This is a genomic window from Variovorax cryoconiti, from assembly GCF_051216395.1.
Classification (GTDB): domain Bacteria; phylum Pseudomonadota; class Gammaproteobacteria; order Burkholderiales; family Burkholderiaceae_C; genus Variovorax.
This window is the reverse complement of the sequence record NZ_JBPJZI010000017.1, coordinates 1-46231: the sequence shown is the minus strand read 5'-3', so window position 1 is coordinate 46231 and position 46231 is coordinate 1. Positions and strand designations below refer to the sequence as shown.

Sequence of the window (46231 nt, the reverse complement as noted above, 5' to 3'; positions counted from 1 at the left end):
TCCAACTCAACGCGATAGCGCGACAATTGAACGAGAGGCCGCGCAAGACGCTCGGCTTCCACACACCCGCTGAGATGTTCAGCGAATGTGTTGCGCTGACCAGTTGAATCCGCCGCCGGGACCGGACATTGAGGACCGTCGCCTGAATCGGATACAACATCCGCATGAACCTCGTCGCAGTGCCAGACCAACGGTCTTCCAAGCACCATGGGCTCGTCATCATCGAGGGCATCATGGGCTCCGGAAAGTCGACGACCATGAAGTTCGTCGCGAAGGCGCTGGAAGATGCAGGCCGGTCGGCACTTGCCGTTCACGAGCGCGCCGACCCGCACCCTGTCCGAGCGACCGATGAGCTCCAGAACTGGTTCGAACCCTGGCCCGAATCCACGGCTGAACAGCTGGCGACTCGAGCAATTTCAAGGTGGCGCTCGTTTGCCGAAGAGTTTCGGCTTGGGCCTGCAGTGCCCGTGCTGGACGGCCAGCTCTTTCACGGCGACCTGACCAATCTCTTCTTGATGGAGGCAAGCTTCGACGAAATCGCGGTGTACTGCGAGCACTTGGCCGGGCTCGTCGAGCCATTGCACCCGCTCGTCGTCTATGGCACCTTCGTTGCAAACGCACGCTGCTTTGCTGCCGAACTGAGGAACGAAAGCGTGTTCAACAGTGACTCTCGGATGTTCGCTTCAGACTCGGTCATATTGGTGTCGATGCGGTGCCGGGACTGATTTCTGGTCGTGGTGACCTCTCACCGCGGCAGCGATTTCTTCATGAAGGCGAGGTAGAAGCCGGGGGCATAGCCGCCGATGCGTCCGTGCTCCTGATAGCCGTGCTTCCAGTAGAACGCGGGCGCTTGCTATTCGAAGGTTTCAAGCTTCGCCTTCTCGGCACCCCACTCGATTGCCTGCCGCTCCGCTTCGGCGAGCGGGCGGCTGCCAAGGCCCGTGCCCGCGCACGTCGGCCTCAACAAAAGCAACTTAATGTTGAGCCAGTTGAGAAACACAAAGCTTCGTAACCCGCCCAGCGATCGGTCGTCTCTGGCGTTGAGCCGAATGCAATGCTGCTCGGGATACTCGCCAACGAAGCGGTATTTGTAATGGCGCAGTTAGCGGCCAAACTCGTCAGAGCGTAGCTCTTCGGACGTGGCTGCGGTGATGACCATGTTCTTGATGCGGGAGGAAGCGTAACGGGGCGGCGGCGCCGACGTCGGCTTCTGGCCGGCTAGCGAAGTCTAGGCGGCACGGCCGATGATGAATTGGGCGGTGGAGAACATCAAGTCAATCCGGGGGCTATGTAGCCGGGCGTTTAGTCGCAGGACCGCCGAGCTCCTAGTACGCCCGAACCGAGGTCGCGTCATCGATTGTGATTAGGCCGCTTGGCCTAAGTATTTGACCCGAACGCATGGTCGACCGCACATACGAGACTCTCCACACCTGGAGGGGTTCGGAATGAAACATCGCTTGACGCCATGGGCCATGGCGCCCGTTTTCCTGTGCGCGCTTGCAGGCTGCGCCAACCTCGATCCGGTCGGCAAGTTCGGCGCATCGGGGGTTGAAGTCGCCAAGGCGTACCGACCTCTGATCAACGAGTACAGCGTCGCCTGTCGTCAGCGCGAGGTTACCAACGCGCTGGGAAGAGACGGTTCATACGACCTACGTGCGGTGAGAGATCGCGCGAAGCAGACCTGCGCACCGGGCGAGGGCCAAAAGAGCACTTTGCTCGAGATCGCGACTGTGGTCGAGGGCTATAGCAATGCTTTAATTTCACTATCTGCGGTGCCGGCCGACGTTTTCGCGGCTGACCTTGATGCAATGAACGGTGCTGCGAAGGCCCTGAAGGTCGGGGGCGCGGACGGGACTGCGCTGGTCAGTGCGGCGCAAGCCGAAGAACTCGAGCTCGTACGGCGCGCCGCTGACAGGCTACTCGAGGACGACCTCATTCCACGATCTGAGGCCCCGCGTGTGCCGGGGAACAGCGTAGGCACTCGTGCGGCCGTTGCCCAAGCGATTCCATTTCGCGCTGCCCAAGAGAGTTACCTGGCGCTCCGCGAGGACGCCATGGCGAGGATCAAGGTAGCCGAAAGCTTCGATGCGGCGGCAGACGAGCTCCTCGCAACGAGTGACAACCTCGCAAAGAACTACGACAAGCTCACCGCGCTCGGCCGCAAAGACGCAGTGAAACTCTTGATAGCAAAGGTCAAGGTCCTTCGTGAGGCACTCAAGGCGCTGTAACCGGAAAGGAAAATCCTTATGACGAGCAATACGCCTCATCGCGCGGCGACGGCAGCGCTGGCAGACCCGCAAACCCCGAATGCTACGAAGGCTGTCGATCCGCGCTTCCAAATCCTATTCCCTCGCGCCAGTGCTGCCGCGAGGCTGGAAACCTCACAGCACCTGGTGGCCGAAGAACTCGACGACCGGATAAAGGCTGACCCCGAGAACGCCGACCGGTCTGCATGGGAGTTGGCGCGTGAGCTCCTCACCAACGCCGCGGAAAATCTTAAGGCGCAGGCGATGGGGCTCCTCGGCGCCGAGTCCGCGGAGGCGATGAAGCAGCTTCGCGAAGTCACAGCCGAGGTGGATAGATCCGTCAGCCAGATCAAGCAAGCCCAACGTGTTCTCGAGATCGGAACGGCGCTGTTGGCCGTTGTTGGTTCGTTCACGGCCGGTGCTCCGCTTCAGGCAATCGCGTCGTTGACTGCGCTCGGGAAGTTGCTTGCAGAGGCGAACGGCGCTCCACCAACGGCAGGGGCGCCAGCGGCTGCGACAACGTAGTGCTACTGGAAGGAGTTCGCATGAGAAGACTCATCATGACGGTCCTCTTGCTTTCGCCGCAGCTCGCGCAACTTGCGTGGGCGCAGTCGTCCACCACCGCGCCCGCTGGCGCCGCACAGAGCGCAACGGCCATGGATCTGAGCGTGCTCTTCGATGCGGTCAAGGCCTACCTGATCCCGCTAGCTGCATCGAGTGCACTGACCGTCGCTCTGCTGGAAGCGTTCAAGAAGCTGTTTTCGATTCGAGGCCGTTTCCACAGGGCCGCTGTAATTCAATGGCTGTCCCAGAAGGAGACGGCTGTACCCAAGGCTCTGCAGGGCGCTTTGTCGCCAGCTTTGCGTGCCCTGCACGGCAATGGCAACTACGGCGTCCGGGCGGAACTCGAAGTCTCTAGTCCGAAGAGCTCCATGGAGCCATACTCGCCGGATCGGGCATATGCGGAGTTCTTCCATCTCACCTCCGGCCAATCGGAGCCCACCGAGCTCAAGCCGCGCGCCGACTGGTTCCACTGGCGAGGAATCGACCGCGCAGTGTTCGAACTCGAAATCGCGCGAATGATGTCGCAGATCCAGGATGCCGCCGATGCGACGCTCAACAACCCGGCCATGTACCAGCATCTTTATCTGTTCTTCACCCGGGGCAGCAGTCCCAAGGACGTCGAGGCGTGGAGTGACTACATGTCGAGCGGAATGGCTGCTGAGCCCGACAAAAAGCAGGCGGAAAGATACGGGCGGATACGGTTGCTTGTCCGGCGCCAACTGGATGCCTTCCAGGGCGTGACATCAAGCCGCTGGGACGAATTGAACCAGTTCTGGGCGATCGTGGTGGGCGCCGTCATTCTGCTGGTCGCCCAACTCATGACCGCAGATCCAGCGGCACCCGGTCTGTCGGGACCGCTTGTCTCCATCGCGATGGGATGGCACGCTGCATGGCAAGGGGAGCATCCGTCCATCACTGCGATTCTGCTGCGCTCCCTGCTTGGAGGCGTGCTCGCTCCGGTGGCGAAGGACATCCTGAATGCGATCGCCAACATCAGGCTGAAGTAGCCTGCCCGTATGTCGCGCTTCGTTGAAGAGAACAAAAACTATGCACCGGCGGTGGCGGTGTCGACGCGACTGGCGCCAGAGGGCGGCAGCGTGGCGAACCCGTGCACGTTCCAATGGAAAGGCCGGCATCCGTTTCCCCAGCGGGAGGTGCTGGTACTGGTGCACGGCTTCGGAAATCACCTCCGGGAGGCCCAGGACAGGTACATGGCGTTCAGATCCGGGCAGGAAACATGGCTGCCCAAAGCTGATGCAGATCGTCTGGAGTCCATGCTCGACGACGCGTTCTGGCCGGGCGACGCCGACTGGGCAGGGCTGCTGGACAGGCTCGACTTCATGGTGTACCCCGCGGCCATCGGGAACGCCGTGGACAGCTCAACAGCGCTCGGCGACTACCTGCTTTCACGCAGCGATGTGCAATCGCTCAACTTCATCGGTCATTCCATGGGCTGCCGGGTGATCCTCGAGACCATCAAGTACATGCAGGGCAAGGAAGGCGAAAAACCCGTGGACAAGGTCTGCCTAATGGCTGCTGCGGTCCCCGTGGAAATGGTGTCGCCACCCAATGGCCTGCTGCTGGACGCCATCCGGACTCCGAAGCACGTTCGCGTCTTTTATTCCCCCGACGACGCCGTGCTGTCGCTCGCCTTTCGCGCCGGGCAAACTCTGCGGGGAGGACAGGAAGGCCGATTCCCCGTCGCGCTGGGTTATGCGGGCGATGCACCCCTGAGCCCGGGCCACGTCGACCGGGAGCTGATCAGCGGTGCAACCCATGGCGACTACTGGGGCACGGAGTCGAATGCATCCAGCACACTGGCCGCGGAGCGAATCACCGAGTTCTTCGGGATCGGCAGGCAATTTCGAACCCTGGGCAGCCAGCCAGCCGCGCCCGTGAGACCGGACCCGCCGCCAAGACAGATCGGCACCCAACGACGGTATGGTCATCCATGAAGGCCTGCTCAAGAGCGAAGCATTAGAGTGCGCCCTAGCGCACCAACGCGTGCGACGCCGCAAGAAGAGGACAAGCTAAAGCAGTATTTCAAGAGGAGCAAGAACACCATGACGAACGCTGCCGACGACGTCTCGAAAGGCCATGCGGGACGCGGATGGAGTCGCGCCGCAACCGTCTTCAAGATTGGAATGAGCTATGTCATTGGAGCGTGTGCACTGGCGTTTGTGCTGCACGCCGCATGGACTCAGGGGGAGGCAGACTACCGAACACTTCAGGTGTTGCTCTGCATACTCGCTGGTGTTCTCGGCTGGATACTCGGACTGTATTTCACGCCCGCAAGTGATTCCGAGAAGAAAGACTTCTCGGAGTACGGCAAAGGCCTCGCCACACTCCTGTCGGGATTCAGCTTAGGAAAGATCGATTCGCTGAGTGAAATGGTTCGCAATGGGCATGCGGGCATCTCCACGTCGCAGATCGTTCTGTGGTTGCTTCTCTTCTTGTCCTCCTTCCTGATCGCAGCACTATTCACCTACATCTCGAGACTCTATGTGCGAGATGCGGCGGATGAGGTGGTCAAACAGAGGGATGCGGCCTACGCCCAGATCAACACCGCACTGGAGAAGCTAAGGTATCTTCGCTGACGCTTGCCGTTCTAGGCATCCTGTCCGGATGTCGGGTGCAATATCAAATTTCACGTCCGCGAACCGACGCGAAGCCGCCTCCATGACAAGCATCGATGCCGTTGTACAAGAAGCCACATTCCGGGTCCGGGTCGCGCTTCAAGCCCCCTTCGCTGCAGCGGAGGTAGCCCGCTACCTCCTCGTGCCCGAGGTCCTGCGGTATTGGCTGGACGGCGATTCTTGGTTGCAGGCCGAGGTCGGCTCGACGGTGAGTCTTCCCGTTGCCGAGGCCGATTCATCACGCCGGATCCGGTACCGGGGCTCGGTGGGCGGCAGAGTACAAAGCCTCGCATGGCCCGCCGCCGCCAGTCACGCGGATGCAGAGGCCGGCACGGTCTATGAACTGGCGGTCGCCCTGGATGCCTCCGATGCTGTGGTGACCTTCAGGTTCAGCACGTGTGCGGAAGGAACCTGCCGCATCCGGATCGATCACAGCGGCCTGAAGAGCGAACTCGAGCAACATGCCAGCGTTCGGGTCTGGCAGGCCGCCCTGAACCGTGTGAACCGCCTCATGTCGAAGGCGCAATGGGCTAGGCGCCACGAACGCCAGGCCGTCATCGTCGTCCACGGGATCGGCGAGCAGCGTCCAGGCCAGATGCTTCGACAGTTCGTAGGAAATATCTTCGAGGACTCAGGCAAGGAACCACACTTCGTCAAGCCGGATCTGGTGTCGTCCTTGTTCGAGATGCACATGGCCACGGTGCCTCGTATCGACGGACGCCGACCGACAACCGATGTCTACGAGTTGTACTGGGCGCACCTGATCCGGGACACCACCGCAGCCCAGGTCTATGGCTGGTTGCTCCGGCTGCTTTTCTCACGCGATGCCACGATCCCGCGGACACTCATCCGTCTGGTCTGGGTGTTCAGGGTCGCGCTTGGCATCGCAGTGGTTTTTGCGGTGTGGTTGATGAACCAGGATATTGATGCATGGCTCAAGGGCTTTGGCATCGGCCTGCTGGCAGCTTTGCCCGCCATCGCCAAGTTTGCGTTCGCGAAACTGCGCGACGAATTCATCCTCGGCTATGCCGGAGATGCCGCCCGCTACCTCGAGCCGCGCGCTGACAACATTGCCCGTCGCCAGGCAATCCGCGAAGCAGGAGCCAAGCTGATCGAGGCGCTGCACGACAAAGGGCGGTACTCGCGCATCATGGTCTACGGGCACAGCCTGGGAAGCGTGATCGCGTACGACATCCTCAGTCACGCCTGGGCCAGACGCTCGCGCAGCCGCAATCCAGTGGAGCATACAAACAGTAGCGCACTCGAGCACCTGGAGAACCTGCTCAATCCACGCGGCGTGCCGGATGAAATGACGTCCGTCGATGCAGTGCAGCCGCTTCAGCATGCCGCGTGGCAGGAATACCAGCGCAACGGATTCCAGTGGAAAGTCAGTGATTTCGTGACCGCCGGATCACCCCTGGCGCACGGCAGCTGGCTTTTGAAGCTGGATGCGGACACGACATTCAGTGACCTGGTGCGCGAGCGTTCGTTTCCAACCTGTCCGCCGCAGACCGAGCCGGTCGCGAGCCCCGTTCCGGGTCAGATCCGCAAGGCGTTTACATTCACCCACGCCTACGACAACGCAGACAACCCGAAGTCAAAGCGCTCGGTCCAGGTGCCGCACCATGGGGGTCTGTTCGCGCTCACGCGCTGGACCAATTTGTATTTCCCGTACCGCGGCCTCTACGACGGCGATCCCGTGGGTGGTCCGGTCGCAGAATGGTTCGGAAGCTGGGTCAAGGATGTCAGGTTACGCGACACCAAGGGATTCGCCCATACCCGGTACACAAGTCGGAATCTGGAACATGACGCGGTCATTCAAGTGCGCTCGGCCCTGAATCTTCCGCTCGAGAGACCCCTCGCCGACTATGCACCTCACGGCCTTCATCCAACGGTGCTGAATTAGGTGCTGCCGGTGCGCCGATGCATCGCGCCAGCGAAGGCGCGAAACAGAAGAGTCTCGACTCGTGGCTACGGCCGGCAGCGACCCAGTGTACGACGATCAAACGCTGGTGGGAACGTGTATGAGCTCGCAGTTGCAGCGCGTTCCGTCTTTGATCGAAGGCGCAGGCGTGGCGGTCCACCGATCAGCCATGTCCAGATCGAGCGCGTCGACGATGGCATCGGCCACGTTGAAACCGCGCCGCGTGGCTTCACGCCATAACCAAAAAGCGCATTGACAACTATGCTGGACGCGCCCTACCTTGCAAGCAGTTGTCGTGCAAACACACATGAACAAATTTGCCGTACCGTTCGTCGAGAGGAAGGAGATCTACCAGTTCTCTTACGACCTTGCGCACAAGGAATATGCCGATATCTGGGAAGCATGGAAGTTGCTCGAGGCCAAAGCGCAGGCCACGCTCGCAACGGCTGGCATCTTCGAAGCCGGAGCCTTCGCTTACATCACGCAGGCCAAGCCCACGGACACGGCCAGCAAAATCATGTTGACGCTGTTGGTGATTGTTCTCGCCGCAGCTGTCGCGTACGGCGTGCAGGCTATCAGGATTCGGGATTTCAACACCCCTTTCCTGAGCAAGCTGCACAAAGACATCCGTGGAACCATCGAAAGATCCCAACCAACTGATTCACTCAGTGACCTGCACGCCCAGTGGCTTATCGAAGCCACGGTCCTCTGCACGGCCGCCAACGACAAACTGCGTCCGAAGCTTGACGAGAAGGGAAAGCGGCTCAAGCGCGCGCTCGGTGCACTACTGATGGCCAGCTTCCTCGTCGTCCCGCTCGTCGCCTGCACGCTCTTCTTTCAGACTGATCCCAAAACGACTGAGCCATCGGTGCCCGAGCAGCAACCGCAAAAGTGATCATCACGGGCCCATCCCAAGCTCCAAGGCGATCTTGGCATCAAGGAACGACCATGAAAGTATGTGCGGCGAAAGGATGCGTACTTGAGGCGGAAAAAGACCGCAGGTACTGCCACCTGCATCTGGAGTCCTCCGGCACAAGCAGGCCTGGCCTGAAGCCCGGGGGGGCCCTCAAGGGGCTGCGGTACTCGAAGTCGGTTGGAGGCAGCGCGCTCGCTGCAAAGAAGCCTGCGGCCAAAAAGATCGCGAAGGCGGCGGCGAAGAAAGCCGCACGAAAAATGGCAGGGAAGCCCTAACACCGGCGCAGCAGCGCCGGCACAACACCGGAGGTGTCATGAAATGCGCACGTGAGGAATGCCACGGCGAAGTGGTACGAGGTCGAAGTTACTGCTTGTGGCATCTCGATACGGAGGGAGCAAGTCGGCCAGCGCTTGAGCGAGATGACCTGTCCATCGTACATTCCCCTGAAGATGGCGAACGACATAGCACAAGGGATGGCGAGGCCCCAACGATCGGTCCTGAAAAATCCGAACAGTGAGCCGTCTGGTCGCCGGCAGGCGTGGATTAACGACGGCCGCGGCGACAGCGAAGGGGGCGGCAACCCGTCGTACGGTCCGAACGTCTGCTTCCGGGCTAAGGCTACTTCCGCTTCGGGCCGAGGCCGTGTGAAAACGCTTCCCCCACTCGCTCTTCAAAAATAAAATGAGATCACCCGTTTCCAGCGAGGTGACCCATGAAGCGATTCATCGAAGGCGCAGACCGACACCAGGTCACGTTGCTGCCGGAATGCCTTGACGACTACGTCGGCGAAAACAACCCGGTGCGCATCGTCGATGCGTTCATCAACGAACTGAATCTAGTCGCCCTCGGCTTCGACGGCGCGGACCCTGCAACCACGGGTCGCCCTGGGTACCACCCCGCGGTCTTGCTCAAGCTGTACATCTACGGCTATCTCAACCGGATCCAGTCCAGTCGCCGGCTGGAACGCGAGACGCAGCGCAATGTCGAACTCATGTGGCTCACCGGCCGCCTGACACCCGACTTCAAGACCATCGCCGACTTCCGCCGCGACAACGGCAAAGGCATCCGCAACGTGTGCCGCAGCTTCATCGTGCTATGCCGGCAAATGAAGCTCTTCTCGCAAGCCGTGGTAGCCATCGACGGCAGCAAGTTCAAAGCCGTCAACAGCCGCGACCGCAACTTCTCGCCGGGCAAGATTGATGCTCGCAAGGAGCAGATCGAGAAAAGCATTCAGCGCTACCTCGACGCACTGGAAACCGCGGACCGCGTCCAGCCCGCTGACCTCGAAGCCAAGACCGATCGCTTGCAGGAGAAGCTTGGCAAGCTGCGCGAACGGATGCGGCAACTTGACGAGACCAAGGAGCAGCTCAAAAGCGAGCCGGGCCAACAGCGCTCGCTGACGGATCCTGATTCGCGCTCGATGCTTCAGTCCGGCAAGAGCACAGGGCTGGTCGGCTACAACGTGCAGACGGCAGTCGAGGGCAAGCACCACCTCATCGTCGCCCACGAGGTCACGAACATCGGCAATGATCGAACTCAGCTCACCAGGATGGCAGTGGCCGCACGCGAGGCCATGGGCAAGACCAAGCTGCAGGCCTTCGCCGACCGCGGCTACTTCAACAGCCTAGAGATCAAGGCCTGCGAGGACACTGGAATCACGGCCTTCGTTCCCAAGCCAATGACCTCCAACGCGAAGGCGCACGGCCGCTTCGGCAAGGCCGACTTCATCTACATCGCAAAGGATGATGAGTACCGGTGCCCTGCCGGTGAGCGAGCCATCTACCGGTTCAGCAGATGGGAGGACAACCTGGACCTTCGCCTCTACTGGCCCAGTGCCTGCCCCGGTTGCGCGCTGAAGGATCGGTGCACGACCTCATCCGCCCGGCGCATTCGCCGCTGGGAGCATGAAGCAGTGATCGATCGTATGCAGCAGCGCTTGGACCGCAAGCCCGATGCGATGACGTTGCGACGCGCGACCATCGAGCATGTATTCGGAACGCTGAAGCACTGGATGGGCTCCACGCACTTCCTGATGAAAAAGATGGAACACGTTGGGGCGGAGATGAGTCTTCACGTGCTTGCCTACAACCTCAAACGGGTGATGAGGATCTTGGGCGTTGCAGGAACAATGCGGGCGATGCGACTGGTGGGGGCTTGAGCCTCTTCTGTGGGGCGTGGCCAGCGTGCAGCGTTCCAAGGGGGCATCAGGCGCGATCAACCGCTTACTGAATGCCCTGCGAGGACCATCGCGCAACACATAACGTGCGTGCCCCGCGTACGTGTGCGCCGAAGGCGTTTACACACAACCTCGGCCCCTAGCCGGCCGTAGCCATCGCCCTAAAGCGGATGGCCCATACATCGGGAGGCTCGCCATGCTTCCGGCTTGATCGGCTAGCACCAGTACCGTGACCGCGCCCACGCCGTCATCGATCAGCGTTGTTGCCAAGCTGTTGATGTGTCGCACGACGCCAGATCAGCACCTGTGCCATCCCACACGAGCGCCGAGGTCCGCCGCCAGGCTGCGACCGCACGAACGGAACATCGCCCGCACTTTCATTCAAGACCAGCGGACATCCGATCGCTAACGTCGGCGACACCAATCCCTGTCATTGAACCCGAGGAGAAACCGCCATGGCTGCATCCACCCACCTGCTCACACCGGAAAACTGCGCACTGGTCCTGATCGATCACCAGGCTGGACTGGCTTTCGGCGTGCAATCGATGGACCGGCAGGTCCTGCTGAACAACACGGTGGCGCTGGCGCGCACGGCCCGGGCGTTCGACCTTCCGATCGTCATCAGCACGTCTGCGACGAAGGTCTACAGCGGGCCGCTGCTGCCCGACATCCAGGCGGAGTTGCCGGCGCACCCCGTCATCGATCGCCGAAGCATGAACGTGTTCGAGGACGAGGCCGTTCTGGCGGCCATCCAGGCCACCGGCCGAAAGAAGCTGCTGTTCTCGGGCATGCTGACCGAGGCGTGCATCAGCTTCGCGGTGCTGAGCGCCCAGGAGGCCGGCTTCGACAGCTACGTCGTCGCCGACACCTGCGGCGGGCTGACCGAGACGGGGCACGAACTGGCGCTGCGCCGCATGCAGGACGGCGGCGCGACGATGACCAGCTGGCTGCAGGTGGTGCTGGAACTGCAGCGCGACTGGACACGCAAGGCCACCTACGATGCCGCGCGCGCCGTGATCGCCCGCAACGGCGGTGGCTACGGGATCGGCTTGAACTATGCGCGGGACATGCTGCCCCGTTAGCCTTCTCGATCCCGGTGGCCCGCCAAGGCAGCCGGCGGGCCGTCAGTCGGCCTCGATCTTCGCGGCCTTCACCACCACGGCCCAGTCTTCCGACTCCTTCTTCACCTTGGCGTCGAGCTGTGCCGGCGTCTGGTAGTCGGCCGTCGCGCCCTGCTCTTCGGCCTTCTTCTGGAAGGCCGGCGTCGACACGACCTTGGCGATGTCCGCGGACAGCTTGTCGACGATCGGCTTCGGGGTCTTGGCCGGCGCATAGACGGCGAACCAGGACGTGGCGTCGAGCTTCGGCAGGCCCGCCTCCGCGGTGGTCGGCACATCGGGCAGGCTGGGCAGCCGGGCCTTGCCCGTGGTCGCGAGCACCCGCAGCTTGCCGCTGTGGATGTGCGGAATGAAGGGCGGCGCGGTGCCGAAGGTGATGTCGACCTGGCCGGCCAGCAGGTCCTGCAGGGCCGGCCCGGTGCCCTTGTACGGGATGTGCGTCATGCGGATGCCGGCCTGCTGCTCGAGCATGGCGCCGGTCGCGTGCTGCAGCGAGCCGTTGCCGGACGACGCGTAGTTCACCTTGCCCGGATTGGCCTTGGCGTAGGCGATGAACTCGGCCATGGTCTTGTACGGCAGGTCGGCCCGTACCACCACGATCTGCGGCGCGGAGATGACGTTGGCCACGGCCGTCAGGTCCTGCGGCCCCCACTGCGGCGTCTGTTTGCTGACCAGCGGCGTGATGACGTGATAGCCCGAGTACTGCATGAGCAGCGTGTAGCCGTCGGCCTCGGCGCGCTTGACCGCAATGGCCGCGATGGCGCCGTTGCCGCCGCCGCGGTTGTCGACCACCACGGTCTGGCCGAGCGTGGTGCCGAGCGGCACGCCGAGCATGCGCGCCGAGATGTCGGTGGTGCCGCCGGCAGCGGTGGGCACCAGCAGCGTAACCGGACGGCTCGGGTAGTTGCCCGGCTGGGCCGATGCGCTGGCGGCGACCACCGCGAGCAGCGCGGCAGCGGCTGCCAACGTGCGACGGCGAGAGAAAGGATGGGAATGCATGAGGAAGTCTCCGTGGCTATAGGTATGGGGTCAGGGATCCGGTCGGTCAACCGCGCGCCACTGCACGCGCGCGCCAGGTCTCGAAATCGGGCGGCGGCGCATGCAGGTCGAGCCGGCGGCCGGCCTTGGCGATCTGGCTCGGCGTGTCGTGGCCGATGAGCGCGGGCAGTCGCCGTGCGGCTTCCAGCAGCACGGCGAGGTCGCAGCCGGTTTCGAAGTCCATCAGTTCGAGCGCATGCACGATCTCTTCGGTGCACACGTTGCCGCTGGCGCCGGGCGCATAGGGGCAGCCGCCGAGGCCACCGAGCGAGGCGTCGAAGCGGTCCGCGCCGGCGTCGATGGACGCCAGCACGTTGGCCAGGCCCATGCCGCGTGTGTTGTGGAAATGCAGGGTCAGCTCGGTGCCCACGAAGCGCTCGCGAAAGCCGTGCGTCAATGCCGCGACCTGGGTCGGGAAGGCCATGCCGGTGGTGTCGCACAGCGTGATGCCGCGGGCGCCGAGCGCGACGAAACGCGCCGCCCAGCCGAGCACCACCTCGGGCGGCACATCGCCTTCCATCGGGCAGCCGAAGGCGCACGACAGCGACACGTTGATGGGCACCTGCGCCTGCTGCGCCAGCGCGACCACCGCGGTCAGCGCAGCGAAGGACTGCTCGCGCGTCATGCGCAGGTTGGCCAGGTTGTGCGTCTCGCTGCACGACATCACGAGGTTCAGCTCGTCGGCCCGCGCCTCGATGGCGCGTTCGGCGCCGCGCAGGTTGGGCACGAGGCAGGTGTAGACAACGCCCGGCGCACGGCGGATCTCGCGCAGCACGATCTCGGCGTCGCGCAGCGCGGGGATGGCCTGCGGCGAGACGAAGGACGTCACCTCGATCTTCGCCAGGCCGGCCGTGGACAGCAGGTCGACCAGCGCGATCTTGTCGGCCGTGGGCACGAAGGCCTGCTCCATCTGCAGGCCGTCGCGCGGGCCGACGTCCTGCAGGTGGATGCGGCGGCGCGCACCCTGCCAGACCGGTGTGTTGGGTGTGTTCATGCCACGATGCCTTTCTCGCGCAAGACCGCGATCTGTGTGTCGGTGAGGCCGGCTTCGCGCAGCACGGCATCGGTGTCGTCGCCGAGCCGCGGCGCCGAAGACCGGATGCTGCCGGGCGTGCCCGACAGCTTGGGCACGATGCCCGGTACGTCCACCGTGTGGCCGTCGCGGGTCTGCTGCGCAAGGATCATGTCGCGCGCCCGGTAGTGCGGGTCCTCGTGGATGTCCTTGGCGGTGTAGACCTTGCCGGCCGGCACCTTGGCCGCGCCCAGCACGTCCAGCACCTCGGCCATGGGCCGCGTGCGCGTCCACTCGCCGATGGCGGCATCGAGTTCCTGCACACGCGCCACGCGGCCGGCATTGCTCTGCAGGTCGGGCGCGCTCGCCAGGTCGGGCCGGCCGATGGTGTCCATCAAGCGGCGGAAGATGCTGTCGCCATTGCCCGCGACGAGCACGTAGCCGTCGGTGCAGGCGTAGGCATTGCTGGGCGCGATGCCCGGCAGCGCACTGCCGGCGGCGTCGCGCACCGCACCGAAGGCGCTGTATTCGGGGATCAGGCTTTCCATCACGTTGAACACCGCCTCGTGCAGCGCCACGTCGATCACCTGGCCCTGCCCGCCATTCACCTTGCGGTGGTAGAGCGCGGTGAGCACGCCGATGGCGCCATGCAGCGCCGCCAGCGTGTCGCCGATGGACACGCCCACGCGCACCGGCACGCGTCCCGGCTCGCCGGTGAGGTGCCGCAGCCCGCCCATCGCCTCACCGATCACGCCGAAGCCAGGCAGGTCGCGGTAGGGGCCGGTCTGGCCGTAGCCGGAGATGCGCAGCATCACCAGGCCCGGGTTGCGCCCGCGCAGTTCGTCCCAGCCCAGGCCCCAGCCTTCGAGCGTGCCGGGGCGGAAGTTCTCGATCAGCACGTCGGCTTCGCCGATGAGCTTGCGCGCGATCTCCTGGCCTTCGGCGCTGCGCAGGTCGAGCGCGATGCTGCGCTTGTTGCGTGACTGCACCTGCCACCAGACGGAGGTGCCGTCCTGCAGCAGCCGCCAATTGCGCAGCGGGTCACCGCTACCCGGTGCCTCGATCTTGATCACCTCGGCGCCGAAATCGCCGAGCGTCTTGCCGCAGAAGGGGCCGGCGATCAGCTGGCCCATCTCGATGATGCGGACGCCGGCGAGTGCGCCGGCATGCGCGGCGGTGGCGGTGGTGTTCATGGTGTTGTCTCTCTCTCTGCGTTCGGCGCCGTCCGGAACGGCAGGCGGCGAACTCGGCACCGATGATCGCCAGGCCGGCCCGGCCTGCAAAGCGCTCATCGACGAGTGCACCATCGCAATCCGCGATGATGGGCGGCTCATGAAGCTCGATCCGATATCCCTGCGCCTCTTCGTCGCGGTCATGGAGACCGGCACCATTGCTGCCGCCGCCGCACGGGAACACATCGCCACGGCCGCGGCCAGCCGGCGCATCAGCGAGCTGGAAGGCGCGCTGTCCGCTGTGCTGTTCGCGCGCAGCAACAAGGGCACCGAGCCGACCGCCGCGGCCTATGCGCTGCTCGGCCTGGCGCGCGGCGTGCTCAACGGGCTGGACGACATCGCCGCGCAGATGCAAGGCTACGCCGACGGCGTGCGTGGTCAGGTGCGCGTGTCGGCCAACATCTCGGCCATCACGCAGTTCCTGCCCCGCGAGCTGCGTGACTTCATGGACCGCTACCCGCGCGTGCAGGTGCATCTGCAGGAGCGCATCAGCACGGCGGTGGCCCGCGAAGTCGCCGAGAACATCGCCGACATCGGCATCCTGAATGCCGGCCACTTCGGCGACGAACGCATCGCGTTGCTGCCCTACCGCGAAGACGAACTGGTGGTCGTGGTACCCAAGGGGCACCCGCTGGCACGCCGCCGCATCGCGCTGCGCGACGCCCTGCCCTGCGACTTCGTGGGCATGCACCCGGGCAGCGCCATCAACAACCGCGTCACGCAAGCGGCGGCCGAAATGGGCCTGCCGCTGAAGACGCGCATGCAGGTGACCGGTTACGACGCGCTGTGCCTGATGGTCGCCAACGGCATGGGCTTCGGCGTGATGCCGCGCGGCAGCGCGGGCCTGTACCTGCGCGCACTGTCCCTGGTGGCCGTGAAGCTCGACGAGCCCTGGGCGCGGCGCGAGCTGGTGCTGTGCGTGCGCCAGGGCAGCGAGTTGCTGCCGGCGACGCGCCTGCTGGTCGAGCACCTGCAGCAACGCCAGGCCGACGAACGGGCGAGGGCCTGTTAACGCTGTTTCCGGCGATCGCGTTGCCCGGTCCTAGTCCATAAGACCAGTCGCGCGCGCGGAGGCGGCTGCCTACACTCGGCGGGCAGCCCGAACACACCCTCGCATGAACGACCGGATCGACGCCATCTACGCGCTCTGGGAAGAGCTGGCGGACTTTCCCATGGGTGAAAGCGATGCGGCGCTGACCCACCTGCTCACGGCACTGTGCGACATGCTCGGCGCCCAGAACGCGCTGTGGTCCGCGCTGGTGCGCCTTCCCACGCCCGTGGCCGGCGACCGGCTCGAAGGCTGGCGACCGCGACTGGTGCGACTGCTGCACCCGGTGCCCGCAGTGGCCGAGTCGATGCAGCAGCAGTTCGACAAGCTCTGGTCGCCCGAAGTCGACCTGTCGCAGATCCTGGCGGTCTCGGGGGACGAGCCCTTCCGCACGCGGCTGCTCTTCGAATCGCTGCCGCCCGAATGGTTCGAAGGCGAGCACTACCGCCGCCACTACCTGGGCATCGGCTTTGCAGACAGCCTCTCCGTGCGCTGGGCCCTGAACGACGACGTGCGGGTGCACCTGTTCCTCTTCCGCAGCGCGGCGGCGCCTCGCTTCACTGCCGCCGACAAGGCGCCGCTGGCCCTGGCGATGCGGGGATTGAAGTGGTTCCTTCGGCGGCAGTTGCTCGGCCACGGCCTGCTGATCGCCAGCACGCCGCTGACCCCGACGGAACGCAAGGTCCTGCTGGCCCTGCTCGACGGCCGGGTGGAAAAACAGATCGCACAGGACCTGGCGCAGAGCCCCAACACCACGCATGTCCATGTGAAATCCATCTACAGCAAGTTCGGCGTGACCAAGCGCTCGGCGCTGACGGCGTTGTGGCTGGGGAGCCTGCGCTAGGGCCTCAAAAGTCTTCCGACGGATCGGGCATCACCACGCCCCAGTCGATGGGCTGGGTATCCGTGGCGATCACGCCGAGCTCGGCGCTATTCGGCGCTGCCGGTGCAGGGCCCTGATGCGCCTTCGACCGCGCCGCTGCGGAAGCGTCGAACGCGTGCCCGACCATCGCCATGTCCCTGCCGATCAGGAGCGCGGCAAGCAGGCAGACAACCACGGTCAGCACAAAGATACGCATCGGACTCTCCAGATTGCAGGACCCCGCCCGCAGGCCTGGGGCGACGAACCGCCGCATGGGATCCTAGGAAAGGCGGGCGCGGTCGGGTATCACCTGGAAAGGTGACGGTGGCCCTGTCGCGCGAAGCCTTCCACCTACAGCACGCGCCGCCCGCCGCCGACAGGTCGAAAACGCCCTGTCGACGACGCTATGGCTGTCATCAACAATGAGGAGCCCTTACGTGAATTCCATCATCTACATCGTCGGTCTGGTCGTGGTCGTGGTCGCCGTCCTGTCTTTCTTCGGACTGCGCTGAACGCACTCCATCGGCGTTCAGTCGATCCGAACGGGGCCGCTTGCGGCCCCGTTTGCCGTTGAAGTGCTCCATCCGGGCGCAGGGAGCGACCGGCAGCGCACGGCATAATTTCCCGCCCGCCGGTGCGCCGCACCGGTGCCGCAGACACAAGGGAAGCCGTTGAACATCGCACCGCGCCCGTCCGCCCTCTCTGGCGCGGTGGTCACCGAAGCCGTCCGGCTCGTCGAAGAAGCCGGCCCCCTGGACGACGCGGCCGCCCTGCGCGAAGCCGCTGTCACCCGCACCACGCTCCCCTCACGCATCGCGCATCGCGCCGACCTGCTCGGCCGGCGCATCGGGCTCGACCATGAACTGGCACGCATGCGCCAATGGGCGCCGTGGGTCGGTGTCGGGCTCGTGCTGCTGATCGTGCTGACCGGGCTGGCCCTGGCCGGCAGCGTGGTGGGCGGCAACGATCGGCGCATCAACATCATGGCGGCGCTGCTGAGCCTGCTGGGTGCGCACCTGCTTACGCTCGCGGCCTGGGTGCTGGGCCTCCTGCTGCCGCTGCGCGCACCGCGGGCCTCCTTCGGATGGCTGTGGATGACGCTGACGGCGCGCGTCGCCGGGGGCCGCCGCGGCCAGGCGCCCGTGCTGATGCGTGCCTTCACGCGGTTGCTGCAGCAGGCCCGCCTGCTGCCCTGGGCGCTGGGGCTGGCGAGCCATGGCATCTGGGCCCTGTCCTTCGTCGTGGTGCTGGGCGCGATGCTGTTCGCGCTGGCTTTCCACCGCTACACGCTGAGTTGGGAAACCACCATCCTCGATCCGCAGTTCTTCCTGCAGGCGGTGCAGGCGCTGGGACGCATTCCCGCCTGGTTCGGCTTCGCCACGCCGGATGCGAGTGCGGTGCTCACGCCACAGCCGAACGACATCGCAGGGCAACGCGCCTGGGCGTGGTGGCTCACCGGCTGCATCGCCGTCTATGGCCTGCTGCCGCGCGTGCTGCTGTTGATGCTGAGCGCGGCGATGTGGCGGCTGCGCAAGCGCGATCTGCAGCCGCTGCTCGACGCACCCTCCTACCGCCAGCTCGCATTGCGCTTCGAGGCGCTGACGCCGGCCGCCATCGTCGACGCCGACCCCGGCGCCACGCGTCTTCCCGCGCCGCCGCGCGCCACCGACACCACGGACGCGTTCGTCGTCGCAGCCTACGAGCTGCCGCCCGAGCACCCCTGGCCGCCGACCGGCTTTCCCGACACCGCCGTCGTGCTGCGCGTCGATGGCAGCGCCGCCGACCGACGCACCCTGCTCGACACCGCCGCCCGCCTGCGCCCGCGCGCCCTGCTGCTGGCCTGCCGCGCCGCCGCCAGCCCCGACCGCGGCACCGAGCGCCTGCTGCGCGAGCTGCTGGCGCACTGCGGTGACTGCCGGCTCTGGCTGGTGCCCGAGATCGACTCGCCCGCACCGTCGAACGACCTCGCCGCGGCCCGCTGGCGGCGCTGGCTGGTCGACGGCGGCCTCGCGCGCATCACGGCGCACGACACCCTGGCGGGCGCGCTGGCAGAAGCGCCGGCCGACACAAGGGCAGGAGGATGAGCATGGACGAGCAGCCCCTGCGCATCGCCGTCGTCGGCCACACCAACGCGGGCAAGACCTCGCTGCTGCGCACGCTCACGCGCCGCGGCGATTTCGGCGAGGTGTCCGACCGGCCCGGCACCACGCGCCACGTCGAGCGCATCGAACTCATGGTGCGCGACCGCGCCGCGGTGCGCTTCTTCGACACGCCCGGCCTGGAAGACGCGGTGAGCCTGCGCGAACACATCGAACGCGACACGGCCGACGTCACGCCGCCCGAACGCATCCGCCGGTTCCTGCAGGGGCCGGAGGCGCACGGCACGTTCGAGCAGGAAGCCAAGGTGCTGCGCGCCCTGCTCGACGTCGATGCCGCGTTCCTCGTGATCGATGCGCGCGAGCCGGTGCTGCCCAAGTACCGCGACGAGATCGAGCTGCTGCGCTCCTGCGCGCGGCCGGTGCTGCCGGTGCTCAACTTCGTGCGCGACCCGGCCAGCCGCGAGGCCGCCTGGAAAGAGCTGCTGGCCGCCTACGGCATGCATGCCGTGGTGCGCTTCGACGCCGCCGCGCCCTTCGTCGGCGCCGAGCGCGACCTGTACCAGGACCTGGTCACGCTGCTGCGCGATCGGCGCCAGGCGCTGGAGGTGGTGGTCGAGTCGCTGGCACGCGAAGCGGCCGAGCGCCGCGATGCGGCCACAGCGCGCATCGCCGAACTCCTGGTCGACGTGGCGGCCCTGCGCCGCCATGTGGCCGCCGCCGACTTCGAGGACGAAGCCCGCCGCGCGCCCTTGGTCGCTGACTTGCGGCAGGCCGTGTTCGACAAGGCGCAGCACTGCGCGTCCGACCTGCTGACGCTCTATCGCTTTCGCGACGGTGACGCCAGCGAGGCGCCGCTGCCGCTGCTCGAGGGCCGCTGGTCGATGGATTTCTTCAGCCCCGAAGCCATGAAGGAGGCCGGCCTGCGCCTGGGCAAGGGCGCAGCCGTCGGCGCCGCCGTGGGCGTGGTGGCCGACCTGGCTGTGGGCGGCCTGTCGCTCGGCGCCGGCGCGGCGCTCGGGGGGGTGATCGGCGGCGCCATCTCGCAGGGCCTCGGCCCGCTCGGCCGCAAGCTCTTCAACACGCTGCGCGATGTGCACGAACTCAGCGTCGACGACGGCGTGCTCTTCGTGCTGGCCGACTGGCAATTGGCCCTGGTGCGCGCCCTCGAGCGGCGCGGCCATGCCGCCACGTCGCGCATCCAGGTCGCACCCGATCGTGGCACCGGCCACACCCAGGCGATCACCGCCGCCGTGCGTGCGACGGCCCCGGCGCGCAGCCACCCCGAATGGGCCCGCTCGCCGGGCCGCCACCGGGTGGACGACGCCCCGCAGCGCCAGCAGGCGGTGGCCGAGACGGCGCGCCAGATCGCCCGCGCCCTCGACGAGGGCGCATGAGCCCCATCGAAGAAACGCACACCGCCCGGCGCACCCCGTACCGGCTGCGGCATGATGGGACTCGCGTGCCGACCGCGGCGCTGTGCCCCTCTTCCTTCGTGCCATGAACATCACCGACGCCGCATTTCTGACCAGCGTCATGGACCTGCTGGTCGACACGGTCTGCGTCGTGAATGCGCAGGGACGCTTCGTCTTCGTGAGCGCCGCCTGCCGCCAGACCTTCGGCTACACGCCGGCCGAAATGATCGGCCAGCCGATGATCGACTTCGTCCACCCGGGCGACCGCGCGCGTACCCTGGCCCGCGTCGACACCATTTACGCCGGGACGCAGGGCCCGCATTTCGAGAACCGCTACGTGCGCAAGGACGGCAGCACGGTGCACATCATGTGGTCGGCGCGCTGGTCGCCCGAGGCCGGCGTGCGGGTGGCCGTGGCGCGGGACGTGACCGAGCGCAAGCGCGCCGAGTCGATGCAGGCCGCGCTCTACGCCGTGTCCGAGGCGGCGCACACCGCCGAAGATCTGCTGGCGCTGTTCCGCCATGTCCACCAGATCGTCGGCGGGCTGCTGCCGGCCGTGAACTTCTTCGTCGCCCTGTATGACAAGGCCGCGGACGCGCTGTCCTTCCCCTACTACGTCGACGCACAGCACGAAGCACCGGCGCCGCGACCGCTCGACTCGGGCACGCTGAGCGCCGAGGTGATCCGCAGCGGCCAGGCCATGCTGCTGCGGGCCGACACCGCGCTGAACCTGCCGCCGCGGGTGAAGCTCGACGTCGGCCGCAATTCGCTCGACTGGCTCGGCGTGCCGCTGCAGACGCAGCAGGGTCCGATCGGCGTGCTGGTGGTGCAGAGCTACACCGGCGACGTGCGCTACACCGAGCGGGACCTGGAACTGCTGCAGTTCGTCTCGACCCAGGTCGCGACCGCCATCGAGCGCAAGCAGATGGACGCGCGGCTGCGCCACATCGCCCGCCACGACCCGCTCACCGACCTGCCCAACCGCACCCTGCTGCACGAACGCATCGAGGCGGCGCTGCAGCGCGCGCGCGACGAGCAGCGCCGGCTGGCGCTGCTGTATGTCGACCTCGACATGTTCAAGGAAGTCAACGACCGTTTCGGCCATTCGGTCGGCGACCTCTTGCTGCAGGAAACCGCGGTGCGCCTGCGCCGCGGCGTGGCGCAGGCCGGCACGGTCGGGCGCATCGGCGGCGACGAATTCCTGGTGCTGCTCGACAGCGACGGCCCGGTCGAACAGACCCTGGCGATCGCGGAATCCCTGCGCTCGCACCTGGGCCAGCCTTTCGCGCTGGCCGACGACATGGTCACCGTGTCGCCCAGCATCGGCATCGCGCTCTACCCGGCGCACGGCGACGACTACCAGCAACTCATCCGCTGCGCCGACGAGGCCATGTACGCAGCCAAGACCTCGGGCGGCAACCGCGTGCGGCTCGCTGGCGACCCGGTGGCGCCGGATTGAACCTACAAGAGGCGGCGGGCAATTGCGCTAAGGTCCGGCACAGCGCTCCGTCGGAATGCGCTCCCTTGTCCCCGAACCATCCCCGACCTCTTTCCGACCTCTTCCCGAGGGACCCCGCCATGTCTTCTTCACCTTCCCAGGCCGCCCCGGTCCGCAAGCATTTCTCGATGCTTCGCGGCTTCCACCTGGCCGACGTCTTCACGCTCGGCAATGCGGCGTGCGGCGTCGGCGCGGTTTTCCTCGCGATGGCCTACATGGCGAGCCAGTCGCTCGAGCAGTTCCTGTGGGCGGCTGCACTCGCGCCCGCGGCCTTCGTGTTCGACGTGTTCGACGGGCGCATCGCGCGTTGGCGCCAGACCCACTCGGCCCTCGGCCGCGAGCTCGACTCGCTGGCCGACGTGATCTCCTTCGGCGTGGCGCCGGCGGCCCTGGCCTTCGCGGCCGGCCTGAACGGCGGCTGGGACTGCGCCGTGCTCATCTACTTCGTCGGCTGCGGGGTGAGCCGCCTCGCGCGCTACAACGTGACGGCCGAAACGCTCTCCGAAGGCGCCGACAAGGTGAAGTACTTCGAGGGCACCCCCATCCCGACCAGCGTGGTGCTGGTCGGCGTGCTGGCCTGGGCCGCCTGGCAGGGTCGTGTGGGCGATGCGGTGTGGGGCGGTGCCTGGGTGGTCGGGCCGTGGACGCTGCACCCGCTGGTGCTGCTGTTCGCGCTGTCGGGCACGCTGATGATCAGCAAGACATTGCGCATCCCCAAGTTCTGAGACGGTCCGCATGAGCACACCCCACTTCACCCAGCAGCACCCGGCCGGCTTCGACGCGCTGGTGCGTCTGGCCGCGGCCGAACCGATCGCGCCCGAGGTCGACCACTTCTACTTCCTGCGCCACGGCCAGACCGGGCGCAATGCCTCTCGCATTTTCCAGGCGGTCGACGAGCCGCTGAGCGAACTGGGCCAGCAGCAGGCCGCGCGGGCGGCCGAGCGCCTGGCCGGCGAGCCGATCCGCACCATCGTCGCCAGCGATTCGCGTCGCGCCTTCGACACCGCCAACACCGTGGCCGAGCGGCTGCGCATCGTGCCGATGCCGCGCGAGGACCTGCGCGAGCGCCACTTCGGCGCGCTCATCGGCACCTCGTCGGTCGACCTCGACTGGGCCTGCGCGCCCGAGGGCGGCGAGACGCTGCAGCAGTTCGTCGACCGCAAGCGCATCGCGCTGCGCTTCGCGCTGGCCCAGCCCGCGCCGGTGCTGGTGGTGGCACACGGCGGCACGCTGTATGTGCTGACCGCGCTGCTCGGCGTGTCGATCGAGCCGGCGGTGCTCGGCAACGCGCAGCCATTGCGTTTCCAGCGCACCGGCACCACATGGCACATCGAACCGCTTTTGGCACGCACGAACGAGGCCGCGTCGCTGGCCTGATCTTTTCCCGGCCTCCTTGGATCACGACAACACGATGGACTTCAAGGACTACTACAAGGTGCTCGGCGTCGAGCGCAGCGCGTCGGACGACGAGGTCCGCAAGGCCTACCGAAAGCTCGCCCGCAAATACCACCCCGACGTCAGCAAGGAAGCCGATGCCGAGCTGAGGATGCGCGACGTCAACGAAGCGAACGACGTGCTGCGCGACAAGGACAAGCGCGCGGCCTACGACGCCTTGGCCGACCGCGTGGCGCGCGGCGGCAGCCCAGAAGGCGACTTCCGCCCACCGCCGGGCTGGGACGAAGGCTTCGAGTTCCACCGCGGTCCGGCCTCGGGCCCGGCCGACCACGCCGAGTTCAGCGACTTCTTCTCCTCCCTCTTCGGCGCCGCCGAGCGCCGCAGCGCCACGCGGCAGAACCACCGCGCGCGCGGCGAGGACCACCACGCCGCCATCGAGATTTCGCTGGAAGACGCCTTGAATGGCGCCGAGCGCGAGATCACGCTGCGCGGCATCGAGACCGGTGCCGATGGCCAGCCCGAGCTCAAGACCCGCACGCTGAGCGTGACGATCCCCCCCGGCATGCACCCGGGCCAGTACATCCGGCTTGCCAAGCAAGGCATGCCGGGCCACGGCGGCGAACCGGCGGGCGACCTGTACCTGGAGGTGCGGATCGCGCCGCACCCGCGCTACCGCGTCGAGGGGCGCGACCTGCACATGACGCTGCCCGTGACGCCCAGCGAAGCCGCGCTCGGCGCGCAGGTCGAGGTGCCCACGCCCACCGGCGGCACGGTCGAGCTGACCGTGCCGGCCAAGGCGCGCAACGGCCTCAAGCTGCGGCTCAAGGGCCGGGGCCTGGGCGGCAAACCATCCGGCGACCTGTACCTGCTGCTGGAGATCGTGCTGCCACCGGCCGACAGCGACGCGGTGCGTCAGGCTTACGAACAGCTGGCTGCCGCCAGCATCGCCTTCAACCCTCGCCGTCACCTGGGAGCGTGATGACCATGGCCGCTGTTTCCGTCACCACCACCGCGCTGGGCCTGGCCCACCCGCTGGCCGCGCACGAATTGGCGCACGCCTGCGGCGCCGAGATCGAATGGGTCGTTCAACTGGTCGAGGTCGGTATCGTCGAGCTGTCTGCGCCGTCGCTGCGGCCCGACGACTGGCGCTTCCAGAGCACCGACCTGCAGCAGGCGCTGGCCGCCCGCCGGCTGGAGCGCGACTTCGGCGTCGGGCTCGACGCTGCCGCGCTGATCCTCGACCTGCAGCGAGAGGTGCGGCGCCTCAAGGCGGTGCTGCACGCCCAGGGCCTGTCGCCGGGGCATTGAGCGGCTGGCCTTGCACGGGCATGGCCGATCGGGTGGGGTCGACACGGGCTGCTGCCCTACGTGTCGGGCGCGACGCGAGGACTACAAAGGTTCACTAGATTCACACTCCGGAGAACCCCCATGGCCACGCGCCCCGCAACCAAATCTGAAACCCTGAGCGACACCCAGAAGCAGCAACCGAGCGCGGTCGCGCCCGACCTCGACCAACCAAGCCACGAGACGCAGAAGTTCGGCGAGATCGTCAAGCTGCCGAACGGCCTGTCGGAGAAGGTCTGCAAGGACAGCGTCGCGCTGTTGAACCAGTGCCTGGCGGACACCATCACGCTGCGCGACATGTACAAGAAGCACCACTGGCAGGTGGTCGGCCCGACCTTCAACCAGCTGCACCTGATGTACGACCAGCACTTCGAGGCGCAAGTGCTGATCGTCGACATCCTCGCCGAACGCATCCAGTTGCTCGGCGGCATCGCACTGGCCATGGCGGGGGACATCGCCGAGACCACCAAGATCAAGCGCCCGCCCCGCGGTCGCGAGCCGGCGGCGGTCCAGATCCGTCGTCTGGCCGAGGCCCACGAGCACATCATCATCGAAGCGCGCAAGGCGGCCAAGGCGGTCGACGAGGCGGGCGACGACGGCAGCAACGACGTGTTCGTCAGCAACGTGCTGCGCACCAACGAGCTGCAGGTGTGGTTCCTTACCGAGCATCTGGTCGCCGCCTCGCCGGTGAGCGCCTGACCCTCGTCCGATCACCCACCCACGGGTCGCCATTGCCCGGCGGGCGGAAGTACGCCAGAGATCGGCGCGACCTGGTGGTGATCGGCGCCGGCTCCGGCGGGCTCAGCGCGCTTTGCCACCTGCTGGGCGACCTGCCCAAGGACTTCGACGCCGCGATCCTGCTCGCGCTGGACGCGGGCTCGCAGCCTGCCGCCAGCGTGTTGCAGATTCTGCGAGGCTATTCCCGGCTTCCCGTGATCTATGCCACCGATGGCGTCATGGTGCGTCGCGGCCGCGTCGTGGTGGCGCCGACGCGCCAGACCATGGTGATCGTCCCGACCGACATCATCTCGCTGGAATACGAGCGAGCGTTCGCAGACGCGGGCCCCTCGGTCAACCGCCTGTTCGAAAGCGCCGCCGCGACCTACGGTCACCGGGTGATCGGTGTCGTGCTCAGCGGCGACTCGCACGACGGCACGGCGGGGCTCACGCGCATCGAAGCGGCCGGCGGCATCGGCGTGGTCCAGGATCCCGGAGAGGCGGCCGAGACGGGCATGCCCGCCAGCGCGCTTCGGACGGACCACCCGGACTACTGCTGTACCCTCGAAAAGATGGCCCCCCTGCTCCTCCAGCTGGTCAGCGGCGAGTTGCCCGCCTTTCGTTAGCGCCACGCAACCCAGCGAAAAGAAGTAAACCGCGCTCGCGTGCTGTGCCGAAGCGCCTGCACCGAAGTTCTCACACCATCCATGTGGATGGTGGTAGGATGGCACATGGCTGCCGAACTCTCATCACCCCCCGTCAAACTTCCAGAGTCCGAGAAGATCACGATCAACCTGGGCTATGTCGACCTCGGCCACATCGACCTGCTGGTGGCCGAGCGCTTCTATGCGAATCGGACGGATTTCATCCGCACCGCCATCCGCGGGCAATTGGCGGTCCACGCCGACGCGCTGCGACAGGCCGCCTCCCGAAAGATGCTGGTGCTGGGACTGCAGCAGTTTTCCGCGAAAGACCTGGAAGCGGCGCGTGCCGCGAACCAGCGGCTTGAAATCCGCGTGCTCGGTCTGGCCGTGATCGGCAGGGACGTCTCGCCCGAACTGGCTGCGGCCACCATCGACTCCATCACCGTGCTCGGCGCCCTGCACGCCAGCGCTTCCGTCAAGGACGCGCTGGCCGGGCGCATCCATTGATCACCCCACCGAAAGACACATTGAACGATTTCCTCAACCGTCTTGGCGACGCCACCCGCCAGACCCGACTCGGCCAGCTGATGGAGGCCACGCAGTCGATCCAGCAGGCCCTGCTTGATCGGGCCGCGCCGGGCGCAGAGCGCATCCACACAGCCGACGCCTCGCCCACCGTCTGGCCAACGCAGGCTGCGCCGCACGCGACCGAGGCCGCGCCTGTCGACCACGTCGAACGCGCCGGGCAAGCGACCGAACGCTGGCTCGACGGCAGCACCAGTCACCGAGGCCGCACCCTGGCCTACAAACTTTACGTTCCGCCGACCACCAGCGACAACAGCACGACGCAGCGCCCGCTGATCGTCATGCTCCACGGCTGCACCCAGGGCGCTGCGGATTTCGCTGCCGGCACGCGGATGAACGCGCTCGCCCGCGAGGCCGGGGCACTCGTCCTGTACCCCGAGCAGGCCCAGCATGCCAATGCACAGCGGTGCTGGAACTGGTTCAAGCCGCAGCACCAGGCGCGCGGCAAGGGCGAGCCGGAAGCGCTCGCGATGCTCATTCGATCGATCGCGGCCGAACATGACGTCGATGCGTCCCGGATCTATGTGGCGGGTCTGTCCGCCGGCGGTGCCATGGCCGACATCCTCGGGCGCTGCTATCCCGACCTGATCGCCGCCGTGGGCGTGCATTCGGGCTTGCCCAGCGGAGCGGCCAGCGACCTTGCGTCGGCGCTGTCCGTGATGCGCCAGGGCGCTGCGCCCCGCGCGGACAGCGGCCCCGCCGCCCCGGTCCCGCCGACGATCGTCTTCCATGGCGATGCCGACGCCACGGTCCATGTGCGCAATGCGACGGCCATCGTCGATGCGGTGCGGGCGGCCCACCGCGACCCATCGGGCGCGCTGCCCGAGGCGAACGCTTCCGAGGGAAGCGCCCCCGCCGGCCGGCGCTACACCCGCACGGTCTACACCGACCGCGACGGCGGCGCGAGGGCCGAATACTGGCGACTGCACGGCGCCAGCCACGCCTGGTCGGGCGGCAGCGCACAGGGAAGCTACACCGACCCGACCGGCGTGGATGCCAGCGCCGAGATGCTGCGCTTCTTCCTCGCGCATCCGCTGCGGACCGTGATCGACGCGTAGCCTCGCAACGCGCGGGCGAGCCGATGCGCCGCCGATCGGGTCAATGCCCGAACCGACTCGGCAGGTACGGCGTCGGGTCGGTGAACGGCGTCTCGCCGTCCATCATCTCGGCCAGCAGGCGCCCGGTGGCCGGGCCGAGCGTGAAGCCCTGGTGCGAGTGGCCGAAGTTGAACCACAGGCCCGCGTGCCGCGGCGCCGGGCCGATCACCGGCTTCATGTCGGCGGTACACGGCCGGGCGCCCAGCCAGGGCATCGCCTCCACCGGCGCGCCGAGGTTGATCAGCGCCTGCGTGCTGCGCTCGGCGTGGCGCAACTGAACCGGCGTCGCCGGGGCGTCGATGCGGGCGAACTCCGCGCCGGTGGTCAGGCGCAGGCCGAGCGACATGGGCGCCAGCATCACGCCATGGGCGACATCGAGCATCGGCGCGTTCAGCCGCACCGGTGTGGCGTAGTGGCGGTGGTAGCCGCGCTTGACGAAGAGCGGCAGGCGGTAGCCGAGCTGGCGGGTCAACGTGTCGGCCCAGGGGCCGAGCGCCACCACCATGCGTTCGGCCTCGACCGGGCCGCCGTCGGTCTGCACCGACCAGCCGCTGCCGCGCTGGCGCAGCGTCGACGCATCGCCATGGGCGAAGCGGCCACCGCGGCGCACGAAGAGCTGCGCATAGCGCGCCACCAGTTCGCCGGGGTCGCTGATCGACCACGGGTCGCGCCAGTGGATGGCGCCGGCCAGCGGGATGCGCAGGGCCGGCTCGGCCACCGAGAGCGCGGGGCCGTCGAGCACCACCGCATCGAGCCCGGTGCGCTGCATCAGCTGGCGTGCCGCCGCGGCCGCCGCCTCGAAGCTGGCCGCGTCGCGGTAGGCCTGGCGCCAGCCGTTGCGGCTCACCAGCGCGTCGGCGCCGGCGTCGGCGATGAGCGGGCGGTGCGCCTCGATGGATTGCGCGATCAGCTTGCCGTAGGCGTCGGCGATAGGCGCATAGCGCCTGGGCGCCGATGCATGCCAGTAGCGCGCCAGGGGCGGCAGCAGCGACCACAGGGCACCCAGGTGGTAGTTCGCGTCGTTGCTGCGGCCGGTCGCGACGCGCAGCAGCGTGGAAAGGTCGCGCGGGAAGGCATAGGGCTCGACCGCCTCGCGCTGGATGATGCCGGCGTTGCCGTAAGACGTTTCGCGGCCGGGTCGCTTGCGGTCGACCAGCGTGACCGCATGGCCGCGCTGCTGCAGCGCCAGCGCGGTGCCGAGGCCGACCATGCCGGCGCCGAGCACGACGGTTGCGGTGTTCTTCATGGGGGATGAATGCGGGATGCGTGCGTGGAAGAAGGCTGCCGGAATTGTGCCGCCGGGCCGCCTCCGGCGGCGGTGCCGCGACCGCAAATAATCGAACCATCGATTGCCGTTACGGCAATCGATGAGCCGCCGACGTGCGCTATAGGCCGGCCTTGATCGCCTCCGTCAGGTACTGGACGAAGGCCTTGCCGGCCTCCGGCAGCGGGCGGCCGGCCAGCGTTTCGACCTCGAGATAGCGCTCGTTCATCTCGCGGTCGCGTAGCGGGATCGCCACCAGCGCGCTGTTCACCAGCCGCGTGCGAATCGACAGCTCGCCGTAGAAGGCGATGCCGCCCCCGCCGGCCGCCGCGAAGCTCACCAGCGCGTCGGCGTGATTGCTCGACATGGCCACCTCGTACTGCAGGCCCTGCCGGCTGCAGCTGATGTCGAGCAGCTGCCGCAGCGAACTGTGCTTGAGCGGCAGCGCCAGCGGGTAGGCCACCACCTGGCTCAGCGACAGCTGGCGCTGCCCGGCCAGCGGATGGCCGGTGGCCATCACCGCGAGAATGGGGCTCGGGTGGCGCAGTTCCAGTTTGATGCCGGCCTCGGGCACACCGCTGAGCGTGAGGCCGACGTCGGCCTCGCCGTCGCGGATGCGCCGCGCGACCTCGCTCTGCCCGCACACCTCCAGGTGGAAGCGGATGCCGGTGTAGCGCTCGCGAAAGCGAGCGATCAGCGTCGGGATGAAGTCGAAGGCAAAGCCCTCGGCGCTGACCACGCGCACATGGCCACTGCGCAGGCCGCGCAGCGCTGAGATGTCGCCGGTGACGCGCTCGATGTCCTGCTGGGTGCGCTTGGCATGCGCGGCGAGCAACTCGCCGGCGGCGTTGGGCACCATGCCGCGCGAACGCCGCTCGAAGAGCAGCGTGTCGAGCTCGCTCTCGAGCCGCGCCACCTGGCGGCTCACCGCCGAGGGCGCGACATTGAGCTTGGCCGCGGCGTCCTTGATCGACCCTGCCTTCACCACTTCGAGGAAGTAGCGGACCGCGGTCTCCTGCAGGGCATGGCTGGGCATGGGCGCTTTCGTCGTGGAGGTTCAGCGAGCAATTCGGTGCAGATCGATTGCCTTTTCGGCAATCGAATATTCTAAACATGGTGCTTGTCGCAACAGAGGTCGACGCCTAGCATCGCGTCATGAAAGCCTCCACCGCCCTCACCCGCCTTGCGACCGCCGGCTGCCTCATGGCCGCCACGCTGGCCGCGCCGTTCGCCGCTGTCGCGGCCGACTACCCGACCAAGCCGATCACGCTGGTGATCCCCTTCCCGCCAGGCGGCGCCACCGACGTGCTCGGCCGCGTGATCGGCCTGCGCATCGGCCAGGAACTGGGCCAGCCGGTGGTCATCGAGAACCGCGCCGGCGCCGGCACCGTCATCGGTGCGGCCTACGTGGCCAAGGCGGCGGCCGACGGCTACACGCTGCTGGTGAGTTCGGGCACCACCTTCACGGTGAACCCGGCCATCCGCAACAACCTGCCCTACGACCCGGTCAAGAGCTTCGACCCGATCGGCATCACTGGCCGCACCAGCCTGATCCTGCTGGCCAACAAGGACGTGCCGGTTACCACCGTCAAGCAGTTCGTCGACTACGTGAAGGCCTCGCCCGGCAAGTACGCCTACGGCTCGTACGGCAGCGGCACCACGGCGCAGTTCGCCGGCGAGACCGTGCTGTACGCCGCCGGTCTGAAGATGACGCACGTGCCCTACAAGGGCAGCGCGCCGGCCATGACCGACCTGATGGGCGGGCAGATCCCCTTCAGCGTCGACACCGTGTCGGCCGCCATCCCGCAGCTCAAGAGCGGCAAGATCAAGGCCATCGCGGTGACGGCGGCCAAGCGCTCCGCCCTGCTGCCCAACGTGCCGACCATGGCCGAGAGCGGCTACCCGGACATCGACATGGACACCTGGCTCATCCTGGCCGCGCCGAAGGGCCTGCCCGCGGACGTCAAGGCCCGCCTCGAGAAGGCGCTGGCCGTCACCATGGCCGACGCCGACACGCGCGCCAAGCTGGTCGCCCAGGGCTTCGAGCCCGCCTACAGCAATGCGGCCGCCTCCGCTGCGCTGATCAACCGCGAGCTGCCGGTGATGCGTGCCCTGGCCGTGCGCGCCAACATCACGGCGGATTGAGGTTCATGAGCGAACTCGTCGAGACCTCCGCCGTCGAACTCCGCCGACTGATCGGCCGCAAGGCGATCTCCCCCGTCGAATTGCTCGATGCCTGCATCGCGCGCATCGAAGACCTCAACCCGCACGTCAACGCCGTCACCGCGACCGCCTTCGAACGCGCGCGTCGCGAAGCCCAGGCCGCCGAACGCGCGGTGCTGGCCGGCGAGCCGCTCGGCCTGCTGCACGGCATGCCGCTGGGCGTGAAAGACCTCGAGCCGACCGCCGGCCTGCTGACCACCTGGGGTTCGCCGATCTACCGCGCCCAGGTTCCCGACGAAGACATCGTGCTGGTCGCGCGGCTGCGGCAGGCCGGCGCCATCGTCGCGGGCAAGACCAACGTGCCCGAGATGGGCGCGGGCGCGAATTCGCGCAACGTGGTGTGGGGCGCGACCGGCAACCCCTTCGACCCGAACCTCAACGCCGGCGGCTCCTCGGGCGGCTCGGCCGCGGCGCTGGCCTGCGACATGCTGCCGCTGTGCACCGGCTCCGACACCGGCGGGTCGCTCCGCATCCCGGCCGCCAAGTGCGGCGTGGTCGGTTTCCGCCCCTCGCCCGGCGTGGTGCCGAGCGTGCGCAAGCTGCTGGGCTGGACGCCCATCTCGGTGGTCGGCCCCATGGGGCGCAGCGTGGAAGACGCCTGCCTGCAGATGGCCGCCTCGGCCGGCATGCACGCGGGCGATCCGCTGAGCTACCCGCTCGACCCGCTGGCTTTCCTCAAGCCGCTGGACGTCGACCTGAGCCGCCTGCGCGTGGCCTACACCGAAGACTTCGGCACCTGCGCCGTCGACAACGACATCCGCGCCACCTTCCGCCACAAGATCGCGGCGATGAAGCACCTGTTCGCGCGCTGCGACGAAGTGAGCTTCGACCTCGGCGAGGCGCACCGCTGCTTCGACGTGCTGCGCGCCGAAGCCTTCGTGGCCGGCATGCACGCCGCCTACCAGAAGGACCCGGCCAGCCTCGGCTCCAACTCGCGCGCCAACTACGAGATGGGCGCACGCATGTCGTTGCCCGACAGCGCCTGGGCGCAGGCCGAGCAGACCCGGCTCATCGCCCGCTTCCAGCGCACCTTCGCCGAGTACGACCTGGTGCTCTCGCCCACCACGCCGGTGTCGCCCTTCCCGTGGACGCAGATGTACGCCGACACCATCAACGGCGAGCCGCAGGAGAACTACTACCGCTGGCTCGCGCTGACCTACGTGGTCACGCTCGCGACCAACCCGGCCATGGCCCTACCCTGCGGCGTCGACCACCGCGGCATGCCCTTCGGCCTGCAGGTGGTGGGCGGCTTCCGCGCCGACGCGCAGGTGCTCGGCGCATCGCATGCGATGGAACAGGCCTTCGCGGCCATCCCCGAACTGCGCCGCCCGCGGCCAGACCTGGCGAAGCTGCGCGCGTCGGTGGTGGAGCCGGCGCTGCGGTCCATCGTGACTGCGCCGCCGGTGCTGGATGGGTCGGGCGGGGTGCAGCAGGTGACTTCGGCGGTTTGACTCCTGCCTGCAGGCGGGTCTCACGATCGAACGCGGCTCCGATCGAACCATCGCGCCTCGACCTCTTCGGGCGTGAACGCGATTCCGGACAGAGTCCCACGCTGGCCGAGCCGGTGCGCCTCTATCCCACGTCCTTGGCTGCTATCACCTCTTCCAATCGGACTAACGATTCCAAAACGCTCTCCCGCTCCAAATCGGTGATCTCTCTATTTTTATCGATCAATTCGCTGTTGATTGACTCGAGGTCCAGCACCACATTGAATATCGAATCCCAAAAATCGCCTCCGATAACATTTCCAATTGCCTCAATTCTCCCCACCAGTCGACCCAAGCTCATCTCTCGAGATCTGTAAGCCGTAGACGCCTCTCTAAGAAGAGAAAATTGTCGAGCCAAGAAATCATCCATAATTCCCCCCTATCAAACCTCGATAGAAATTAGGCGTCAACCGCTGCCATCGGTCACGACCCCACTATCCCGTCCACATTTGTGCACCGTCTGGGAGTCCGGGAATTTTTATCTGGCCGGGAATTGCCATTTCAATGGCGTCTTCACCAGCGTAGTAGCTCCACCTCTTCGTTGCATACGGTCTAAAGAGTGCCCCGTGTAATCCCTGTGATCGATAGTTGTGGGGCCGCATGTACTGAGTGGCAAGAAGGTAGTAGGCGCCGCTCTTTGATTTGGCAATGCTCGCTACCGGTGGCACTTAGGTGCCGGGATATGCGAGGCGCTCCGAAACCTAATCCGCTGCGTTAGGACAACGAATGTGAGCCAAGAAGGCAACATCATCTATATAAACTCGCCAGCCAAATTGACGCACATTTAAATCCGCCCCGCATTTTGGGCATCTATTTGGCCATCCCTCATAACGCCATCGAGCGACATCTCTCCAGTCCGCGCCTTGGGCCTTTGCCGTCCACTCGATGCCCGACAAGAGAAGAATCTCCTTTACATCTGCCGCACCGTCAGAGTCGAGGAGTCTGGCTAGAGCCTCATCCGCTTCTTCTTCATTTAATTCTTTTTGATAGAGCTCTTGCAGCAAATCTCGCTTGTTCACGGCTTGATCCTTCTGCCCGGAACGAGGCGGCTGCCGAGCAGAGCGCGGCGCCCGATTCATTTTATTGAATCAGCATATTCCACTAGCGCATTTGACCAATCATCCATCTCTTCATAAAATAAATTAAGAAAGACGGAAAAAGATATAAAATCATCAGCGGTTGCACCGGAGTTTCTAAATATCTGGAAAAACATCGCAAGACGTATTTTCGGGGGAATACTCCAGTCCTCTTCAAATCCACGGATGAACGCGCGAATTCTAGCACTATCATCTACGTGCAGTAGCAGTCGCAATAGATCTTACATTTTTTTGCCGCTATCGACTTCACTCGAAGGCTCCTCACGCAGGTGCGTCACGGCAATTTCAAATTCATTATTCATGATTTCACTTCGTATTTGCTGTCGCTCTGCTAGTAGTCGTATCGCTGCACTCAACGATCTGTTTTCGGGCTAGCAAGCACTAAGAAATTTGCATTTCGGGGAGCGACCAAGCAACAACGTCTACCCAGTCATTAGCAGCAGCAATTATAAAATGCTGCAGCTCTTCTGGCTTTTTCGCACCAAAGCTTCGCTCTTGCAGCCAAAAAAGGAGGTCCGAATTTTCCGCTTTATAGAATACTGCCCCTAGAGATATTTGCGCGTCGATATCCAACGCATATTTGTAAGCATCCCCCTCTTCCATCTTTCTATAAAATAAATGGCTTTCAAATATAATTGAAATTATTTTACCCCCGTCGACCAAATCTATATCGAGTCGATCCCCTGAATCTCTTAGGCTTTTAAATTCGCACACTTCCGACACCGCATACCCGGGAAATGCCAATGCATATTTGGTCAAAATTAATACCTCACTTTTATTGGCCGAGGCCCTTGAATTTCAAGAGTGGGGCGCCGCTCACCTGAACTTGTCGGCCTGACGACTACGCTCCGGCCATCGGGGAGCGTACCCACTCGGACGCCATTTCCGTAATCCCTTACATCAGTCGGGTTGAGATGATCGAAATCTTCGTTCGCTTGATCAAAGCCGCCGCTGCTTTCCCATTGGCTGGTGCGGCCCGAAGTGGGCCTACCCGGAGTAGCGCCGGGTACAGGAGGATCCCCACTTGGCACAGCGTAGACATTATTTGAAGCGCCAATCGCCTCCCACATCGCCGCATACGCCCAATAGATGGGCCCGATCACCGGATTGGTCGCCGCCAGTTGTTCAAGGCTAGACAGTGATGGCAGCGTCAGCGGCGGCGATCCGCCGACCCATCGCCCACTCTCCGGATCGCGATAGCCTTGGTTGGTACCCGATGCGCCGTTGAGCCCTGCAGCGGCTGCAGCGCCGGCTGCCGTCCCTGCACCGGTTGCTCCCACGCCCGCCATTGCAAATACAACCGGTGTGTTTGCGCTGCCTCCACCGCCGACCACCGTATCCGCTCCACCTGGCTCCGTAAAATAACCTGCCTCAACACCGGCCACCACCGGCGTGCCGTAGCACCAGAAGTAGCAGATGCTCGCGTCGAAGCCTCCGCCGCTCTGGTTAGCTGTCGCCGTGCTCGTGTCTTGTTGGCTCTGGATGCGCAGGTCGCCGCCCACCTCGGCCTTGACCGCCTCGGCCTGGACCACTGCCCCGGCGAGCGTGGTGTTGCCGCCGCTCTTGATCGTGGCCGTGTTGGTCGCCGTCACATAGGTGTTGACGTTGGTGCTGTCGCTGCCCGAGCCGGTGCCGCGGTTGCTGCCCGCGGCCAGGTCGATCGTCATGCCGCTCTGCGCACTCACGCCCACGCCGTACTTGCTGGCGCTCTGCTGATAGTTGTAGTCGCTGGCGGATTGCGCCGATTGCAGCGTAACGGCGTTGTCGGCATCCAGGCTCAAGTTGTTGCCACTGATCGTCGCTGCAGTGGCCGGCTTGTAAGACAGTACTGAAACCACAAGCAATTTCGCCCGCACCGACTTCTTCGCAAAGACCTCGGAATTTCCGTATTCCGAAAAAATTAAGAAGACCTCTGCCTTTTCATAATACTATCAAAGAAACAATCCATCTCCATTAACACCCCCAATCTCCTAAAAATCATTTCAATTTCTTCTGAAAGCTCCCCACCCCACTCTGCGCATGCCTCCAGAGATTCCTCTAGAGCCAATCCATATTCACCCACATCGAAGTATCGAGAAGCATCAGTATTCGCCTTTGCAAGACCTTGCCCCTCCAAAAAGACCAATATCTTAGGGAATAGTCTTTCAATTTCCTCGAATTTTTCAGGACTCATCATTTTTTAGGGTTTCGTGGAACATTCGTAGGATAGCCAGTGACAATTCGCCCACTTGGCTCAACAATTACCTCTATATCAACTCCGTCGCGAGTACCTCGAACGATGGTTCGCCCGCCTCTACCCGGACTTCTTGACGACGACGGATCAGTCGCAACATCAGAAATTTCACCCAAAATTTTCTCGTCTGACCAATTCACCGGGAATTCGCTCTTCCCTGGTAAGCCCGTGCCGGGTCTGTGCCCGCCCCCGGTCGCATCCCCATCCAAAACGTGCGCCTCCCCCTTAGGATCTAGCAAACTAGGGATGTTTGCATTTTCCGATAGAACTGTATTCGAGTAGCGTTGAACCAGCGCAGCATAAGCCCGATAGATCGGCCCCAGGACGGGGTTCTCGAGCGCCAACTGCTCCAGACTGCTTAGCGACGGAAGCGTCAACGGCGGCGATCCGCCTACCCACTGCCCACTCTCCGGATCACGATAGCCCTGGCCGGAGCCTGACGCTCCATTGAGCCCGGCTGCACCGGCAGCACCTGCGGCCGTGCCCGCACCGGCTGCTCCGACGCCTGCCAACGCGAACACAACTGGTGTGTTTGCGCTGTCTCCCCCGCCGACCACTGTGTCCGGACCGCCCGGCGTACCCAAGATGCTCTGCCCCTTGGCAATGAGCTTGTTGAAGAAAGTCTGAAGATTTTGAAGCTGCTGCTGCTGCTCCGGCGTCAGGCTGGGGTCGTTCTGCAGTCGGTCGAACTCGCTACGTGCGCGATCTATCTCGCTTGGCGCCATTCGCCCCGATGGATTCCCCCCAGCAAGTAGTGCATTGAGTTGCGCGACGATCTGCGGCGTCATCTCCACCAGAATGCCGGTCGCCGTCGACGTGATTCGCACCTGCGCATTCACGTCTTTCAGCAACTCGCTGGCCACCCAACTCGGCGTCAGCCCGTTGCTGCCATCTCCGGTGCGCACTTCGGTGTTGCCAGCAACGCCCGAGATGCCCGATGTCGTGATGCTCGTGCTCCCGCCACTCGCACTTCCAACACCGACCGACGATGTGCTGTTGTAGCCGGCCGCGACGCTGTAACCCGACGCGTTGAACGTATCGACGTTGACCACATCGGTCATCGTCAGGCTGCCCGTCGTGAAGCTGTTCTTCCCTCCATCGACTGCCTTGTCCGTGCTCGCGATCACTCCACCCACGAGGTTGGTGTTGCCCACCACCTTCACATCGAAGCCGCCGTCACCGGCCTGGATGCCGCTCTGCTCGGTCACGCTCGCGTATTGGCCCTTCCCGCCCGCGGTGTTCACGCTGCCCCCGGCCACCACCGGCGTGCCGTAGCACCAGAAGTAGCAGATGCTCGCGTCGAAGCCACCGCCGCTCTGCTTGGCTGTCGCCGTGCTGGTGTCTTGTTCGCTCTGAATGCGCAGGTCGCCGCCCACATCGGCCTTGACCGCCTCGGCCTGGACCACTGCCCCGGCGAGCGTGGTGTTGCCGCCGCTCTTGATCGTGGCAGTGCCCGTCGCTGTCACATAGGTGTTGACGTTCGTGCTGTCGCTGCCCGAGCCGGTGCCGCGGTTGCTGCCCGCAGCCAGGTCGATCGTCACGCCGTTCTGCGCGCCGACGCTGTAGCTCACGCCAACGCCATACTTGCTGCCGCTCTGCTGGTAGTCGTAGTCGCTGGTGGATCGCGCCGATTGCAGGGTGACGGCGTTGTCCGCACTCAGGCTCACGTTGTCGCCGCTGATCGTCGCTGCGGTGGCCGTGAGGTTGCTGTCGGTGCCGCCTCCGGTCGCCGTGATGTTCACGTTGCCTGCACCTGAAACCGTCGAGCCCACGACGGTGCGGCTCGACTGGGTGCTGCTGCTCTGACTGTGGCTGTCGGTAAGCATCGCGCCGACCTTGTAGCCCAACGGGTTCTGGACGGCCTGGTAGGTGTTGTATGCGTTGTAAGCCGTCGTAGCCGCGCCGAGCGCCTGCATGCGGCTATCACCGACCTGGCTCGTCGCCCGGGCCGTTCCGGCCGTGCCCTGCACTGCGTTGTAGAGCGGCACGCTGACCGTACCGCCCGCCGTCAGGGACTTGGCTTCGGTCTGCTGGGCGCTGGTATGGGTGTCGTAGGCTTCGTTGATGACGACGGTGCGTGCGCTGATGTCGATGTTGCCGGCCTTGCCATCGGAGCCGGTGCCCAGGGCGGTCACGTCGCTGGCCGTCTGCGTGTAGGTTCCGCCCGCCCTGAGCTTGACGTTGCCATCCAGGCTGGCGATCAGGCTGCCGACCTGCACCGTGTCCGAGCTCTGGCCGTCGGTCATGCTGCTGGCACGGCCGATGGCCGGCTTCCAGAAGCTGCCAACGTTCCCGCTGCCTTGCGTCGAGCCGTTGGTGGCGGAAGTACTCGTGCTCTGTGCACTTTGAATGGTGAGGTCACGCCCGGCGTCGATGCTCACGTCGTTGTCCGCCACCAGCGTTGAGCCGACGACCGTCGTGTCTCGGCCACTGCGGATGTCGATGCTGCCGGCCGACAGGGTACTGCTCACAACCTGCGTCGAGGTCTGGCTGGCGCCGTCCTTGACATCCTTGCGCGTCAGCAGGTTGGCGGAGCCGGGGTCCGGCGCAAGCGTCGCCAGACTGACGACGGCGCCCCCCGACCCCAGCACCTTGGCGATGCCCGACGGCGTCTTCGTGACTTGCGTGAAGTCGGTGCTTGTCGCGGTGTCATAAGCGGCCTCAATGCGAACATCGCGCTTGGCATCGATGCGCAAAGCATCCTCGGCGTAGAGACTGCTGCCGGTCAGAACCGTATCGCGTCCGCTGCTCAGGGTGACAGTTTTCCCAGAGAGGCTGCTTCCAATCGCTGTTGTCGTACTGAGCGCATGACTTTCGACGGTGGTTTTCTTTCGCAGCAACCCCTTGCTCGTGCTCGTACCGATGAAATCGCTTTGCGCGGTGTCGCGTGCGGCTTCGATCGTGATGTCGCCGCCTGCTTTGACTGAAAGGTCCCCTTCCTTGCTCTGTACGTTGCCGCCGCGGATCGAGGTATTGCCGTCGCTCTGCAGCACCACGTTCCCATTGCCTTGAATGGTGGTCCCAACTTCCTTGCTGGACGCACTGCTGTAGTTGTTGCCGGCGTTGAAGTAAGTGCGCTCGCTGCGGCTCTCGGTCACCGTCGCCAGCGTGAGGTCGCCCCCGGCCTTGATCGTCGTCGCTCCCGCTGCCGAGCCGTTGACGATCTGTGCGCCGGTGAGCGTGGCATTGCGTCCGGCGCTCAAGGACATCTGCCCACTGCCTTCGGCCTGCCCCGTCACCTCCATGCTGGCTACGCGATCGATGCGCGTTGCGGCCTGCGTGATCACACCGCCGGGCTGGGCCCCGCCGGCATCGCTGCGGACGGTGGTGGTGACGAGCAAGTCGCGTCCGGCGTCGGCGACGAGAACGCCGCCGGACTTCACTTGCCCGCCGATGTTCAGGATGTCGCGGTCGGCGTAGAGGCCGACGGCTTGGCCACCGGTGACGCGGCCACCCAGGTTGGCGAGGTCTCCGCCCGCCAGGATCTGGGTGACCGACTTGCCATCGATGCTCCCGCTGTTGACCACGTCTCCCGACATGTCGATACGGATGTTCTTCCCGGCCAGCAAAGCACCCGAGGAATCCAGGTCGCCCGTGCGCACGGCTTGGTAGACGCGAGGGACGAGCACCGTCTCGCGCGTTCCGTCGGGCAGCGTCACCGTCTCGCTCACCAGCCAGACGATGTCGCTCGTCAGCAATGCCATCTGCGCCTCGCTCAGGCCGACTCCGAGGGTGAGGCTGTACTGCTGCGCGAAAACGCCTCCCGCATTCAGAAGCGCCGTGTACTGGTCCTGGTCGTTCGTGTAGCCGTCCAGGTAGCCGCTGCCGGTCAGTTGCAACAGTTGCTGGCGGATGAGCTGCTGCTCATAGAAGCCATCGCCCAGTCGCTTGAGAACGTTGTTGGCGTCGAAGCCGAGGTTGTTGAGCAGGTAGTCGCTGCTGCGCCAGGTTCCGTAGCTGGCGAAACGTGGGTCCGTCTCGACCAGTGGACGATTTCCGTTGAACGCTCCTGGCGTGGCCAAGCCAGCGCTGGTTGCCAGGGGCGTCCCGGAACTCCCGCCGTTGAGGTGATAGAGGCTGCTTGTGGGCAACGTGAACGAATAGCCTGGCGTGCCAGGAAGAACACTCATCCCGGCGAAGGTCACATTGCCAACCGCGGCAGGCCCAGCGTTGGCGGCATTCGTGTTCGCCAGCGTCTTGCCAGTGATGGTGAGTGTCCCGCCGCTGGTGATGCTCCCGCCAACGCTGCCGACGTTCTCCACGATGTCTGGATTGGTCCAGTCGTAGGTTCCGCCTCCGCCAGTCACGGTGGTGTTGATAAAGCTGTGCGTGCGCGTGAGCGTGTGCCCGATGTTCGTGACCTTGCTATTGGTGTCCGGGTTGCCGCCCTGACCGTCGATGGTTAGGTCGCCTCGCGCAGAGATGCGTCCGTAGCGGTTGGTCAACGTGCTGCCGATGTCGATGTTCATCGCGCCGCCGCTGAGAATCAGTGCCTCCGCACCTGCGCCGGCGACGAGTTGTTCCTCGACGGCGGTGTGATGCGCAATGCGTTTGACCTCGTTGCCACTGCCCGAAGTGGGATGCTGGCGCAGCGTGTCGCGGTTGAAGTTGTTGACCGGGTCGTTGTAGTCCAGCGGCGTCTGCAGTCGGACGCAATTGGTCGTGCAATGCCCGTAGGCGCTGTTGTAGGCGAGCGTGTCGGTCTCCCATCGCGTCACGGTCTGGATGCGTGCCTGAAACGGGTCTGGCGCGCCGCTGACCTGGTCGGGATTGGCCTGGCCATCCTGACGCTCGGTGTAGTAAATCACCACAACGCCGTCCTGCGCGATGTCATATCGGGACCGGTTTCCGACGCGCCCGGAAAGGCTGCCGATCGCGGTGAAGAACGCCGAGTCTGACGGGCTCAAACGCACTTCCGCACGGTGAACTTGATAGCCGTCGGGCGTGACGATCACCTCATCCTTGATGATCGCAGAAGGATCGACGTAATAGGCGATGTGAGCGTTGTAGTTGCCAGTGAGTGCGTTGGGGCCGGATTGCGGGCCGTTTCGCCACCATGCGGGCGGCAGCATGGTTCTTGTGTCATCCAATACCTGGGTCGACACGATCTGCACGTCGCGACGCTCGTTGAGCAGGGTCTCGGCCGCCATGTCCAAGCGGTCACCTGCTTCGATGGTCGCGCTGATGTTGTTGAGCGCTTGCGCCTTCCCGGTGACCACGCCGTTCGCGCTCACGTCGCCGCCGATGGCCATGCTCCCGATGCTGTACAGGCTGGCGCCATCGAGGTTGTTGAGTGTCGCCACGCCGATCGCCAGATGGTTGCGTGCAGCGATCACCGGTGCCGTCGCCGAACCGGCGTCCGGGCTGTTGTTCAAGATGACCGCATCGATCTGAATGTTGTCGCCATAGATCGCGCCGGTCCCGATGTTGTTGACGATGTCGGCATCGATACGCACCAGACTCGCATTGCCACGCGCGTTGGCGTTGATGACGCCGCTGTTGTTCAGCGTACCCGTCCTCAATTGGACGCTGTTGTCGGCGCCCAGGACGCCAGCGGCCGTATTGGTGATGGTTCTGGCAGCCACCACCTGCAGGTCGGTGGCAGTGATCTCAGCCCGGTTGACCAGATCGCCGGCGTTGATGCTCAGCGTTTCGCCTGCGACCAGTCGCCCATCGTTCGTTACCGCGTCGGATGCATCGAGTGCCATCGATCCCGAGGTCTGCAGGACAGCCCCGGCCTGATTGTTGAAGCGCTGGCCGACGAAAGCGAAACTACCCGCCGTCAACGTGGTGGTGTTGTCGAACGTCGCCGTCTCGAGGCGAAGCTCGTCGATAGCAGTCATCGTCCCACCCGTGCTGTCAATCTGACCAGCGCGCACCCGCGCCGAGGCACTCGATTGGATCTGACCGGCATTGGCCACGGTGCCCGCGTCGATGTGTAGATCCTTCCCCGACCACAGCAGTGCTTGTGTTGCACCCTGCGCAGTGTTCTGAAGCTGCGTGGCAGCGATGTCCAGGTCGCCGCCGCTCGCGATGACGGCCGCCACGCTTCCTTGCGCTGCGTTCTTCAGTGTGCCGGCTTCGATACGCAATCCACCATCACGGGCGGTGATGGTTCCCGCGATGTTGTTCAACTTGCCACCGGCTGTCGTCAAGTGAACATCGCCCACGCCGTGGAAGCTCCCGCCCGTGTTGTCGAAGGCGGTCGAGTTCCAGTTGATCGTGGCGCCACCCGCGATCTCACCGCTCTGGTTGGACACATCACCGGTATTGCTCGACAAGGCACCGGTGCTTCCGATGAACCCGCTGTCGTTTCGGAGCAGCCCGGAAGTCAACGTGAGGGCCCCGGCCGTGCTGGCGATACCACCCAGGCCACTGGCGTGCCCTGCGGCCTGCGTGTTCGACAGCTGCGCACTGCCTGTGTCCACCCGCACATCGTCGACGGCGCGAATGAGTCCAGCATCGTTGGTCAGCGCCCCGCTTCGGATGTCGGCCGCGCCCGTTGCATCGACAGTGCCACGGTTGTTGTCGAAGGCTCCACCATGCGTTGTGATGGTCAAGCCGCGACCGGCCAGCACACCACTGCGATTGCTCAAGCTCGCCGCGCTGACCTGCAGATCGCTCGCAGCACTCATCCGACCGCCGTCGTTGACAACAGCACCCGACGCGTCGATGGCCAGGGCGCCATCCACTGAAGCCATGACACCGGCGCTGTTGTCCACACGTCCGGCGTTGATCTGGATCGCGCCACTGGCCGCCATTTTTCCGCCGGTGTTGTCCAGCACGCCCGGCAGACCAAGCCGAAGATCGCCGGAGCCGCTCTGAATGAGCTCTCCACCTTGCGTGTTCGAGATGTTGGAGGCATCGACAGCGAAGTGACCGGCACTGAGCTTGCCGTTCTGATTCACCAGCGTCTGTGCCGCTTGGCTGTTCGCGTGCACACCCAGGGTTCCCGCGGCAACGAGGGTAGCACCGCTCGTCACCACGTTGCCTTGAGTCGCCGTGAGGTCAATGCCTGATGCGGACGCTGCGCTTCCCGACAAGTCGACGGAGGCGCCCCGCAAAGCCATCTGGCCAGCCGCAAGCAAAGTGCCGCCGGCAATGAGTCTGCCTGCTGCCGTCACGAGCAGATCGCCCTCCAACCCCAAGCGCCCATCGCTTTGAATACCGGCACCCAGCACGGCCGTGCCGCCGCCCTGCAGACCCTTCGCCGAAATCGTCGTGTGTCTTTGCGCCGTGACACGGCCGCCGGTGTTGTCTAGCACGCTGCCGGCGGTGAGGTTGGCATCTCCCGCACTCGTCAACACCCCCTGAGCGTTCAGCAAATCACCCACTGCATCGATTCGCAAACTGCCGGCATGTACGGTGCCGCCGCTGTTGTCGAAATTGCCCACGCTTGCGCTGAAGTCGCGGCTCACGTTCAACGTGCCACCCGCGTTGTTGAACGTGGGTGCGGCCAAAGCCATGCTTGCGACATTGAGCGTGCCGCCGGTGTTGTTCACCTGCGGCGTCTGCAAGCCGATGTCGCCGCCCGCATAGATGCGCCCGCCGTCGTTCAGGATCGTGCCGACGGCGTGAATGGCGCCAGGTCCGGTGGCGGCGGCAGGTTGCGCGAGCGTGGCTTCGACGATGCCCGCAGCAGCGGCTGCGCCTCCGTCGGCGGTGACCACCGTGGTTCCTGTGCTCGTGCCAGTGGATGGGGCACTCGTTCCATCGGTGGTCGTTGCTCCGCTGCCGCCGGTACCTGTGTCCGATGCGGCCACGGGCTCCGCCCCGATGAAGCCACCCTGGGTGTTGCTCAGCGCCGGTGCCGTGATGGCGATCTCCCGCGTGCCCGCCTGCCGGATCGTCCCGCCCCGGTTGTCGATGTCGTTCGCACTGCTCAGCTCGACCTTCGCCCCCTCGAGCGTGCCGGTGTTCTCCAGCCGCCCCGCCGCCGTCACGACGAGTCCGCCGGCGCCCGCACCGATGTGTCCGGCGTTGCGCACGCCCACCCCCGCCTCGGTGCCCACCAGCGTGATCTTGCCGGCGTACATGCCGCCCAGCGCCGCCACATCGAGTGCGAAGCTCGGCGCGTCGCCGTTGCCGGTTGTAGGCGTAACTTGGCTGCTGTCGGCACTGACCTGGTTCGCCCCCGTGGCGACCTTCAGCTCATTCGCCCAGAGGCCCGCATTGACCTGCACGGCCCGCGCGAGGATGGCCGCGTAGTCGGTCTTGCCTGCATCGAGCCCAGCACCTTCGATGCGCACACTGCCGCCCCGCACGACGAAGCTGTCGAGGCCGCCCTGCGCGTTGAACTGCGGCGTGCCGGTGGTCAACGTCGCACGGTTCACGTTGATGAAACCGCCACCGTCCACCTGGATGCCCGCCGGGTTGGCGATGATCACCTCGGTGCGCGGGCCGGCCACTTCCACGTAGCCGCGCAGCTGGCTCGGGTTGGCGCTGTTGACCTCGTTGAGGATCACACGCGCCGAGCCGGTCGCCAGCCACGGGTTGCCCTGGACCCAGCCGCCGAGCTGCGTCTGGACGTTGCCGCGGCTGTTGTTGAGGATGACGCCGTTGCGCTGCACGTCGAACTGCGAGTACGCGTTGCGCGAGACGCCCGCGGCGCTGGGGGTCTGGATGTTGACCACCGGCACGCCGTTGGGCGCACCGAGCACGGTCGGGCGCTGGCCGCCGGGGGCATTGGGGTCAGCCACGATCTGGGCATGCAGAGGCGTACTCATCAACGCCGCCGCGATGGCCGCCACGCTGACGGCGGCACTGCCTGCATCGGCGCCGCCACAGGTGGCCTTGCGCGCGCCACGGCCGGTGCTCCTGGCCGTCTCCTGCACGACCATGCGCAGGCCGCGGGCGGCGTTGAAGACGATACGGTGCAGGTGCTTGTTCATGGTGCTTTCTCCCCCTGATGGATCACTGTTGTCGCGGCGACTCGCTGGCGATGCTCTCTGCCATGCGTCGTGCCATCTCGCGCATGCCGTCTTGCCAGCTGGCGTCCACGTCGCCGCTTCTCTCGATCAGCGCGTCGAAGTTGGGGAAGCGGTACTTCGGATCGCTCGGGATGCTCCAGGGCTTCTGACCGCTGGCGTTGGCGCCGTAGCGGTAATAGAAGTAGGTCTGGTGTTCCTCGGCAGCGGTGCGCGTGGGGAAGAAGTAGCCGTCGACGTTCATCCGCGGCAGGTAATCGCTCGAGGTCCGCGGCGAGTCCATGGCCAGGTCGTTGAACCAGACGTGCAGCACGGCGTCGTCGGTCGGCAGCTTGGCGTACTCGATGTTGTCGGGTGCACGCGGATCGCGCGGCACGGTGTCCCAGACATGCGCCGACAGCCCCTTGGCGCGCAGCGCCTCGACGAGCATCTGCGTGAAGCGCGGCCCCAGCGACTGGCGCGCGCTCGCCATGCGCTGGTCGAAGTCGCGGCTCTTGGCCCGATTGGAGATCGACGTCGCGATCATGGCCGGCAGGATCGGGGCGGCGAACATCCGGTTCTCGGTATAGACCGACTCGGGGGAGACGACGGGAATGACGGCGATTTCCTTGAAGGGCGGCCGGGGTGTTGCGGGCTGGCGCGAAGCGCACCCAGCTACGGCCAGCAGACCGACGAGCAGGAGCAGGCCCATGAGGCGAGTGGCGCGGACCGGGGATGTGGAGATGGATGTTTGGTTCATGGCAGTGCCTCAGAAGGTGAAGTTCAGGTTGAAGCCACCGGTCACCTTCGCGGTGCGGTAGCCCTCGGGCTTGTGGATGGGCGCGCCGACGAACACGTCGTAGCTCAGGCCCTTGGGCAGTTCCAGCGCCCCGCGCAGGCCGACGACGCCACCGGTCAGGCGCTTGCCCAACAGGTATGCGGTCGACACGCCACCCACCTCCCCGTGGTCGATGCCCGCATACAGCTCCGCCCCGCTCGCGCCGAGCGCGTCGAGGGCCCAGCCGATGTCGTTGCGCACCAGCCAGCCACGCTCGGCCATCAGGCTCGTCTCGCCGTCGAAGCCGCGTACGGTGTAGCGCCCGCCGATGGAGAAGCGGTCCTGCGGCGTGAGCGGGGTGCGGTTCCATTGCGCCCGCCACAGCGCCGTGTAGCGCAGCTTCTGCGTGCCAACCTGGAAGGGCAGGTTCAGGTTGGCGTCGGCGGCGATCAGGCGGAAGCGCGAGCTGCCTTCGCCGAAGAACTCCTCCGGTGCGGGCATCGCCCCGAAGGCGCCGGTGCCACGTCGGACCTGCAGATTGGCGTCGAGCGTGGCCTGGCCGGTGAATTCGCGGTGGTTCGCACCCAACTCCCAGCCGGCGACGACGCGCCGCTGCACCTCGATCTCGGTGTCGTCGATGTAGTTGTTCGACGCGCGACGGAAGCCGCGCAGCCACAGGG

At 65.6% G+C, this 46231-nt stretch carries 39 protein-coding genes; 25 read left to right on the top strand and 14 right to left on the bottom strand.

Annotated features, from left to right (window positions below; all coding sequences use genetic code 11):
• Nucleotides 1-164: 164 nt before the first annotated feature.
• From ACSFA2_RS25210 to ACSFA2_RS25165, 10 genes are all read left to right on the top strand, one after another.
• Nucleotides 165-725 (top strand): P-loop NTPase family protein, encoded by a 561-nt coding sequence (locus ACSFA2_RS25210; RefSeq protein WP_435458074.1) that lies wholly within the window; start codon nt 165-167, stop codon nt 723-725.
• Nucleotides 726-1472: 747 nt separating this feature from the next.
• Nucleotides 1473-2228 carry a hypothetical protein gene (locus ACSFA2_RS25205; protein WP_435458073.1) on the top strand — a complete coding sequence of 252 codons (756 nt, stop codon included), beginning with the start codon at nt 1473-1475 and terminating at the stop codon, nt 2226-2228.
• 18 nt (nt 2229-2246) lie between these two features.
• A complete protein-coding gene (locus ACSFA2_RS25200) occupies nt 2247-2771 on the top strand; it encodes a molybdopterin-binding domain-containing protein (RefSeq protein WP_435458072.1) in 525 nt (174 codons plus the stop codon).
• 20 nt (nt 2772-2791) lie between these two features.
• On the top strand, nt 2792-3817 hold the full coding sequence (locus tag ACSFA2_RS25195) for a hypothetical protein (protein ID WP_435458071.1): 1026 nt from the start codon (nt 2792-2794) through the stop codon (nt 3815-3817).
• A 9-nt stretch (nt 3818-3826) separates the two neighbouring features.
• Nucleotides 3827-4765, top strand: a complete 939-nt coding sequence (locus tag ACSFA2_RS25190; RefSeq protein WP_435458070.1) for a DUF726 domain-containing protein — start codon at nt 3827-3829, stop codon at nt 4763-4765.
• A 108-nt stretch (nt 4766-4873) separates the two neighbouring features.
• Nucleotides 4874-5407 carry a hypothetical protein gene (locus ACSFA2_RS25185; protein WP_435458069.1) on the top strand — a complete coding sequence of 178 codons (534 nt, stop codon included), beginning with the start codon at nt 4874-4876 and terminating at the stop codon, nt 5405-5407.
• An 82-nt stretch (nt 5408-5489) separates the two neighbouring features.
• Nucleotides 5490-7352 (top strand): hypothetical protein, encoded by a 1863-nt coding sequence (locus ACSFA2_RS25180; RefSeq protein ID WP_435458068.1) that lies wholly within the window; start codon nt 5490-5492, stop codon nt 7350-7352.
• 325 nt (nt 7353-7677) lie between these two features.
• Complete coding sequence (locus ACSFA2_RS25175; RefSeq protein ID WP_435458067.1) at nt 7678-8265, top strand: hypothetical protein; 588 nt, start codon at nt 7678-7680, stop codon at nt 8263-8265.
• A 733-nt stretch (nt 8266-8998) separates the two neighbouring features.
• Entirely contained in the window at nt 8999-10444 is a 1446-nt protein-coding gene (locus ACSFA2_RS25170; protein ID WP_435458066.1) for an IS1182 family transposase, read from the top strand.
• 473 nt (nt 10445-10917) lie between these two features.
• Complete coding sequence (locus ACSFA2_RS25165; RefSeq protein ID WP_435458065.1) at nt 10918-11544, top strand: hydrolase; 627 nt, start codon at nt 10918-10920, stop codon at nt 11542-11544.
• A 42-nt stretch (nt 11545-11586) separates the two neighbouring features.
• On the opposite strand, the gene ACSFA2_RS25160 is transcribed toward ACSFA2_RS25165, so the two are convergent.
• The 3 genes from ACSFA2_RS25160 to ACSFA2_RS25150 are packed head-to-tail and all read right to left on the bottom strand — an operon-like array spanning nt 11587 to nt 14823.
• Complete coding sequence (locus tag ACSFA2_RS25160; RefSeq protein WP_435458064.1) at nt 11587-12579, bottom strand: Bug family tripartite tricarboxylate transporter substrate binding protein; 993 nt, start codon at nt 12577-12579, stop codon at nt 11587-11589.
• Between the two features lie 46 nt (nt 12580-12625).
• Nucleotides 12626-13612, bottom strand: a complete 987-nt coding sequence (locus ACSFA2_RS25155) for a hydroxymethylglutaryl-CoA lyase (RefSeq protein ID WP_435458063.1) — start codon at nt 13610-13612, stop codon at nt 12626-12628.
• Nucleotides 13609-14823, bottom strand: coding sequence for a CaiB/BaiF CoA transferase family protein (locus ACSFA2_RS25150; RefSeq protein WP_435458062.1), 1215 nt, complete (start codon nt 14821-14823; stop codon nt 13609-13611). Before ACSFA2_RS25150 ends, ACSFA2_RS25155 begins: the two co-directional genes overlap by 4 nt.
• A 139-nt stretch (nt 14824-14962) precedes the next feature.
• Between ACSFA2_RS25150 and ACSFA2_RS25145 the strand changes: the two genes are divergently transcribed.
• Together ACSFA2_RS25145 and ACSFA2_RS25140 are read left to right on the top strand one after the other, a co-directional pair.
• Nucleotides 14963-15874 carry a LysR family transcriptional regulator gene (locus ACSFA2_RS25145; RefSeq protein ID WP_435458061.1) on the top strand — a complete coding sequence of 304 codons (912 nt, stop codon included), beginning with the start codon at nt 14963-14965 and terminating at the stop codon, nt 15872-15874.
• A 103-nt stretch (nt 15875-15977) separates the two neighbouring features.
• Nucleotides 15978-16754, top strand: a complete 777-nt coding sequence (locus ACSFA2_RS25140; RefSeq protein WP_435458060.1) for a helix-turn-helix transcriptional regulator — start codon at nt 15978-15980, stop codon at nt 16752-16754.
• 4 nt (nt 16755-16758) lie between these two features.
• Here the strand turns inward: ACSFA2_RS25140 and ACSFA2_RS25135 are convergent, their stop codons facing one another.
• Complete coding sequence (locus ACSFA2_RS25135) at nt 16759-16989, bottom strand: hypothetical protein (RefSeq protein WP_435458059.1); 231 nt, start codon at nt 16987-16989, stop codon at nt 16759-16761.
• A 454-nt stretch (nt 16990-17443) separates the two neighbouring features.
• On the opposite strand from ACSFA2_RS25135, the gene ACSFA2_RS25130 reads away from it, so the two are divergent.
• From ACSFA2_RS25130 to ACSFA2_RS25080, 11 genes are all read left to right on the top strand, one after another.
• On the top strand, nt 17444-18856 hold the full coding sequence (locus ACSFA2_RS25130) for a DUF2868 domain-containing protein (protein WP_435458058.1): 1413 nt from the start codon (nt 17444-17446) through the stop codon (nt 18854-18856).
• Nucleotides 18857-18858: 2 nt separating this feature from the next.
• On the top strand, nt 18859-20265 hold the full coding sequence (locus tag ACSFA2_RS25125) for a GTPase/DUF3482 domain-containing protein (protein WP_435458057.1): 1407 nt from the start codon (nt 18859-18861) through the stop codon (nt 20263-20265).
• Nucleotides 20266-20368: 103 nt separating this feature from the next.
• Nucleotides 20369-21742, top strand: a complete 1374-nt coding sequence (locus ACSFA2_RS25120) for a sensor domain-containing protein (protein WP_435458056.1) — start codon at nt 20369-20371, stop codon at nt 21740-21742.
• Nucleotides 21743-21861: 119 nt separating this feature from the next.
• Entirely contained in the window at nt 21862-22506 is a 645-nt protein-coding gene (locus tag ACSFA2_RS25115) for a CDP-alcohol phosphatidyltransferase family protein (protein WP_435458055.1), read from the top strand.
• 10 nt (nt 22507-22516) lie between these two features.
• Nucleotides 22517-23158 carry a histidine phosphatase family protein gene (locus ACSFA2_RS25110; protein ID WP_435458054.1) on the top strand — a complete coding sequence of 214 codons (642 nt, stop codon included), beginning with the start codon at nt 22517-22519 and terminating at the stop codon, nt 23156-23158.
• A 34-nt stretch (nt 23159-23192) separates the two neighbouring features.
• Entirely contained in the window at nt 23193-24155 is a 963-nt protein-coding gene (locus ACSFA2_RS25105) for a DnaJ C-terminal domain-containing protein (RefSeq protein WP_435458076.1), read from the top strand.
• A 5-nt stretch (nt 24156-24160) separates the two neighbouring features.
• Nucleotides 24161-24484 (top strand): chaperone modulator CbpM, encoded by a 324-nt coding sequence (locus ACSFA2_RS25100; protein WP_435458053.1) that lies wholly within the window; start codon nt 24161-24163, stop codon nt 24482-24484.
• Between the two features lie 120 nt (nt 24485-24604).
• Nucleotides 24605-25219, top strand: coding sequence for a Dps family protein (locus ACSFA2_RS25095; RefSeq protein WP_435458052.1), 615 nt, complete (start codon nt 24605-24607; stop codon nt 25217-25219).
• 74 nt (nt 25220-25293) lie between these two features.
• Nucleotides 25294-25863 (top strand): chemotaxis protein CheB, encoded by a 570-nt coding sequence (locus ACSFA2_RS25090; protein WP_435458051.1) that lies wholly within the window; start codon nt 25294-25296, stop codon nt 25861-25863.
• Nucleotides 25864-25968: 105 nt separating this feature from the next.
• Complete coding sequence (locus ACSFA2_RS25085; protein WP_435458050.1) at nt 25969-26388, top strand: CopG family transcriptional regulator; 420 nt, start codon at nt 25969-25971, stop codon at nt 26386-26388.
• A gap of 20 nt (nt 26389-26408) precedes the next feature.
• Nucleotides 26409-27524, top strand: a complete 1116-nt coding sequence (locus ACSFA2_RS25080; RefSeq protein WP_435458049.1) for an extracellular catalytic domain type 1 short-chain-length polyhydroxyalkanoate depolymerase — start codon at nt 26409-26411, stop codon at nt 27522-27524.
• A 40-nt stretch (nt 27525-27564) separates the two neighbouring features.
• Here ACSFA2_RS25080 and ACSFA2_RS25075 read toward each other — a convergent pair whose 3' ends face one another.
• Together ACSFA2_RS25075 and ACSFA2_RS25070 are read right to left on the bottom strand one after the other, a co-directional pair.
• Entirely contained in the window at nt 27565-28809 is a 1245-nt protein-coding gene (locus tag ACSFA2_RS25075) for an NAD(P)/FAD-dependent oxidoreductase (protein WP_435458048.1), read from the bottom strand.
• 139 nt (nt 28810-28948) lie between these two features.
• The gene (locus ACSFA2_RS25070; RefSeq protein ID WP_435458047.1) at nt 28949-29863 is read right to left on the bottom strand and encodes a LysR family transcriptional regulator; all 915 of its coding nucleotides are present in this window, start codon (nt 29861-29863) and stop codon (nt 28949-28951) included.
• Between the two features lie 167 nt (nt 29864-30030).
• Here ACSFA2_RS25070 and ACSFA2_RS25065 point away from each other — a divergent pair, with 167 nt between their 5' ends.
• Together ACSFA2_RS25065 and ACSFA2_RS25060 are read left to right on the top strand one after the other, a co-directional pair.
• Nucleotides 30031-30972: a Bug family tripartite tricarboxylate transporter substrate binding protein gene (locus tag ACSFA2_RS25065; protein WP_435458075.1), complete on the top strand. Its 942-nt coding sequence runs from the start codon at nt 30031-30033 to the stop codon at nt 30970-30972.
• Between the two features lie 5 nt (nt 30973-30977).
• On the top strand, nt 30978-32501 hold the full coding sequence (locus ACSFA2_RS25060) for an amidase (protein ID WP_435458046.1): 1524 nt from the start codon (nt 30978-30980) through the stop codon (nt 32499-32501).
• A gap of 121 nt (nt 32502-32622) precedes the next feature.
• Here the strand turns inward: ACSFA2_RS25060 and ACSFA2_RS25055 are convergent, their stop codons facing one another.
• The 8 genes from ACSFA2_RS25055 to ACSFA2_RS25020 all read right to left on the bottom strand — a co-directional run.
• Nucleotides 32623-32907, bottom strand: a complete 285-nt coding sequence (locus ACSFA2_RS25055; protein WP_435458045.1) for a hypothetical protein — start codon at nt 32905-32907, stop codon at nt 32623-32625.
• Nucleotides 32908-33238: 331 nt separating this feature from the next.
• The gene (locus ACSFA2_RS25050) at nt 33239-33556 is read right to left on the bottom strand and encodes a hypothetical protein (protein ID WP_435458044.1); all 318 of its coding nucleotides are present in this window, start codon (nt 33554-33556) and stop codon (nt 33239-33241) included.
• A 459-nt stretch (nt 33557-34015) separates the two neighbouring features.
• Nucleotides 34016-34393 carry a hypothetical protein gene (locus tag ACSFA2_RS25045; protein WP_435458043.1) on the bottom strand — a complete coding sequence of 126 codons (378 nt, stop codon included), beginning with the start codon at nt 34391-34393 and terminating at the stop codon, nt 34016-34018.
• Nucleotides 34394-34395: 2 nt separating this feature from the next.
• Nucleotides 34396-35490, bottom strand: a complete 1095-nt coding sequence (locus tag ACSFA2_RS25040; RefSeq protein ID WP_435458042.1) for a hemagglutinin repeat-containing protein — start codon at nt 35488-35490, stop codon at nt 34396-34398.
• A 44-nt stretch (nt 35491-35534) separates the two neighbouring features.
• Complete coding sequence (locus ACSFA2_RS25035; protein WP_435458041.1) at nt 35535-35810, bottom strand: hypothetical protein; 276 nt, start codon at nt 35808-35810, stop codon at nt 35535-35537.
• Nucleotides 35807-44758, bottom strand: coding sequence for a hemagglutinin repeat-containing protein (locus tag ACSFA2_RS25030; protein ID WP_435458040.1), 8952 nt, complete (start codon nt 44756-44758; stop codon nt 35807-35809). Before ACSFA2_RS25030 ends, ACSFA2_RS25035 begins: the two co-directional genes overlap by 4 nt.
• 22 nt (nt 44759-44780) lie before the next feature.
• A complete protein-coding gene (locus tag ACSFA2_RS25025) occupies nt 44781-45533 on the bottom strand; it encodes a hypothetical protein (protein WP_435458039.1) in 753 nt (250 codons plus the stop codon).
• Nucleotides 45534-45542: 9 nt separating this feature from the next.
• On the bottom strand, nt 45543-46231 hold a 689-nt coding region (locus tag ACSFA2_RS25020; protein ID WP_435458038.1), incomplete at its 5' end, for a ShlB/FhaC/HecB family hemolysin secretion/activation protein.

Bases quoted from the DNA above. Each gene is read 5' to 3' on its own strand.
- ACSFA2_RS25210 (WP_435458074.1), top strand. From the start codon at position 165: ATGAACCTCGTCGCAGTGCCAGACCAACGGTCTTCCAAGCACCATGGG.
- ACSFA2_RS25205 (WP_435458073.1), top strand. From the start codon at position 1,473: ATGGCGCCCGTTTTCCTGTGCGCGCTTGCAGGCTGCGCCAACCTCGAT.
- ACSFA2_RS25200 (WP_435458072.1), top strand. From the start codon at position 2,247: ATGACGAGCAATACGCCTCATCGCGCGGCGACGGCAGCGCTGGCAGAC.
- ACSFA2_RS25195 (WP_435458071.1), top strand. From the start codon at position 2,792: ATGAGAAGACTCATCATGACGGTCCTCTTGCTTTCGCCGCAGCTCGCG.
- ACSFA2_RS25190 (WP_435458070.1), top strand. From the start codon at position 3,827: ATGTCGCGCTTCGTTGAAGAGAACAAAAACTATGCACCGGCGGTGGCG.
- ACSFA2_RS25185 (WP_435458069.1), top strand. From the start codon at position 4,874: ATGACGAACGCTGCCGACGACGTCTCGAAAGGCCATGCGGGACGCGGA.
- ACSFA2_RS25180 (WP_435458068.1), top strand. From the start codon at position 5,490: ATGACAAGCATCGATGCCGTTGTACAAGAAGCCACATTCCGGGTCCGG.
- ACSFA2_RS25175 (WP_435458067.1), top strand. From the start codon at position 7,678: ATGAACAAATTTGCCGTACCGTTCGTCGAGAGGAAGGAGATCTACCAG.
- ACSFA2_RS25170 (WP_435458066.1), top strand. From the start codon at position 8,999: ATGAAGCGATTCATCGAAGGCGCAGACCGACACCAGGTCACGTTGCTG.
- ACSFA2_RS25165 (WP_435458065.1), top strand. From the start codon at position 10,918: ATGGCTGCATCCACCCACCTGCTCACACCGGAAAACTGCGCACTGGTC.
- ACSFA2_RS25160 (WP_435458064.1), bottom strand. From the start codon at position 12,579: ATGCATTCCCATCCTTTCTCTCGCCGTCGCACGTTGGCAGCCGCTGCC.
- ACSFA2_RS25155 (WP_435458063.1), bottom strand. From the start codon at position 13,612: ATGAACACACCCAACACACCGGTCTGGCAGGGTGCGCGCCGCCGCATC.
- ACSFA2_RS25150 (WP_435458062.1), bottom strand. From the start codon at position 14,823: ATGAACACCACCGCCACCGCCGCGCATGCCGGCGCACTCGCCGGCGTC.
- ACSFA2_RS25145 (WP_435458061.1), top strand. From the start codon at position 14,963: ATGAAGCTCGATCCGATATCCCTGCGCCTCTTCGTCGCGGTCATGGAG.
- ACSFA2_RS25140 (WP_435458060.1), top strand. From the start codon at position 15,978: ATGAACGACCGGATCGACGCCATCTACGCGCTCTGGGAAGAGCTGGCG.
- ACSFA2_RS25135 (WP_435458059.1), bottom strand. From the start codon at position 16,989: ATGCGTATCTTTGTGCTGACCGTGGTTGTCTGCCTGCTTGCCGCGCTC.
- ACSFA2_RS25125 (WP_435458057.1), top strand. From the start codon at position 18,859: ATGGACGAGCAGCCCCTGCGCATCGCCGTCGTCGGCCACACCAACGCG.
- ACSFA2_RS25120 (WP_435458056.1), top strand. From the start codon at position 20,369: ATGAACATCACCGACGCCGCATTTCTGACCAGCGTCATGGACCTGCTG.
- ACSFA2_RS25115 (WP_435458055.1), top strand. From the start codon at position 21,862: ATGTCTTCTTCACCTTCCCAGGCCGCCCCGGTCCGCAAGCATTTCTCG.
- ACSFA2_RS25110 (WP_435458054.1), top strand. From the start codon at position 22,517: ATGAGCACACCCCACTTCACCCAGCAGCACCCGGCCGGCTTCGACGCG.
- ACSFA2_RS25105 (WP_435458076.1), top strand. From the start codon at position 23,193: ATGGACTTCAAGGACTACTACAAGGTGCTCGGCGTCGAGCGCAGCGCG.
- ACSFA2_RS25100 (WP_435458053.1), top strand. From the start codon at position 24,161: ATGGCCGCTGTTTCCGTCACCACCACCGCGCTGGGCCTGGCCCACCCG.
- ACSFA2_RS25095 (WP_435458052.1), top strand. From the start codon at position 24,605: ATGGCCACGCGCCCCGCAACCAAATCTGAAACCCTGAGCGACACCCAG.
- ACSFA2_RS25085 (WP_435458050.1), top strand. From the start codon at position 25,969: ATGGCTGCCGAACTCTCATCACCCCCCGTCAAACTTCCAGAGTCCGAG.
- ACSFA2_RS25075 (WP_435458048.1), bottom strand. From the start codon at position 28,809: ATGAAGAACACCGCAACCGTCGTGCTCGGCGCCGGCATGGTCGGCCTC.
- ACSFA2_RS25070 (WP_435458047.1), bottom strand. From the start codon at position 29,863: ATGCCCAGCCATGCCCTGCAGGAGACCGCGGTCCGCTACTTCCTCGAA.
- ACSFA2_RS25065 (WP_435458075.1), top strand. From the start codon at position 30,031: ATGGCCGCCACGCTGGCCGCGCCGTTCGCCGCTGTCGCGGCCGACTAC.
- ACSFA2_RS25060 (WP_435458046.1), top strand. From the start codon at position 30,978: ATGAGCGAACTCGTCGAGACCTCCGCCGTCGAACTCCGCCGACTGATC.
- ACSFA2_RS25055 (WP_435458045.1), bottom strand. From the start codon at position 32,907: ATGGATGATTTCTTGGCTCGACAATTTTCTCTTCTTAGAGAGGCGTCT.
- ACSFA2_RS25035 (WP_435458041.1), bottom strand. From the start codon at position 35,810: ATGATGAGTCCTGAAAAATTCGAGGAAATTGAAAGACTATTCCCTAAG.
- ACSFA2_RS25030 (WP_435458040.1), bottom strand. From the start codon at position 44,758: ATGAACAAGCACCTGCACCGTATCGTCTTCAACGCCGCCCGCGGCCTG.
- ACSFA2_RS25025 (WP_435458039.1), bottom strand. From the start codon at position 45,533: ATGAACCAAACATCCATCTCCACATCCCCGGTCCGCGCCACTCGCCTC.